Origin of the sequence: Pseudocoprococcus catus (genome assembly GCF_019734885.1) — a bacterium.
GTDB lineage: Bacteria > Bacillota > Clostridia > Lachnospirales > Lachnospiraceae > Coprococcus_A > Coprococcus_A catus.
In genome coordinates this window covers 57672-110288 of sequence record NZ_JAAXCM010000039.1, presented here as the reverse complement: position 1 = coordinate 110288, position 52617 = coordinate 57672, and the positions used below count along the sequence as shown (strand labels likewise).

At 44.0% G+C, this 52617-nt stretch carries 42 protein-coding genes, 2 riboswitches and 1 other annotated feature (1 of these 45 cut by a window edge); of the genes, 4 read left to right on the top strand and 38 right to left on the bottom strand.

Annotated elements, in window-relative coordinates; translation table 11 throughout:
• Positions 1-641 precede the first annotated feature (641 nt).
• From HED67_RS11640 to HED67_RS11620, 5 genes are all read right to left on the bottom strand, one after another.
• Positions 642-1901 carry a Uma2 family endonuclease gene (locus tag HED67_RS11640; protein WP_215631485.1) on the bottom strand — a complete coding sequence of 420 codons (1260 nt, stop codon included), beginning with the start codon at positions 1899-1901 and terminating at the stop codon, positions 642-644.
• 348 nt (positions 1902-2249) lie between these two features.
• Entirely contained in the window at positions 2250-3425 is a 1176-nt protein-coding gene (locus tag HED67_RS11635) for a phosphoribosylaminoimidazolecarboxamide formyltransferase (RefSeq protein ID WP_221718397.1), read from the bottom strand.
• Between the two features lie 15 nt (positions 3426-3440).
• Entirely contained in the window at positions 3441-4157 is a 717-nt protein-coding gene (locus HED67_RS11630; RefSeq protein ID WP_178441121.1) for an IMP cyclohydrolase, read from the bottom strand.
• A gap of 325 nt (positions 4158-4482) precedes the next feature.
• Positions 4483-5916 carry a proline--tRNA ligase gene (gene proS, locus HED67_RS11625; RefSeq protein WP_221718396.1) on the bottom strand — a complete coding sequence of 478 codons (1434 nt, stop codon included), beginning with the start codon at positions 5914-5916 and terminating at the stop codon, positions 4483-4485.
• Between the two features lie 107 nt (positions 5917-6023).
• Positions 6024-6256, bottom strand: a binding site (T-box leader).
• A 184-nt stretch (positions 6257-6440) separates the two neighbouring features.
• Positions 6441-6791: a gamma-glutamyl-gamma-aminobutyrate hydrolase family protein gene (locus HED67_RS11620; RefSeq protein ID WP_246612206.1), complete on the bottom strand. Its 351-nt coding sequence runs from the start codon at positions 6789-6791 to the stop codon at positions 6441-6443.
• A gap of 53 nt (positions 6792-6844) precedes the next feature.
• Positions 6845-6922, top strand: a riboswitch (Fluoride riboswitch).
• Positions 6923-7025: 103 nt separating this feature from the next.
• On the opposite strand from HED67_RS11620, the gene HED67_RS11615 reads away from it, so the two are divergent.
• On the top strand, positions 7026-8225 hold the full coding sequence (locus tag HED67_RS11615; RefSeq protein WP_221718395.1) for a cation:proton antiporter: 1200 nt from the start codon (positions 7026-7028) through the stop codon (positions 8223-8225).
• 244 nt (positions 8226-8469) lie between these two features.
• Here HED67_RS11615 and HED67_RS11610 read toward each other — a convergent pair whose 3' ends face one another.
• The 12 genes from HED67_RS11610 to HED67_RS11555 form a co-directional block, all read right to left on the bottom strand.
• Positions 8470-8607 (bottom strand): hypothetical protein, encoded by a 138-nt coding sequence (locus HED67_RS11610; protein WP_221718394.1) that lies wholly within the window; start codon positions 8605-8607, stop codon positions 8470-8472.
• A gap of 96 nt (positions 8608-8703) precedes the next feature.
• Complete coding sequence (locus tag HED67_RS11605) at positions 8704-9297, bottom strand: GNAT family N-acetyltransferase (protein ID WP_221718393.1); 594 nt, start codon at positions 9295-9297, stop codon at positions 8704-8706.
• A 35-nt stretch (positions 9298-9332) separates the two neighbouring features.
• Positions 9333-10037 (bottom strand): RluA family pseudouridine synthase, encoded by a 705-nt coding sequence (locus HED67_RS11600; RefSeq protein WP_221718392.1) that lies wholly within the window; start codon positions 10035-10037, stop codon positions 9333-9335.
• Positions 10038-10058: 21 nt separating this feature from the next.
• Positions 10059-10625, bottom strand: a complete 567-nt coding sequence (locus HED67_RS11595; protein ID WP_246612205.1) for an NAD(P)H-dependent oxidoreductase — start codon at positions 10623-10625, stop codon at positions 10059-10061.
• Between the two features lie 293 nt (positions 10626-10918).
• Positions 10919-12316, bottom strand: coding sequence for a DUF4825 domain-containing protein (locus tag HED67_RS11590; protein WP_221718390.1), 1398 nt, complete (start codon positions 12314-12316; stop codon positions 10919-10921).
• Positions 12309-12815: an RNA polymerase sigma factor gene (locus tag HED67_RS11585; RefSeq protein ID WP_221718389.1), complete on the bottom strand. Its 507-nt coding sequence runs from the start codon at positions 12813-12815 to the stop codon at positions 12309-12311. The genes HED67_RS11590 and HED67_RS11585 overlap by 8 nt, the downstream gene beginning before the upstream one ends.
• 414 nt (positions 12816-13229) lie before the next feature.
• Positions 13230-13919 (bottom strand): response regulator transcription factor, encoded by a 690-nt coding sequence (locus HED67_RS11580; RefSeq protein ID WP_015513575.1) that lies wholly within the window; start codon positions 13917-13919, stop codon positions 13230-13232.
• On the bottom strand, positions 13912-15399 hold the full coding sequence (locus HED67_RS11575) for a sensor histidine kinase (RefSeq protein ID WP_221718388.1): 1488 nt from the start codon (positions 15397-15399) through the stop codon (positions 13912-13914). The genes HED67_RS11580 and HED67_RS11575 overlap by 8 nt, the downstream gene beginning before the upstream one ends.
• A gap of 287 nt (positions 15400-15686) precedes the next feature.
• A complete protein-coding gene (gene metK / locus HED67_RS11570; RefSeq protein ID WP_178441807.1) occupies positions 15687-16874 on the bottom strand; it encodes a methionine adenosyltransferase in 1188 nt (395 codons plus the stop codon).
• Between the two features lie 114 nt (positions 16875-16988).
• Positions 16989-17086: riboswitch (SAM riboswitch) on the bottom strand.
• Between the two features lie 163 nt (positions 17087-17249).
• Entirely contained in the window at positions 17250-18569 is a 1320-nt protein-coding gene (locus HED67_RS11565; RefSeq protein ID WP_178441808.1) for a UDP-N-acetylglucosamine 1-carboxyvinyltransferase, read from the bottom strand.
• Positions 18570-18798: 229 nt separating this feature from the next.
• Positions 18799-21432 (bottom strand): YfhO family protein, encoded by a 2634-nt coding sequence (locus tag HED67_RS11560; RefSeq protein WP_221718387.1) that lies wholly within the window; start codon positions 21430-21432, stop codon positions 18799-18801.
• Positions 21422-21940, bottom strand: coding sequence for a shikimate kinase (locus HED67_RS11555; RefSeq protein ID WP_221718386.1), 519 nt, complete (start codon positions 21938-21940; stop codon positions 21422-21424). Before HED67_RS11555 ends, HED67_RS11560 begins: the two co-directional genes overlap by 11 nt.
• A gap of 259 nt (positions 21941-22199) precedes the next feature.
• Here HED67_RS11555 and HED67_RS11550 point away from each other — a divergent pair, with 259 nt between their 5' ends.
• On the top strand, positions 22200-23423 hold the full coding sequence (locus HED67_RS11550) for a DinB/UmuC family translesion DNA polymerase (protein WP_221718385.1): 1224 nt from the start codon (positions 22200-22202) through the stop codon (positions 23421-23423).
• A gap of 53 nt (positions 23424-23476) precedes the next feature.
• Here HED67_RS11550 and HED67_RS11545 read toward each other — a convergent pair whose 3' ends face one another.
• From HED67_RS11545 to HED67_RS11505, 9 genes are all read right to left on the bottom strand, one after another.
• The gene (locus HED67_RS11545; RefSeq protein ID WP_221718384.1) at positions 23477-24124 is read right to left on the bottom strand and encodes a precorrin-8X methylmutase; all 648 of its coding nucleotides are present in this window, start codon (positions 24122-24124) and stop codon (positions 23477-23479) included.
• On the bottom strand, positions 24121-25644 hold the full coding sequence (locus HED67_RS11540; protein WP_221718383.1) for a cobyric acid synthase: 1524 nt from the start codon (positions 25642-25644) through the stop codon (positions 24121-24123). Before HED67_RS11540 ends, HED67_RS11545 begins: the two co-directional genes overlap by 4 nt.
• A 115-nt stretch (positions 25645-25759) precedes the next feature.
• Positions 25760-26719, bottom strand: a complete 960-nt coding sequence (gene cbiB / locus HED67_RS11535) for an adenosylcobinamide-phosphate synthase CbiB (RefSeq protein ID WP_221718382.1) — start codon at positions 26717-26719, stop codon at positions 25760-25762.
• A 57-nt stretch (positions 26720-26776) separates the two neighbouring features.
• On the bottom strand, positions 26777-27433 hold the full coding sequence (locus tag HED67_RS11530; protein WP_246612204.1) for a histidine phosphatase family protein: 657 nt from the start codon (positions 27431-27433) through the stop codon (positions 26777-26779).
• Between the two features lie 50 nt (positions 27434-27483).
• Complete coding sequence (locus HED67_RS11525) at positions 27484-27864, bottom strand: bifunctional adenosylcobinamide kinase/adenosylcobinamide-phosphate guanylyltransferase (protein ID WP_215631470.1); 381 nt, start codon at positions 27862-27864, stop codon at positions 27484-27486.
• A gap of 21 nt (positions 27865-27885) precedes the next feature.
• Positions 27886-28647, bottom strand: coding sequence for an adenosylcobinamide-GDP ribazoletransferase (locus HED67_RS11520; RefSeq protein WP_221718381.1), 762 nt, complete (start codon positions 28645-28647; stop codon positions 27886-27888).
• Positions 28635-29297 carry a bifunctional adenosylcobinamide kinase/adenosylcobinamide-phosphate guanylyltransferase gene (locus HED67_RS11515; RefSeq protein WP_221718380.1) on the bottom strand — a complete coding sequence of 221 codons (663 nt, stop codon included), beginning with the start codon at positions 29295-29297 and terminating at the stop codon, positions 28635-28637. The genes HED67_RS11520 and HED67_RS11515 overlap by 13 nt, the downstream gene beginning before the upstream one ends.
• Positions 29298-30497: a nicotinate-nucleotide--dimethylbenzimidazole phosphoribosyltransferase gene (cobT, locus tag HED67_RS11510; RefSeq protein ID WP_221718379.1), complete on the bottom strand. Its 1200-nt coding sequence runs from the start codon at positions 30495-30497 to the stop codon at positions 29298-29300.
• The gene (locus HED67_RS11505; protein ID WP_246612203.1) at positions 30494-31942 is read right to left on the bottom strand and encodes a cobyrinate a,c-diamide synthase; all 1449 of its coding nucleotides are present in this window, start codon (positions 31940-31942) and stop codon (positions 30494-30496) included. The genes cobT and HED67_RS11505 overlap by 4 nt, the downstream gene beginning before the upstream one ends.
• Positions 31943-32146: 204 nt before the next feature.
• Here HED67_RS11505 and cobK point away from each other — a divergent pair, with 204 nt between their 5' ends.
• A complete protein-coding gene (cobK, locus tag HED67_RS11500; protein WP_221718378.1) occupies positions 32147-34189 on the top strand; it encodes a precorrin-6A reductase in 2043 nt (680 codons plus the stop codon).
• Between the two features lie 100 nt (positions 34190-34289).
• On the opposite strand, the gene HED67_RS11495 is transcribed toward cobK, so the two are convergent.
• The 12 genes from HED67_RS11495 to HED67_RS11440 form a co-directional block, all read right to left on the bottom strand.
• Entirely contained in the window at positions 34290-38603 is a 4314-nt protein-coding gene (locus HED67_RS11495; protein WP_221718377.1) for a protein kinase domain-containing protein, read from the bottom strand.
• Positions 38604-38619: 16 nt separating this feature from the next.
• Positions 38620-40218: a hypothetical protein gene (locus HED67_RS11490; protein WP_221718376.1), complete on the bottom strand. Its 1599-nt coding sequence runs from the start codon at positions 40216-40218 to the stop codon at positions 38620-38622.
• A gap of 91 nt (positions 40219-40309) precedes the next feature.
• Entirely contained in the window at positions 40310-40894 is a 585-nt protein-coding gene (locus HED67_RS11485) for a protein phosphatase 2C domain-containing protein (protein WP_221718375.1), read from the bottom strand.
• A 186-nt stretch (positions 40895-41080) separates the two neighbouring features.
• Positions 41081-41512: a hypothetical protein gene (locus HED67_RS11480; RefSeq protein WP_178440129.1), complete on the bottom strand. Its 432-nt coding sequence runs from the start codon at positions 41510-41512 to the stop codon at positions 41081-41083.
• A gap of 236 nt (positions 41513-41748) precedes the next feature.
• Positions 41749-42552, bottom strand: a complete 804-nt coding sequence (locus HED67_RS11475) for a Cof-type HAD-IIB family hydrolase (protein WP_221718374.1) — start codon at positions 42550-42552, stop codon at positions 41749-41751.
• 333 nt (positions 42553-42885) lie between these two features.
• Positions 42886-43572: a YjjG family noncanonical pyrimidine nucleotidase gene (locus tag HED67_RS11470; RefSeq protein ID WP_221718373.1), complete on the bottom strand. Its 687-nt coding sequence runs from the start codon at positions 43570-43572 to the stop codon at positions 42886-42888.
• Between the two features lie 438 nt (positions 43573-44010).
• Positions 44011-45714 carry an L-lactate permease gene (locus HED67_RS11465; protein WP_221718372.1) on the bottom strand — a complete coding sequence of 568 codons (1704 nt, stop codon included), beginning with the start codon at positions 45712-45714 and terminating at the stop codon, positions 44011-44013.
• A gap of 27 nt (positions 45715-45741) precedes the next feature.
• Positions 45742-46869, bottom strand: coding sequence for a 2-hydroxyacyl-CoA dehydratase subunit D (locus tag HED67_RS11460; RefSeq protein ID WP_015513553.1), 1128 nt, complete (start codon positions 46867-46869; stop codon positions 45742-45744).
• Between the two features lie 20 nt (positions 46870-46889).
• Positions 46890-48149 (bottom strand): 2-hydroxyacyl-CoA dehydratase subunit D, encoded by a 1260-nt coding sequence (locus HED67_RS11455; protein WP_015513552.1) that lies wholly within the window; start codon positions 48147-48149, stop codon positions 46890-46892.
• A 30-nt stretch (positions 48150-48179) separates the two neighbouring features.
• Positions 48180-48971, bottom strand: a complete 792-nt coding sequence (locus HED67_RS11450) for an acyl-CoA dehydratase activase (RefSeq protein ID WP_246612202.1) — start codon at positions 48969-48971, stop codon at positions 48180-48182.
• Positions 48972-48996: 25 nt separating this feature from the next.
• The gene (locus HED67_RS11445; RefSeq protein ID WP_015513551.1) at positions 48997-49476 is read right to left on the bottom strand and encodes a VOC family protein; all 480 of its coding nucleotides are present in this window, start codon (positions 49474-49476) and stop codon (positions 48997-48999) included.
• Between the two features lie 53 nt (positions 49477-49529).
• Entirely contained in the window at positions 49530-51101 is a 1572-nt protein-coding gene (locus HED67_RS11440) for an acyl CoA:acetate/3-ketoacid CoA transferase (RefSeq protein WP_178440117.1), read from the bottom strand.
• A gap of 252 nt (positions 51102-51353) precedes the next feature.
• On the opposite strand from HED67_RS11440, the gene HED67_RS11435 reads away from it, so the two are divergent.
• On the top strand, positions 51354-52617 hold the 5' portion of the coding sequence (locus tag HED67_RS11435; RefSeq protein WP_221718371.1) for a hypothetical protein. 218 nt of this gene lie beyond the right edge of the window; 1264 of the gene's 1482 nt are visible here — the first part of the coding sequence; the start codon lies at positions 51354-51356; its stop codon lies off the right edge, out of view.

The following is a 52617-nucleotide window of genomic DNA, read 5'->3' as shown; positions in this document are numbered from 1 at the left end:
AACTCTCATGTTTGATTTTGGTTAAGATTCACAGCTAGCTGTTATCTCTTCCCGTTTTACTTTGGTTTGTGTTCTTATTTGAAATTTTCTCATACGTTGATGCGTTTCTTCCAAAAGCTTCGTTTTTGTCAGTCACGTCAATTTCTGCCATACGCCTAACGGCGTCTGTTCGCATCTGCCACCCCGTCTGCCTCTGTGCAAGCACAGGCATCCGTCTGTCATCTGCTTCGCCCGCTCTCGCGTGCGTCAAAAATCATCAACGTGGAAATTTTCGGGATTGTTTTGTTGTTCAATTATCAAAGTTCGTTGCCACTCGTTTGAAGCATCTTGTCTATTTTATCAAATCAGAAGAAGTTTGTCAACAACTTTTTTCATTTATTTTCAAATTTCTTTTTGATCTGACTGATTTTGTACTGTTTCGCGTTGTTCTCGCTGACAGCTTGTATATAATATCATCCCAGATTTAAATTGTCAACAGTTTTTTTGATATTTTAATAAATTTATTTAATTTCTTTCTATCGCAGGTATAAGCGTTTTTTCGTCCATATTAACGCACATTATATATTGTTGTGTCTATATTGTTCTTATTGTCGTTTTTAATTTCTGATTGAATAACGGACAGGGGAATACTCCCCCACCTGCTATTCAAGTACTTCATCCATAATCATCTCTAATCCCGGCAATGAATGCACTATTATCTTCTCGTCAAACCGATACACCGTTGTCTCCACATTCTCACCTTCCTCGTTTTTCTCATCGAGATACCCGACCACCATTACCTGTCTTTTCCAGTCGTTGACAATCCAATATTCTCTCACACCATGATACTGATACAGTTGTGCTTTATCAATATAATCCTGGGACGCTGTTGCTGGCGTCACTATCTCTATGATCCACTCCGGTACGCCGCGATATATATGATCATAGATCATTTCTTCACTTCCTATAAGAAACAAATCCGGAGATACCACTGAATCCAGCATGTCCAGCTTTTTCAATTCTACTGCAATCGGTGCAAAACACATCTGATAGGGCAGCCCCTTCATTTTCAAATATGTTTTCACTGTAAAATAAATATTACCGCGGATATTCTGATAGCGATAAGCCGGCATCACTGTCTCCCTGATATTCCCCATCAGCAGCTCTACCATTGATGTGTATTGCTGCACATTCTTCCTGGTGCTGAGCCACTCATAAAAAGCATCTGCCGAATACTGCTGTTCGGCAGAGGATTGGTTTCCATATGTACTGCTTTGTTCGGCTACCAGCTGTACCGCTGATTCAGGATAAACTTCTTTCTTAAAGCGGTAAAACAATGCCAGTTCCCTGAGACTGCCGCCATCTTCCCACAAAATATCCGAAATACAGCATTCAAATCCCGGATAACATCGACTGCGTATATTCTGCTCAAAAGAATATCTTCTATAATCAAAACCATTTCTATAGGAATATGTGTAAATAAATTCCTCTTTCAAATCAATCAGCCAATATTCTTTGACACCGCTTTTGCCATACATAACCGCCTTATCCAGACAATCATAGATTTCATTGCCGTCTGACAGTACTTCCACAATAAACTTTGGAATTTGCTCTGCGCCCGAAGCACGGATCACACCATTTCGGTAAACTTCGCTCTGTTCCACCACTGCCAGATCCGGCTGAAAAATATTGCTTTCATTTAATCTAAAATCAACAGGTCCAAATAATACCTGATCCGGTTTCTTTCTTATCATCAGATAATCTTCCAGTATTGTTCCCAGCAGGAAACATAATTTATGTCCGTCTTCTCCCGTCATCACGGACTGTACCACATGTCCTGCCACAATCTCACAGCTAATGCTCTTATCCGCCGCATTCCGTTTAAATATCTCAAATTCTTCGTTTAAGTTACGATTTAACATAAATACCTCCCTCTTTCCCCGTTTACCCCCAAGGTTCAAATAATATCTACAACATGCGTTAAAAAGAGTATAGCATGCCCGCTTTTCACGGTAAAATATCATCCGTTGACAAATTTCGCCCTAGCTACAACTTCATCGACATCCAACACATTCAAATATGCTTTTATCACAAAATCTACCGACATTTTACCCTAAAAAATTTTTTAAACTTTTTCCGTTTCTTTGCTTCTTCTGTTTTTAAATTTAAATACCATGCCAAAAAAGACCACCGTCAAAACAATTGCATTTTGTTTTGACAGCAGTCTCTTTCAATTTCTACCTATGATCCTATGATTTTCTGTATTTTAATTAGTGATGGAAAAGTCTGATGCCTGTAAAGCACATGGTCATACCATATTTATTGCAGGTTTCAATGACCTGATCATCTCTGACAGAGCCCCCCGGCTGAGCCACATATTTCACGCCGCTCTTATGTGCTCTCTCAATATTATCTCCAAACGGGAAGAAAGCATCTGAACCAAGAGCTACATCCTGAAGTTTGTCAAGCCATGCTCTCTTTTCTTCACGGGTAAATACTTCCGGCTTTTCCGTAAATGTTCTCTCCCATTCACCATCTGCCAGAAGATCCATGTATTCATCACCGATATAAAGATCAATGGCGTTGTCTCTGTCGGCACGTCCGATTTTTTCTTTAAACGGCAGGTTCAATACCTTTGGATTCTGACGCAGGAACCAGTTATCTGCCTTCTGACCTGCCAGACGGGTACAATGGATACGGCTCTGCTGTCCGGCTCCGATACCGATGGCCTGTCCGCCCTTCGCATAGCATACAGAATTAGACTGTGTATATTTCAATGTAATAAGCGCGATCACCAGATCAATCTTGGCTGATTCCGGCAGTTCTTTGCTTTCAGTAACGATATTGTTCAGCATCTCTTTGTCAATAACCAGTGCATTTCTGCCCTGTTCAAATGTAATGCCGAATACTTCCTTGTGTTCCACAGGTGCCGGACGATAGGACGGGTCAATCTGGATGACATTGTAATTGCCTTTTTTCTTGGCCTTCAACATCTCAAGTGCCTCAGGTTCATAGCCAGGTGCAATGACACCGTCTGAAACTTCACGCTTGATTAATTTGGCAGTTGCCACATCGCACACATCCGACAGGGAAATGAAATCACCGAAAGATGACATTCTGTCAGCACCGCGGGCACGGGCATAAGCATTGGCCAAAGGTGTCAGTTCACTCATATCATCGACCCAGTAAATCTTTCTCTCAACGTCAGTTAACGGCAGACCAACAGCTGCACCAGCAGGGGAAACATGTTTAAAAGAAGTTGCCGCCGGAAGTCCTGTTGCTCTCTTTAATTCACTGACCAGCTGCCAGCCATTGAAAGCATCCAGAAAGTTGATATATCCCGGACGTCCGTTTAAAACAGTAATCGGAAGCTCCCCCTCATTCATAAAAATGCGGGATGGTTTCTGATTCGGATTACAGCCATATTTTAATTCTAATTCTTTCATCTGATCTACCTCCGATTAGTGATTCTTGTTGATGATTCTTGATTCATATTTGCCAGTTGCAATATCAATAAAACGAACAAAAAGAGAAACCTTATTGTCCTCGTTGAGGTTTTCCCAGATTTCTTTTGTCCAGGCATCAATGTCGTTAGTATCAACTTTCACCCATGTCGGCTCGCCCTCAAAACTTGGCAATGGATTGCCATCACCCATATAAGTATGAATAAAGTGGCCTTCACCAGCAGGCACGTTATTGTATGCAAATGTATAGCGGTTGCATGAATCCGGATTGCCGTTGTTGCTTTTTAAAATAGACATGGCATAGTTGAATTTTGCATTCTCCACATGCAGGATACCAGAAATACGAGGTGTGTAATTCGGTGCATCCGGCTCAAATTCACGGTTTCTGAGAGACTGCTCGAATGTAAGCTGGCGATCCATACCTTCATAAATGGTATCTGTCTGGTCACCATTTGTCACAATGGTCTTGTTGCCAAGCACTCTGACCGGTGCATAAATAATCAGGCTTGGGTCTTCAAGTTTGGAAGGATCAAAAGCTTCTGTACGAATACCTTCACCATCTTCTACAAAAACACGATTTCGGCTGTTGACGCTTCTTCCCATAATAAAATAAGCTGTAACCGCTTTGCTTCCATCGGCAGAACGACCAATGATAATACCTCTGCCCGGATAAGATGTAGATGACAGTTCCTGACTGATTGCTACCATTTTCATGAATATTCCTCCTATGTCATGTGTATATGCGGAAAATCCGCCGCTAACAGTTTTTCTTATTATTATCTGCAAAGATTATAACAACAACTTCGGTATTTGCATAATCTATGCTTATAAAAAAGGATTGTCAATATAGTCCTGCTTATGTGCAATTTCTATATGACAACCCCATTTTAACACTTGTTATCTTATTTGACAACAGCCATAGTTTTTTGACAGCATTATTATTTCAGCATCCGTTATATTAGTATTCCTAATATATATTCATTCTGCACCAATTCTGTCAAAAAATCAGCGTCTGACGCTACAGGATACACAATCCATTTTAGTATGCTTTGCCCCAGTAAACCATCTTCTTAGCCGGACGTCCGCAGCATACGCATACATCGGATAAATGTTCCTGTGCAAATGGCATACATCTGGATGTTGCTGTTGTTTCTTCTTTGATCTTGTCTTCGCAGGCACGATCACCGCACCACATCGCTTTCACAAATCCAGGTTTATTGGCAATAATATCCTTGAATTCATCATAGTTTGTGGCTACATAAGTGTGTGCATCTCTGTGTGCACGTGCCTTTTCAAACATATCGGACTGAATCTGTTTCAGCAGTTCATCCACCTTTGTTTCAAGTTCATCCAGGCTGACAACAATCTTTTCACCTGTATCACGGCGCGCAAGAACAGCCTGATTCGCTTCGATATCCTTTGGTCCGATTTCAACACGAACAGGGATACCGCGCATCTCTGCCTCTGCAAATTTCCAGCCAGGTTTGTTGTCTGTTGCATCCAGTTTCACTCTGAAACCGCTGAGTCTGTTCTTCAGTTCTTCTGCTTTCTCAAGGACACCTTCCTTGTGCTGGGCAATTGGAATAACAATCACCTGTGTCGGAGCGATCATTGGAGGCAGAACAAGACCATTGTCGTCACCGTGAACCATGATAATAGCACCGATCAGACGGGTTGTCATACCCCAGGATGTCTGATGGACATACTGCAGTTTATTCTCTTTATCTGTGTACTGAATGCCGAAGGCTCTTGCAAAACCATCACCGAAGTTATGGCTTGTACCAGACTGAAGGGCCTTACCGTCATGCATTAGTGCTTCGATTGTATAGGTTGCTTCTGCACCGGCAAATTTCTCCTTCTCTGTCTTCTGGCCTCTGATAACAGGCATCGCAAGTACCTGCTCACAGAAATCTGCATACAGATTCAGCATCTGCTCTGTTCTCTCCTTGGATTCTTCTGCTGTAGCATGGGCGGTATGGCCCTCCTGCCACAGGAATTCTCTGGAACGCAGGAACGGACGTGTCTCTTTTTCCCATCTTACAACGGAACACCACTGATTGTACATCTTTGGCAGATCACGATAGGACTGGATTTCTTTGGCATAGAAATCGCAGAATAATGTCTCGGATGTCGGGCGGACACACATTCTTTCCTGAAGTTCATTCAGACCGCCATGCGTCACCCATGCAACTTCCGGTGCAAAACCTTCTACATGATCTTTCTCTTTCTGGAGCAAACTTTCAGGGATAAACAGCGGCATGTAGACATTCTCAACACCTGTTTCCTTGAAACGTTTGTCCAGCTCATGCTGAATATTCTCCCAGATTGCATAACCTGCAGGCTTTAAAGCCATACAGCCTTTAACACTTGTATAACCGATCAGACCTGCTTTGACAACAACGTCTGTATACCACTGTGCAAAATCTTCGCTCATGGATGTGATCTCACGAACCTGTTTCTTTTCCTTTGCCATTTTACATTCTCCTGTTTCTACTATAATAAATAAATAGGGGAAGTACGCTCTGCTGCAGCAGAAAGCACTTCCCCTTGTCTATTCTCTCCACTGCCAGCCATCAGCTGAACAGGGACCAAAATTCATTCGGCGGTACCACCCTATTTGAAGTCTTCCATCAGTTCATATCTGCCCCGATTCCACGAAAACTTCCGCTCAATTGTCCATAACGCCGGACGCGCGCTGTACTTTCATACAGAACTCCAAGGCAGGTTCATCTGTACATATGGAGACACCTCACACCGCTGGTATCCTCTCTGGGCCACTGACGCAGACTACTGATCCTCTTCACTGTCATTCATGCATAAATATGTTTTCACAAAAATCATTTTATGACAGGAGATGGCCTTTGTCAAGATTTTTTGCCTTATAATGTCTTCTTTAAAATAATCTTACTTGTTTTCCGTTTCTGCCAGCTCCCAATGCACATGAATGAAGTGTATCACAGACCTGAATTAATCAAATAGCGTCGACAAAAGCATTGATTATCTTTCTGCTGTTTTCATCTGTCTCATAAGAAAATTCCGGATGCCATTGAATGCCCACGACAAGCTCGTAAACTGAATACCTCGACATATACCCAAAACAGATTTATCCCTATCGACCGCTCCTTTTAAGATATATTGCTCCATCTCATCTCGAAGTTCACAACACGAACCACACCATGCTTCCTTTTTTGCATGATAAACAGATGGAGACACATCTTGCCCGCCAGTCATCAGAAATCCGCCGCATATTTCAAGAAAATAATCGAGTTCCTTCTCTTTTGCTGTAAGAGGCAGCATCATAGGAATCGCATCTTCTGCCTCCAACATTTTCATGTATCCCGGCAGCATCCAGTAGCTTCCTTTTGATATATCCTTGCACTTCTCTGGAAATCATGATATAGTAACACTCAGGGAATGAAGTTCTCCCCTGGACAACCTAAACTGCTATAGATATCATAGCTGATGACTTCTACGATGAATGAATCGCAGAAGTTGTCAGCTTTTTTTGTGTGAACAATGATGCCGACACACTTTGTGATCTTCATTCATGCCACTACTTACCCTATACATGGAGGATTGATTATGCTTACTTCTTTATCACTTATTTTTCTGGTGGGCCTGGCTATGGGTGCCATCTGCAGCCGTCTGAAACTGCCGCGTATTCTCGGTATGCTGGCAACAGGTATCGTTCTCGGGCCTTATGTTCTGGACTTTTTAGCCCCGTCCATTCTGTCCATATCCGCTGATCTGCGCAAAATGGCCCTTGTTATCATCCTGTTAAAGGCAGGATTGTCCCTGAATATTGCCGATTTAAAGAAAGTCGGCCGACCGGCTGTTATGCTTTCTTTCGTTCCGGCTTCCTGTGAAATCATCGGTTACATTCTGTTTGCCCCTGTGATTCTTGGCCTAAGTCACATAGAGGCCGCCGTCATGGGGGCTGTTCTCGGCGCTGTCTCACCGGCAGTTGTCATTCCCCGTATGGTTCAGTTAATGGACGAAAAATACGGCACCCAAAAAGCCATTCCTCAAATGATCATGGCCGGTGCCTCCTGTGATGATATTTTTGTTATTGTTCTTTTTACAACTTTCCTGAGTATGGCTCAGGGCGGAAGTGCCAGCCTGACCGCCTTTTTAAATATCCCGGTTTCTATTATTCTCGGCGTTCTTCTGGGTGCCGTTGTTGGATATAGTCTCTACCTGCTTTTTGAAACTGCTTACGCCCGCAGACATTATGTGCGAAACAGCATGAAAGTCATCATCGTCCTTGGTTTTTCTTTTCTGCTCATTGCCATTGAAGGATGGCTTGAGGGCAAAATCGCCGTTTCCGGTCTGCTGGCTGTTGTCAGCATGGCCTGCGTTCTGAAAGCCAAAAGTACAACTTTCGTATCCAACCGATTGTCCGAGAAATTCGGCAAACTCTGGCTGGCAGCCGAAGTCATCCTCTTTGTTCTGGTAGGTGCTGCCGTAGATATCCGCTACACGCTGGAAGCCGGTCTGTCTGCTGTTCTGATGATTTTCGTTGCCCTTTTATTCAGAACGGTTGGTGTATTGCTCTGTACATTTAAAACCACGCTTACCGCCAAAGAACGCGCTTTCTGCGTTATTGCCTATCTGCCGAAGGCCACTGTTCGGGCCGCCATTGGCTCCGTTCCCCTTGCTGCCGGACTGCCATGCGGCAAAATCGTGCTGTCCGTTGCAGTCATGGCTATTATTATTACAGCACCACTTGGGGCACTGGGAATGGATATGACGTATAAAAAATTCTTAGAAAAAGAAAAATAAAATTGCGCAACCATAGTTCATAAAGCCCTATAAATTAACAATGCATATCCGCATATTATTAATTTATAGGGTTATTCAAAAATACTGTAAGGTTGCGCAATTCTATTTTTTCAGAGTTACCAGCTATTTTTATAACGCCTCCGCCAACCGCCATTCCTGATATTCTTCCAATCTCTTTATAAAACCGTCAAACTCAGGAACAGTAAAATCAAGTTCTTTGTATTTCCCTGAATAAATGATGCCTTTATTGATGAGCTGTGCTCTGGATGTGGAAACTGTCCAATACTGACATCAATAATCTTCTATAAATATCTTCATCTCTTCCTGCCAGATAAGTCGGAAGCAAACCTTCACCCGGCCTATATGGATTAATTTTAAACATGATATCACCTCTGATTACATTATCCCATTGTCTTCCGTTCCCATCAATACCATCACGTATCAAAGTATAAAATAGTATCTAAAAGTATTATTTTTATCAAATAAGTTCAGATATTTCCTTAACATCCATCTCCGAAAATGGAATAAATGCCTCCGGCTCCGCCGGATGCTCCCCAATCATCTTCTCCATCCAGATCATGTCATACCATCTATTAAACTTATAGCCGCACTTCTTAAATGTGCCTACCAATTCGTAACCCAGATGCTCATGGAAATGCATGCTGTCGTTGGTCAGATGTTCATCCTCATGCTCTGTGTAGGCAATGCAGGCATACAGATTGCTGATATGCTGTTTCTTCAAAATTTTCTCAAGGCCCTGATATAAAAGCTTGCCGCAGCCGCTGCGTTTGCAGTCTTTATCCACATAAATAGATGTTTCAACGGCCCAGTCATAGGCCTTTCTCTCATGGAAAATCGATACATAGGCATAACCAATGATACGACCTTCCTGTTCGGCTACAATATACGGATATCGTTTGAGAGTACTTTCGATTCTTCCCCTGAATTCCGCTTCCGACGGCACTTCATACTCAAATGAAATCGCCGTATTTTCCACATAAGGTGCATAAATTTTTAAAATATTAACAGCATCCTTTGGGACTGCCAGTCTTATCGTCACTGTACTGTTCATTTCTCTAAGTCACTCCATTATGTATTGCTGTAATATTATTTACATTCTTCCGCTTTAAAATGGGCTGTAATCTGTGGTCCTGCCTGTTCTTTAAATATCAAATGCTTCTTTGTCATCGGATGGTCAAATTCCAGATGCCAGGCAAACAGTGCCAGGTCAAACCAGCCCTTTTTATCCGCAAAAACAGGATTGTAGCGGGTGTCCCCCCACAGTCCGGCACCGGCATGAGCCATCTGTACGCGAATCTGATGTCGGCGTCCTGTGATCAGATGAACATTCACCAGTGAATACTGCTGCCCCTGGTCAAATTTTGTCCGTTTGACCTTATATTCAAGCGCTGCCTTCTTGGCTCCGGAAGTTTTGTCAGCCACCACCTCTGTCCTGTTGGTCTTGCCGTTGCTGATGAGCATATCTTCCAACCGTCCTTCTTTCTTCGGAAGGGTTCCGGTCAATACCGCCAGATATTCCTTGGTCATCTTATTGCCTCGCACCTGTTCACTGAGCTTTCCTGCCGCCTGCTGCGTTTTGGCATAAACCATGACACCGCCCACAGGCTTGTCCAGACGATGAATCACACCGATATACGGCATACCTTTGACCTTCTTCTCCCGTACAAAATAATTCTTCAGCCAGCTCACCATATCCATATCCGCCGAGCGCTCCTCCTGTGAAGCCATCCCGGCAGGCTTCACAACCACAATAATGTCTTTATCCTCATATAAAATCTTTACTTCTGCCATTGATCTACCCTTTTCTGTCTTTTATAGTCCCATGTCTATTTCTTTTTGTGTCTCATTCAATATTTTCTGTACATCTGCACCGATAATGTCCAGATTTTCTGCCTTAAAGCATTTCACATCCTGAATGCCATAGAAATTCTGAGCCAATGCTTTCACGTAATCAAAACCATAATCCGGGCTGAACACAGGGCCGCCGGCAGTCATCACATAAATCAATCTCTTTGCTTTGCACAGTCCAATTGGAATACCATCCGGTGAATACTTGAATGTAACACCGCAGACAGTAACGGATTCCAGATAATTCTTCACTATAGCCGGGAAAGACAAATCCCAGTACGGTGCCGCTATGACAATTGTATCCGCATTCTTAAACTGATTGGCATACCTAAGGATCTCTGCATCATCCTGTCCGGCTGCCAGAACAGCATCTCTCTCTTCTAGTCTTTCTCTGTTCAACGGCTGGATCTGTTCTTGTTCAAGGTTTACTTCCGCCACCTGACCACAGAGTCGATCCAATATATATTCAGCCAGCTGCATCGTTCTGGATTCAGGACGTACACAGGCATTCACAAATAAAATATTCTCCATCCTTATTCCCTCCATTCCACTTTCTATCTTCTATCATAACAGAATCAGCACCTATTTTAAAGTCATCTTGCAAGAAGACACAGCCTAATCATGCAGGTACACTGCACGCCATCATCCTGCCTTGCGGCGTTCCTCATGCTTTCAAAATGCTGCTGACTATCGTCAAAGCACAATAAATCTGCGTTGATTATATATTTTTGGAATTTCAAAAGTCTCAGAGACCAACAATAACTATAAGTTGGCCTCTGAGGCTTTTGTTTATTCGATTGGTATGCACTATTAAATAACTACGATTATTTTTTTACAATACTGTACCCATCTTCACCATTTTCTTCCAGAGTATACTTCAGCAAATCCCCGTACTTCGCATGAAGCGGTAATGCCTCGCACACCTCATGCCATTCGCCGGAAGTATCCCTTACAGAAACACTGAGTGTCAGTTTTGAAACTTCTTCATCTGTCAGTGTCCTGTTAAACCGGTCCGGACTCATTGTGATGACCGTCTTATCCGGAGTATCCTCTCCTCCCCATCCGGTTGTAAATGTATGCATTTCATAACTGGATGTAATGCCGAATCTGCACTCTATATCTGTCAGATTCACCTGCTGTGAATAATAAATGACAATCCTGAAATTGTAATTTTCATCCCGCTCGGTTCCCGAAACAACATAGAATCCCTCATCTGTGATAAAATCCAGCTGCGTCAGCATTTCCTGCAGGGCTTTTGGTGACTCACCACATGTTTTGATATCCTTCCCTACATAAGCAGATGCTTCCTCTGCTGTCATCTTCAATGTTTCCACACCATTATTATCCTCCGCTGTCATCATATATTCCCAGGAAACCGAATCCAGGTTATCTACTAGTGCCAACATCACACAGGCATCTTTCTTCATCTGCTCCAGAGCCTTCTCTTTCTTCTCGCCTTTCATCGGATATTTAATAATGTAACGGCAATCATAAGGCTGCCCCGCCGTCTCCAGAGACATATTATAACTGCCAAACTGACTTCCAATGCCCAATATATTTGACAGATTACCAACAGCCTGTGCATCCCCCACATACGGCGTTTTCGCCTGATACAAATCCGATGTCATTTTGCTGATATTCTCTCCCTGATCCCAGATAATTCTATCCCCAAGCCATACCTGGTCAGCTGCATTCACCTTGGAATAGCCTGCAACAAACTGGTTCGGATGCCTGCTTCCCACCGGTGATGAATAAATTTTCAAATGGGTAATACCATCCTCGTCCTCTTCACCAACCAACCTTGTATATCCGCGATTAGCATTCTTAAAATTACCCAGAATATTCAGCTGACTGTCATTGCTGTTCCACTGCAGAGAATAATCTATTTCATCCGCCGACATTTCTTCCCCCTTCTGATAAGTCTGATGATAATAAACCGCTGCAAAAAAGACTGTCAGAATCACTACCACCAGCATCAGATTCAACCGATGCTTCTGTTTAATTCTTTTCAGAAAATTAATTTCTTTTTTTTCTTTTTCCATCACCTCTGAATTCTCCTCAGCCGACATCTCATCCGCTTTCATTCGCTCATACATATCCCTGCATGAAACACAGTCCGCCAGATGGTCTTTGATGGCTTCATTTGTTTCATCACTGGTCAGCCCATCCACATAACTCGGCAAAAGGTCCTGCACAATTTCACATCTCAATTTATCACTCATTCTCATCCAGCTCCTTTCTTAGTTTTTCCTTACCGCGATAGTAAGTTACCCGGGCCCAGTTTTCTGTCCGTCCGGTGATTTCTCCAATCTGTGCAAAAGATAAATCACCAAAAATTCTAAGATACATAACTTCTCTGACCGTTGCATCTAACTGATGCAATTTCCTTAAAATTTCAACACGGCCATACTCTGAAAGCACTGTTTTCTCCGGCGTCACATCCGTTTTTCCTGCTCCTGTTTTCGCCAACGTCTCCGGTTTCTCAGTATCACCGAATGGCACAGCATGCTTTCGTCTATAACTGTTCAGTTGATTCTTCGCAATAGCACAAAGCCAGGTAGAGAAACGGCAGCTTCCGTCAAAACGACCGGCACAGCGGACCGCTTGATAAAAAGTCTCCTGAGTCACTTCCTCCGCCACATGCGCATCCCCGGTCAACGAAAACAGATACTTATATACCATCTGGGAATACTCCCTGTAAACCTCATCCGTAACCTTCACGGCCCGCCTCCTTTCCTAACTGTTATTTTCATCTATTAATGTCCCTAAAACACCATTCGTTACACTATTTATATTAATTGTTTAAAGCAATTTCACGCTTTTTGTTCTGCAACCATTTTACACTACCAACGGGATTTCCTCGATACCTTCCGAACTCCTTCTTCCTCCTATCCAAAAGGATACCCGCTTTACAGCCATCTTCAACTGCAATAAAAGTGCGGCTCAAAAATTTGCCAAAAAAGGAATCGAAGGGGCCATTCAACACAGGTGCTTCTAATGCGGCCAGTACTTAGATGCTGTTTTTTAGCATCTTATGTACTGCTGCCAGCATTAGGCAACGCGAGTGTGCCTGTGTCGAATGGCCCCTTCGATTCCTTTTATCATAACCCTTTAGAGCCGCACTCTATCCCCATTTTAAACCTTAAAGCGGTATCCCACGCCCCAAATTGTCTCGATATACTGCGGCTTCGATGTATTAAACTCAATCTTCTCACGAATCTTCTTGATATGCACCGTTACTGTTGCAATATCCCCAATAGATTCCATATCCCAGATTTTATTAAACAATTCTTCCTTTGTAAATACATGGTTCGGATTCTCAGCAAGGAAAGTCAGAAGGTCAAACTCCTTGGTGGTAAAGGCTTTCTCCTCACCGTTGACATAAACACGGCGGGCGGTCTTATCAATCTTGATACCACGAATTTCGATAATCTCATTGGCTTTCACGCCGCTGCCCACCAGACGTTCATACCTGGCAAGATGGGCTTTCACTCGAGCTACCAGCTCACTTGGACTGAATGGCTTTGTCATATAGTCATCGGCACCAAGACCCAGACCACGGATTTTGTCAATGTCTTCCTTCTTGGCAGATACCATGATGATCGGTGTGTTCTTCTTCTCACGGACCTTCTTGCAAATCTCAAAACCATCCACATTCGGAAGCATCAAATCCAGAATGATCAGATTGAAATCTTCATTCAAAGCCGCTTTAAGTCCGGCATCACCGGTATGCTGCATCACCACATCAAAACCACTGAGCTCCAGATAATCCTTCTCAAGCTCTGCAATGGCCACTTCATCTTCTACAATCAAAATCTTACTCATATACATTATTCTCCTTATACTTTCTTAAAACAAAACACATCGTTGTCCCGACACCCTCTGTGCTGACTGCCCAGATCTTACCGCCATGCTCCTCAATAATTTTCTTGGCAATGGACAACCCCAGACCACTTCCGCCCTTGGAAGAGTTCCTGGATGCATCCGTACGATAACATCTGTCAAATATCAGCGGCACTTCGTTTCGCGCAATGCCCTTGCCGTTGTCTTCGATTTCTATCTTGACGAATTCTGCTTCTTCCATAATACGCAGGCTAATCATCAGTTTACGATCCGGCGATGCATACTTCACAGAATTGCCGATAATGTTGTTCACCACACGCTTTAACTGTTCCGGATCCGCAATAATCACGGTATCCCTGTCCGCATAGTTAAAATAGCCAAAATCAACACCCTGGGACTCCAGATCGAGGCTGATCTCCTCTACACAGTCCTGGAAATATGCATCCACATTCACCTTTGCAAAGGAATAGGTGACGGAATTGCTGTCCAGTTTGGCATAAAGAAACAATTCTTCAATCAGACTGTTCATATCGTTGACTTTGTTATAAATCGTGCGGATATAACGATCCCGTTTCTCTTCGGTATCCGCAACACCATCCATGATACCCTCTATGTAACCCTTGATGGCCGTCATCGGTGTCTTCAAGTCATGGGAAATATTGCTGATAAGCTCCTTGCTCTCCTTCTCATACTGAATATTGCGTTCAATCTGACCCTTCAGCTTCAAACGCATCTCCTCAAAAGCGACACAAACCTCGCCGATCTCATCGTCTGTCTCAGCCGCCACACTGAAATTCAGATTGCCGTCCTTGATATTCTCCGCCGCTGTCTTCAGCTTATTCAGCGGTCTCACAATACTCTGATATAACCAGAACATGGCGATAAAGCTTCCTGCAAACAAAATAAGCAGTGACGTAATAATAATCTGTGCCACCAGTTTCTTCATCTGAGGGATAATCTGTGCCACATTTGTATAAATGAGTGCCTGACCGGCTGTTCCATCCGAAAATGCAAAATTCATCTGCTGTATATGGTACGGCTGCTCATCCACAATATAAATACTCTCATCTTTGCCATCCTTCGGAGAATAATTGAAATCGTCCTTATAATTGCCCTCCGCGGGCAGACCGGAATAAATATTCTGCCAGTCCTTTTTCACCAGAAGATAAGAAGAATGATTGGAAAGTCTCTCATTCAGCTTCTCAAGATAAGCCTGATCCAGAAGCTTATCCGGATCATCCTTCATCACCTGTTCTAACTCTTCCACCGTTGATGCCGTCATATGCCCCAGCATACTCATCGGATTCAGAATCATCTCATAACTGGACTGATCCAAATCATACTTCTGCTCCATGGAATTCAGTCCCATCTTCATCACGCCAAACACAGTAGCCAGAATCAGAACTACCGGGCAGATAAACGCAATTACATAAGATATTTTAATTCTGGTTAATAATTTCAAAAAACCACCACCGATTTTAAACTTTCACTTCATTATATCATGATTCGCACCTTTGGTGCTTGACGCTGCGTATGCAGCTATCATGATCGCCATTCGCCGTTCGCGATGAACATGCATTGCTTGCTCTCGCTCTCTAACGCTCATTATATCATAAGAAAGAATAGGAATTGTAAAAGATAATAAAATTTTTTATGAAAAAGAGATAAAAAATAAACGCAGACCTGTTCCCAACACTGAGAACTGTCTGCGTCTATTATCGTTATGTGAATTTCAAATCTTATTTAAAATTAAAGATAAGACTTTAATGTATCAACCTTGTCCAGTTTCTCCCAAGGCAGATCCAAATCGTTGCGGCCAAAATGACCATAAGCGGCTGTCTGTTTGTAAATTGGTCTTCTCAGATCAAGCATACGGATGATACCTGCAGGACGAAGATCAAAATTATCTCTGATGATCTCTACGATACGGCTGTTGGATAACTTGCCTGTACCGAAAGTATCCACCATGATAGATGTAGGATTTGCTACACCAATGGCATAAGATAACTGAATCTCGCACTTGTCAGCGATACCGGCAGCAACAAGATTCTTGGCAACGTAACGTGCAGCATAAGCAGCGGAACGGTCAACCTTTGTGCAGTCCTTACCGGAGAAAGCACCGCCGCCGTGACGTGCATAACCGCCGTATGTATCTACGATGATCTTACGGCCTGTCAGACCACTGTCGCCGTGAGGTCCGCCGATAACGAAACGACCTGTAGGATTGATGAAGAACTTTGTATTCTCATCCACCATCTCTGCCGGAAGAATCACATCAAAGACATACTTCCTGATATCCTCATGGATCTGTTCCTGTGTAATATCAGGATCATGCTGTGTAGAAAGAACAACAGCATCCAGACGAACTGCCTTGCCGTTGTCATCATATTCAACGGTTACCTGTGTTTTGCCGTCCGGTCTCAGATAAGACAGTGTACCATCCTTACGAACCTTTGTCAGCTGACGTGCAAGCTTATGTGCCAGAGCAATTGGATATGGCATATATTCTTCAGTTTCATTTGTTGCAAAACCGAACATCATACCCTGGTCACCGGCACCGATAGCCGCAATTTCCTCTTCAGACATTGTATGTTCTTTGGCTTCAAGGGCTTTATCAACACCCATAGCAATATCTGCAGACTGCTTGTCAAGCGCTACCATTACTGCACATGTATCTGCATCGAAACCATATTTACCTCTTGTATAACCGATTTCTCTGACTGTATCTCTGACGATATTCTGGATATCGACCTTTGCATTCGATGTGATCTCACCCATAACCATAACAAGACCTGTTGTTGTACATGTTTCGCAAGCTACACGGCTCATTGGATCCTGTTCCAGCATTGCATCAAGAATAGCATCAGAAATCTGATCACAAATCTTGTCCGGATGGCCTTCTGTTACAGATTCAGATGTGAATAATAACTTTTCCATTATGTCCTCCTTATCAAATTGGTATTTCTCTTATTGTATTTAATTTAATCGTATAAAAATAAAACACTTACGCAAAAAAAAATCCGCTCAAAGCGGACCTGATACGATCAAATCCTCTTATTGTTCGATGTTACTCGCTCAGGTTGGCACCTTCCCACACGGGGGTTGCCGCAATATCACAGATCCTTGGTCTCCATTGCTCTGAATAAGAGAAAATATAAATTTTGTTGATTGCTTACATAGCATACATGAAAACATACATAAAGTCAATAGTCCACAGGCTACAATTGTGTTGATTTGTAGCCACCGGGCCCTATACAGAAAAAATACCTCATTGCCGACCTTCATCAGCAATGAGGTAAATATTATTCTGAATTAATAAGCAGCAAGACTCATCTTGCGCATCATGCGATCTCTGTCCACGCGATCATCAACATCCACACGTTCAATGACACCGCCCAGGCTTCTGATCTTCTCTTCAAAGTCTTCATAGCCTCGCTGGATATACTGTATCTGCTCCACACATGTACAGCCATCTGCTGCAAGACCGGCAATAACAAGTGCTGCACCGGCACGAAGGTCAGATGCCACTACAACTGCACCTGTATACTTCTCAACACCTGTAATAAAAGCTGTATTGCCTTCCACTTTGATGTTGGCACCCATCTTGGTTAATTCGTCTGTGTATTTGAATCTGTTCTCAAAAATCTTCTCTGTAACAAGGCTTGTACCATCTGCCAGTGACAGGCATACCGCAATCTGTGACTGCATATCTGTCGGGAATCCCGGATAAGGCATTGTCTTCACTGTTGTAGGACTGAGACGCCTTGTTGCTACAACACGTACTGCATCATCCAGTTCTTCAATCTCAGCACCCATCTCGATCAGCTTCGCTGAAATAGATTCCAGATGCTTCGGAATGACATGTTTGATGGTCACATCACCCTTTGTCGCAACAGCTGCACACATAAATGTACCGGCCTCAATCTGATCCGGAATGATCTCATGATCTGCTGCCTTAAAATGATCTACACCGATAATCTTGATCATGTCTGTACCGGCACCTTTGATATTGGCTCCCATCTGATTCAGGAACTGTGCCACGTCAACAACATGCGGCTCCTTCGCTGCATTCTCAATAATGGTCATTCCCTTGGCTCTGGAGGCTGCCAGCATAATATTGATAGTTGCACCAACACTGACAACATCAAGGTAAATATGCTTGCCGTTTAATTCATCTGCAGATGTAAAAATCATCCCTCTGTCGATCCATACCTTCGCTCCAAGTGCCTTAAAGCCCTTCTGATGCTGGTCGATCGGTCTGCTGCCGATATTGCATCCGCCCGGCAGTGCCACACCTGCTTCTCTGTACTTGCCCAGAAGGGCACCGATGAGATAATAGGACGCTCTGATCTTTCTGATATAATCATTGTCCACTTCATGGGTACGGATACCGCTACCGTTAATTTTTACTGTATGACGATCCTTCGGATTCGGATAATGTACTTCTGCACCAATGGATATGACTGCATTCAAAAAAACATTAATGTCATTCACATCCGGCAAATTTCTGATTGTAACTGTTTCATCGCACATAATAGCTGCCGCAAGAATACCCAGTGCCGAATTCTTCGCACCGCTAATCTCTACTTCTCCAACCAGCGGATTGCCGCCCTTTATTAAATACTGTTCCATACTGCACCTCAAATTTAAACTGACTTGTTCTGAATTTATCTCATAAAATAACTGAATCAATATCACAATATCACTGCAGCGGACGATTCCAAAAACCATCTGCAGCCTCAAAAATTCATAAAATTCGACAAAATTTCCCATTACCGATTCTGTCTCAAAATGATTATATCACAAACTCTCTGTTTGTAAATCGCTTTTTACCTTTTTATAAAAATTTGTTAAGGATTTGTTACATTTTCCTATGATGTTTGCGGAATATACCCGATTTTACAGCAATTCCCAATACAAGTATCAGTAGCGAAACAGTGCTGAGCACGGCGCCTTCCACAAATCCCTGTGGTACATAACGCATCGTAATCTCATGGGTTCCGGCAGTCAGCCAGCATCCCGTCAAAGCCTCTCCAACAGGCGAAATCTCCGTCTTTACGCCGTCCACATAAACGCTCCATCCTTCATCATACGGAACAGACAGAAGCATCAGTCCATCCTGACTGGCCTGAATACTGCCTGTCACATGTGTACTGTCATAATCTGTCACCTGAAGCTGCGCATCCGCAAGCTGTGTATAAGCAGACTCAAAAACATTGTTATTAAATGCGTACATCTGGAGCTTTACATTTCCGGTATCATATTCATTGTCCATCGGAAAATCCAGTGTCACAACCTTGCCGGCATCACACTGTCCAAGATGAACAATATGTCCCCGTTTATCAGAATAAGTCTCCGTCTCCCCGTCAATGGTCACTTTGAGTTTCTCACAATGACTGGCTTCAAAATAGATATACACATCCTGCTGTTCTGTAAATGTCAGCTGCCATGTCAACGTGCCATTATCGGCTGTTCTCTCATAAAAATACTTATCTTCACCGGTACTGGTCAGCATTCCCCCTGTCACTTCCGGCTCACTGACTGTCATCGGTGTAAACAACGCCTCCTGTGTATCTGTGGCCAGTCTCACAAAATCATTCTGAGTTACAAACGGATCGCCCTCTACAATCTTCCATTGCTCCAGTGTCGGATTCACCATATAACCCAGGGCCAGATTCTGCTGGTTCTCATACACATATTTATTCATGGTCTGTTCACATAATGACAGATTGGAAGCCCACATTTCTTCATTACTGATAATATATCGAATGCCAAGCAATGCATCCGTCAGAGGTGTTGCCCCTTTGTAGCTGTATTTATTGCCGCTGTTATAAAATCCCAGTGCTCCCATCAGCCTTTCCTCACGGTCATCCGCCGTGGATGAGAAAAAGGACATGCCGTTCAGATGATGCCATGTGACATCATCCCTTCCTCTGATCTGCGCCAACTCCATACGATAAAACGTATCTTTGGCTTCATAATGATTGCGGATAGCTGATACTTCCTGCCTGTCTTCTGTATAACTGGTTCTATTGACTGTCCCATTCATGCAGAGACCGAAAACTGCATTGCCCGCCACTTCAATAGTGAGTATCAGCAGACACAGCATCTGAGGCAAAACTTTATAGCCTTTGATCATCAGAAATGAATGTCTGCGGTAAGCCACAAGAAGAATCATATAAAGGGCCATCAGAATTCCCGTAACAATCATGCTGTACAGGGGCAAACGGTCCTTCGGATACCAGAGGCATACCCCGAATAAAACAGCCTCCGCAGCAAAAATACCAAGAAAGGCCTTCATATTCATCAATCTCAGAGACTGCCATGCATCATAAGCCATGACAACGACCATAAAGATGTAGATAAAGGAAAATCTTCCCGGCAGATTATTCGGAAAATGGAAGCCATGCCATACATAATCCAGAACATTGATATTCAGGCTGACCAGAACAAATCCTGTCACCAGCAGACGCCCGATCTTTTCACGAAGGGAAATGTTTTTGGAAACCGCATAAAATACTACCAGCATCACAAGCAGTACGCCGCAGTAAATATTCGGTGCACCCGTCAATTCTGTCGGTTCCACCAGCGCAAACTGCTGTCGAAAGATTTCCAGAAAATTCCGATACAGCTTGAAACTTGTAGGTGCTGAACCCTGAGAACTGTTGATCAATGTATAATACGTCGGGAAGAGATAAATTCCCGCCAGACCACCGGCCAGCACAGAACACACTGCAAAATGAAAGCCGCTCTTAAAGAACTGTCCGACGCCTTCTCTCTTTCTTGAAAACCAGATGACAAAAAAATACAGGACAACAAAAATACAGATCATAATGGCCATATAATAATTGCAAAAAATAGCCAGGCCCATGGTCACTGCATAAAGCAGTCCGTTCTTATCATTAATCAGTCTTTCCATACCCATCAGAATAAGCGGGAACAGCACAATGCTGTCCAGCCACATCACATTCCAGTTATAAGCAATACTGAAACCACCCAGAGCATAGAAGGCAGCAAAAACAACCGTAGAATAGTCATTTCTTCCTGTCCGCCTGCGCAGATAACGATAAGCAGTCCACCCGGACAGACAAATCTTCAATATAATCAGTGTCTCAAATGCCTCGATCATCATGGATGCCGGAAAAATTGCAATCAAAAAGTTCAGCGGACTGGCCAGATAATAAGCCTGCACCGCAATAAAATTAAAGCCAAGACTTCCGTGCCATGAATACAGAAAGCTCTCTCCATGCCAGATCTTATTATGAAACTCAGAGAAAAATGGCACATACTGATGATACGAATCAATGATCATCGTCGCCTGATCGCCAAAAGGGAATACCCCCATGGCAATATAAGCAATTAGTATAGCTGTCAAAGGCAGGAGCATTGCCAGTGCTCCGTAAAAATGCGGCTGCTGTGTCCATTCTTTAAAACTTCTCTTTCTTCTTTGTCCGCTATAGCTGTTATGTCTCTTTTTTGATATTTTATTCTTCATATAATTTGTCACAAGCTTTCAATTCTTTTTTTATTTTGTCTATGGCCTCTTCAATTCTGCAGCCGCTGACATCCGCAATGACATCCGCATACTTTTCATAAAGTGGTGTTCTTTCATTATATAAATCCCAAAGAGTAGAGCCATTCCGAATAACAACTCCTCTCTGATGAAGATCTCCTAAACGTTGATGAAGAGATTCATAATCTGTCTTAATATAAACAATCACACCACACTCAGACATGTGTCTTAATGCTTCATCACAATAGCAGACACTGCCGCCTGTTGAAATAACTGTCTTCTTTACATCAATATCTCTGTTCACCTGATTTTCAATCTTCAGGAATCCGTCAATACCATATTTGTCGATTAAATGCTCCAGGATATCCCCTTCCTGATTCTGGATCAGCAGATCCGAATCCACAAAATCATATCCGAAAATTTTGGCAATAACAACGCCAATCGTACTCTTTCCAGCTCCCGGCATACCTATAAAAATAATATTTTTCATTTTAATCATTCTCCCAGTTTTAAAATTCAGGTCAAACGCATTTGCAGTCCTGCACAATGCCTGTTGCAACAACCATCATTCTAGCACCGGTCACAGAAAATCTCAACTGTTTTATAAACACAAAGACTTGCCGACACCGTCTGCATAGCCGGAAGCAGGAATCCGGGATTGATAAAAACAGCAATACATATTTACATTGTCGGCATTCCACTGTAGACGCGGCAAAATGCTTATATTATAATACAAACAGGTGATGACAATGAAAAAAATTATTTTCCATATAGATGTAAACAGTGCCTACTTAAGCTGGACCGCCATCAAGCTGCTCCGGGACGGCAGTAACACCGATCTTCGAAAAATTCCTGCCATTGTAGGCGGCGATATGTCCAAACGGCACGGTGTTGTACTGGCCAAATCCATGTCTGCTGCCAGATACGGCATCCGCACCGGTGAACCCATTACGGACGCTCTGAGAAAATGTGCCAGCCTGACCATCGTACCGCCGGAACATCATTATTACAGTGTATGCAGTCACCAGCTTCTTGATCTGCTGCATCATTATACACCATCCATCAGCCAGTACAGCATTGATGAATGCTTTGCAGAATATGTGCCGGTTCCCGGAGATAACGGCGATCCTGTGAAAGCTGCCCATATCATCAAAGATGTCATTCGCAACAAACTCGGATTTACGGTCAATGTGGGCATCTCCACCAATCGTCTGCTGGCAAAGATGGCCTCTGATTTTGAAAAGCCGGACAAAGTCCACACACTTTTTCCTGAAGAGATCCCTGTGAAAATGTGGCCTCTTCCTGTGAAAGACCTTTTTATGGTCGGCCGTTCTTCTGCCTCAAAGCTTGAACTTCTCGGCATCAAAACCATCGGTGACCTGGCCAAAATGGATCCGACTCTCATAGAAGCCCATTTAAAAAGCCACGGCCGCACCATCTGGGAATATGCCAACGGCATCGAATCCGTCCACATTGACGACCGAACCAAAACCGACACCTCCAACAAGGGTCTCGGCAATTCCACCACACTGTCAACAGATGTGACAACAGAAGAAGAAGCCGGAAAAGTTCTGCTGGAGCTGTCAGAATCTGTCGCCGGCCGTCTCCGCAAAGCGGGTTTTCTCGCAGGCATGGTCAGTGTGGAAATTCGATACAGCACCTTCACGAATGTCTCCCATCAGATGCAGCTTGTTTCTCCTTCTCAGGCAACACAAGTGATCTATGAAGCCGCTCTTCGCCTTTTTCACGAACTCTGGAATGGCACACCCGTCCGTCTTCTCGGCATCCGCACTTCCAAACTCAGTGACTGCCAGGTGCGTCAGATGAATCTCTTTGATTATGTCAAAAATGACAAGCAGGAAAAACTTGACCAGGCCTTAGACAGTATCCGGCAGAAATATGGCAGCAAAGCAGTCATGCGTGGCAGTTTTCTCGAAGAAAAAAGGCCGCCAAAAGCGACCCCTTATGATTAATTTGCAATTCTATTCCAGCACATGCGCATGTCTGCGGCGATGGATTTTCCAATTCAGTGATGACCTCTTGAACTGTCAAGCATATATAACAGCGCATTGCAGATGGCGGCGGCAATATTGCTTCCGCCTTTTCTTCCTTTTGCAACAATATACGGCACATCTGCCGTCATAATCAATTCTTTGGCCTGAACGACATTAACGAAGCCAACAGGCACCCCGATGATCAGTTCCGGTCGGATCCGCCCTTCCCGGATCATCTCATAAAGCTGGATCAGAGCCGTCGGTGCATTGCCAATGGCAAAAATCAGCGGCCTATCAAGCTTTGCTGCTTTCTCCATGCTGGCCACCGCTCTGGTCGTGCCGTTCTTTTTTGCCGTCTCAGCCACATCCGGATCAGACATAAAACAGCAGACCTCCCCGCCGAATTCTGCAATCACTTTCTTATTGATCCCGGATCTGCCCATCTGGGTATCCGTCACGATACAAGCGCCTTTACGCAGCGCATCCAATGCTTTTTCCACCGCATGCTCTGAAAAGCACAGAGAATCCGCATATTCGAAATCCGCACTGGTATGGATCGCACGCTTTATGATCGGCTCCTGCAGAGGATCAAAAACCCGGTCTCCCAGCTCCTCCGTAATAATTTCAAAACTGCGCTTCTCAATCTCCGACGGCAATACATTTTCAAGTTTTATTTTCATGCCAGTCCCTCCTCCAATATCTGATAAATCCGTGCCATATCCATACTCTCTCTGAGTCCTTCTGCAAGCTTATCATACTGCTGTTCCTTATAAACTTTCTCATCTATCCAGGATACCGTCTCCCCGGACAGCCCTTTTCTCTGACAAAGCAGCTCAATCAGTGCTTTCTGCATCTGTACAGAATCAAAAATACCATGCACATAACTTCCGGCTGCATTCTGATACTGACATCCATTGGCTGACGATCCTTTTCCGTTATGTGTACCCGCTGTTTCTGCTATGGTGGAAAAGACAGCAGCTCCCGGCTCATAGGTTGTCTCACCCATATGGATCTCATATCCCTCAAAAGCAATGCCGGACAATAACTGCCACGGTCCATTCAATGTTTCTGTCATTCCAAGAACTCTGGTTCTTGTCTTCGCCTTCTCAAAAACCGTATGTACCGGCAAAAGTTCCATACCGCGCATACTGCCGCCTTCTTCCACACCATCCGGATCCTCCAGCGTCATGCCGAGCATCTGATAACCGCCGCAGATACCCATCACCAGCGTGCCATCTGACGCCTGCTTCAGCACGGCAGCCTCCAGACCGTTCATACGCATCCACTTCAGATCCCCCATGGTATTCTTTGTACCCGGAAGCAGAATTAGATCCGGGCTGCCAAGCTGATGTATCTTCTCCACATAACGCAGTGTCACCCCCTGCATGCGTTCCAATGCATTAAAGTCTGTGAAATTCGACATTCTGGGTACACGGATCACCGCAATGTCAATGACCCCTTTTCCCTCATGTCTGTCCAGACGATCTGCCAGACTGTCCTCATCATCGATATCCACCTGCATATAAGGCACAACCCCTACAACAGGTACCGGCGTATAATCTTTAAGCATCTCTATTCCCGGATCCAATATCCGCTTATCCCCACGGAATTTGTTGATGATCAGACCTTTCACCATCTGTTGTTCTTCCTTTTCAAGCAGCATCATGGTGCCTGCCAGCTGGGCAAATACACCGCCGCGATCAATATCTCCCGCCAGCAGCACCGGTGCCTTCAGCAGCTTTGCCAGCCCCATATTCACAATATCTTCGGACTTCAGATTGATCTCTGCCGGACTTCCGGCCCCCTCCACCACGATAATATCATTCTCTTCTGCCAATGAATTGTATGCCTTCATAATATCCGGTATCAGCGATTTTTTATATTTAAAGTATTCTGCTGCCCGCATATTCTGACGTACTTCGCCATTGACGATCACCTGAGACCCCACATCTGATGTGGGTTTCAGAAGGATCGGATTCATTCTGACGGAGGGTTCAATCCCTGCGGCCTCCGCCTGCATCACCTGAGCACGGCCCATCTCCAGACCTTCTGATGTGATAAATGAATTCAATGCCATATTCTGCGATTTAAAAGGGGCTACTCTGTATCCATCCTGTTTAAAAATGCGGCATAAACCCGCCGCCAGCAGGCTCTTTCCCGCATTGGACATCGTGCCCTGTACCATGATTACTTTTGCCATTGCTGTTTCTCCTGTTTTTATTTTCACTGCCTGACATTCCGACAGTTTTGCCTGCACCACCAATCTGATGTCTCACCACTGATCTGCTGAGTTCCCGTCTTCTTTCCGAAAAGTGCTACCCCACCAATATATATCGGATGACAACACAGAGCACCAGACATAAAATGGAAGCACCATACATCAGACAATTTGCCCGGATAATGTCCGCATCTTCAATATCTCTCATAGGATCACCGATAGTCGGTTTGTGATACCGCTCACCAAAATACCAGGCATCTCCCGCCAGCTGAAGTCCCAATGCACCGGCACAGGCGGCCTCTGTCTGTGCTGAATTCGGACTGGCATGGTTATACCTGTCGCGGCGAAAAATCCTCCAGGCCCCTTTGGCATTCCCACTGGTGAATACCGACGATGCCACCATCAAAAGTCCGGAAATCCTTGAAGGCACATAATTCATCACATCATCCAGTTTTGCCGCCGCACGGCCAAAATAAAGGTATTTGCCATTCTTGTATCCAACCATAGAATCCATTGTATTGACCGCTTTATAAAAAAATCCCAACGGCGCACCCCCGATAGCGATAAAAATCATCGGCGCGATCACACCGTCAGAGGCATTCTCTGCCACTGTTTCAACGGCTGCCTTTGCAATGCCTGCTGCATCCAGCCGCTCCGTATCTCTTCCCACGATCATGGACACTGCCTTTCTGGCGCCTTCAATATCCTGCCGGTGAAGTGCCCGATACACCTTCATGCTCTCATCTCTCAGAGAACGGGCCGCCAACAGCTGATAACACATGATCATTTCCAGCACAAGTGCCAGATACGGATGGAGCAGCCTTGCCGCCATTAAAATCAATATAGGAACTACTGTAGAAATCACCAGAACCAATAGAACAAGCAGGGTTCCACCTGCCAGCTCTCCGTTTTGGTTTTTCGGAAATAAATGCCTTATTTCCTTCTCCAGAAAACTGATCAAATGACCAATCAGACAAATGGGATGCCATGGATTATGCGGATCTCCAAGCAGACAATCCAACAAAAAGCCTCCCATCAAAACAATAATGCCATGCATAAATTTACTCCTTTAATCCAAGCTGAAGGTATGCGGAATTCCAAAAAACTGTCTCAGCTAAAACTTTTCAATCACAGACAATCTTTCCTGGCCTGACAGCCACTCATCCATATCCAGTCTGACACCATAGCCGCATCCGTTTTTGACCTGCCAATGAAAATAGTCAAACTGCGGCACTGCCCATTTCGAGAGGATTGCCATGATCGTACCGCCATGAACAACCATTGCTGTCCGCCATTCTTTTGCCTCTGTACCTGAAAGCTGCACCTTATGATGCCATTGCCGCACTTTCGGGATCATCTCTTCCAGGATACATTTTTCAAAGGCTTTCTGTACTCTGCCGCAAAATTCTTTTTGATTTTCGCCTTCCGGGAACCCTATCATGCCGCCACTGTCAATCCATGCCTGATAATCAGAATTGCCGTTTAGCTCCTGATAATTTCTATATTCAAATGTACCAAAGCTGCACTCCCTGAAATCATCAATAACCGTCTGTCCAGACCACGGATACAAAATCGCTGCCGTCTCCCGGCATCGCCGCATCGGACTGACATAAATGTTCTGAATATCATAATCCAAGGCTATCATTTGCCCTTTAGCCAATATTTGCTGCCGTCCTTCTTCACAGAGCGGTTCATCTGTTGTCCCGACATATCGCTGCTCCCGATTTCCGGCTGTCATTCCATGACGTATCATCCATATTTTCATTATCATGTTATCTACCTGATTTTCTGCCTGACTTCTATTCTGAGTATCCATCTGCTTTACTTAATCCGCTGCCCGATGCCGGCGATCACACGGATAACACAATCGGCCCTTTCGGCCAGCTGACAGCAGACTCTGCCGTGAACCTCCCGCCATTCCCGTTCCTTTGGATCCATAGGAACAATACCGCCGCCGATCTCATCTGTAATAATGATCAGACCCGGATTCGACCTCAGCACCGACTCGATTTCTTCTGATGGATTTTTATCCGCCAGCATCCACCGCTGTACAAGCAAATGAAAATGATCCAGCGCCTTTGCGTCTTTTATCTCTTTCGCACTGCAGACCGCACCATCTGCTATCTGAGATTGCAAAAGCTTCTCATGCGTCAGCACCCATTGCTGTTTTCCCTGATAACAGCCACCAGTTACAAACTTCATCCATTCAACCTCGCCTTCATTTTATATAGAAGCAAAAAGATACTTGCTGCAGACTGTCAAAAACAACATGACCAGCTCACAATTCTGCAGAAACCACCCTGCCAGATCACCTGTTGTCCCACCGAATTCTTTCATGGCTATTTTATAATAGAAGGAAAACATCAGCAGCGCCCCTATGCAGCAAAGTACACCGCCCGGAAGCCATAAATAGCACATCACACATGCCACTGCAATAGCTTCTGTCACCAGCACAACTGTCACCATTCTTTTCCTCGCCGGTTCCCGAAATGCAGTCAGCATACCGTCTTTACGGGCTCCCTTAAAATTAACAGCAGCCAATCCGCTGAGTGCCCGCTCCAGTACAAAGGCCATGATCATGATCCTGATGCCGTCCGCATCAATCTCACTCCATGCCCCCACTGATAACATCATGTATATACCACAGCCGATAACCGCAAAAGCTCCCACATGGGAATCTTTCAGGATCATCAGTTTCTTTTCCCTGTCCCCATAAGAACTTCTGGCATCTGTTGTATCCATAAATCCATCCAAATGAATCCCGCCGGTAATCCATAAGGGCACCGCCGTCAGGCAGACCCCCCGGAAAACAGATCCCACCTGCCACTCTGTCAGTATATAAAAAACAGCACCAGTCACCAATCCGATCACCAGCCCAATAACGGGGAACCAGCAAAAAGCATAGCGCATATTTTTGTCATTCCAGTCTGCTCTCGGCATGGGAATTCTGGAATACATGGCAAATGCAATAATCAATGACTGCATCTTACATCCTCCTTATAAGCAACCGGAATGGAATAAATAACTTCCACAGCTTCGTCTGCCCGTTCCGTCAGCATCTGATTCAATTCTCCAAGGCATTGTATATATGCTCCGGTCCAGGGATCATACTGCTGTACACCTTCATCAAAAACATTGATGCTGACAATAACCAGATGCTCTGCCATCTCTGCCAATGCATCAATCCCCTTCATGATCCTGTCCTGCACCTTACGGATATCAATTGTCGGATGCTGTTCTTCTTCATTCTGTGCCCTATCTGCCTGCCCCCGGCTGTATGCCCCTGTATTATCCCCACTGTTGCCGCTTCCGGAAAACATCTCATTGGCTGTGAGATTAGACATACATTCCAGCATCACAACCGCCCCTTTAGCCTGATTTCTGAAAGCTTCAGAATCCGGACCATCTCCGCGGCAGAGTGCTTCTACAGCTGTATAACGCTCTACCGTTTCAAAACCTTTGCCGGCCCTCAGCTGTCTGTGACGCTCAATTCTTTTTTCCGCATCTTTGCCAAAAGGCATCATCGCTGCCAGATAAATTAACGGTCTCTTCCCCTCTTTTGCCATCTGAAGTGCTCTGTTTTCTGCATATTCTGATTTGCCGCTGGCACTTCCGCCTGTCACCAGTAATATCATCTATTTCTCCGCCTGTTTTTTTGCATAATTTTCATACTGCGTTACATGAATATCCTCAAATGTTCCCATCTGTCGGTAAACTGCCAGTCCCATATCATACAAAGACATCGCTGCCGCTGCACCGGTTCCCTCTCCAAGACACATTCCTGCCTGGATCACCGGTTCAAGATGCAGATTTCTAAGTACTTTCCATGCAGCCGGTTCCGCTGAAATATGCGAAGCCAGAAGATAGCTGGTGCAGTCACTGTTGATCAGAGACGCACACAGAGCACCGGCTACAGAAATATATCCGTCCAATACAATCGGCACACCAAAGACTGCACCGCCCAGGCACATTCCTGCCATAGCTGCAATCTCGTAACCGCCCAGATGAGACATCAGTTCCACCGCCGCATCTATTTTGAAAAATGGACCTTCCGGAATTTCAGAATTCTCTGTTGCCTTCCAATAACGATCCACAGCCTGTTCTATCACAGCAACTTTTTTGTTATACGCCTCATCTGACAGACCTGCACCGCGTCCCGTCACTTCATTGGCCGGAAGATTCAAAAGGACAGAAACAAGAGCACTGCTTGGCGTTGTATTGCCTATTCCCATTTCTCCCATGCCGATCATCTCATATCCCTGTGTTGAAAGATCAGCAACAACTTCGATACCCGCCAGAAGGGCCTTAACACATTGCTCCTGTGTCATGGCCGGCTCCAATGTAATATCTCCGGTTCCTTCCGCCACCTTACGGTCACACATAACCATTGGTTTAAATTCTTTGTTCGGATAATGCTCACCGAGCATACCCACGTCCACCGGAAATACATCTGCACCGGCCTTCGCTGCCATGATATTGATGCTTGCTCTTCCTGCGGCAATATTATCTGCAACGATCCGGGTCACACTGCTGTCTGTCTGGGTCACGCCTTCTCTGACAACCCCGTGATCGCCACATAAAACAACGATGGCGCGCTTGTCCATTTTGACATTTACCGAATTCTCCATCCCTGCCATCTTCACAACGGCACGTTCCATGGCCCCAAGACTTCTCAAAGGCTTACCGATACTGTCCCATCTCTGCCATGCCGCATCCATCACTTTTTCGTTCGGCTGACTGATCATAAACAACTGTTGATTTAACTGTGCTTTTAATATCCTTAAATCTGCCACTTCATGTTCCTCATTTCTAATTTTGTATTTTCTTATTCTCATTTGACGGACTGCAAATGATGGCTATACTTTCTGCATGCTTCCAGATAATGAACCGCCATTTCTCTATTGGCATTAAAATAGAAATGCGGAAATCCTGCCAACATCTGCTTTTTCTGATAAATACACTGCCAGCGGCGCCCGGTCATTGGTTTTACTGCTTCAAAACAGCCGCTTTCACATGTCGTATCCCAATAGTGAAACTCATGTACCGGCATCTGTATACCCTTCGGACCAAGAATCGTGTCCTTCTCAGAAGTCAGCACCGCATAACCGAAACGGACCAGCCGTCCTTTCTTAACAGCCTTTCCGGGAACCAGACCGACCATCCTCCAACACCTTCCATCTGCATCTTCCATCTCCTCATGCATATACATAAATGCTCCGCATTCAGCAAGGCACGGCATGCCCTGCTCCACGGCTTCCCGGATTGAACGCTTCATTGTTTCATTTTCCGACAACTGCTCTCCATGAAGTTCCGGATAACCGCCGCCCATATAAATGCCGGACAGATTCTCCGGCAAAGCTTCATCCGCCAAAGGCGAAAAATACACGATCTCCGTCCCCTGTGATCTCAAAAGATCCAGATTATCCTCATAATAGAAACAAAAGGCTGCATCCATAGCCACACCAATACGCAATGCTTTTTTTGTACCGTCAGGTTTCTCCGAATTTCCCGCCTGATTTGATTCTGCAGCCTCTGATCCACGAAACGTCACTGCTTCTTCATCCCACTCCAGGGGTTCTGCACCGTTTGCGATCATCTTTACCTTTTGAATATCTAATGTTTCTGCAAGTAAACTTGCAAATTTCTGAATTTGTTCCCGAAGTGACGCAATTTCCTCCGGCATCATCAGTCCCAGATGACGACTCGGAAAATGAATCACCTCTGTTTCAGGCACATAGCCGATTACCGCAATCCCCAGCTGCTTCTCAATCAACGGTGTCAATCGATCACAGACAGCCTTCGATACTCGGTTCATAATGACCCCCCGGATCATCTGATCCGAATACATATCCATAAATCCCCGAATCAGTGCCATCATCGAAAGACTCATCCCCCGGCCATTGACCACAAGAAGCACCGGTGTCTTTGTCTGAACAGAAAGTTCATAACTGCTGCCCTGAAGGGAAACACCGCCCAGACCATCATAGTATCCCATAACGCCTTCGATCAAAGCAAAATCTGCCGCTGTATTCATACACGCCTGTCCCATCAGACTTCTCGTCCGATTGGCTGCTGTAAAAAAGGTGTCCAGATTTCTGGATGGGATTCCAAGGACAAAACGATGAAACATCGGATCGATATAATCCGGTCCGCATTTGAAAGACACCGGATGTCCCTCACAGCGAAAAAGCTCCAAAAGCCCGCAGGTGATCATCGTCTTGCCGCTGCCGCTCCCAGGTGCTGCGATCATCACCCTGGGTATCTTCATCTCAGCCATCATTCATCCCTTTCCTTTCTTATATTTCATAAACCGATCATCCTGCCATCAACACTCATATTCCCTATTCTACTATAAATTTGCCGCATTGTGAATCCTGCATCCTGAAATAAATTGCCACTGCTTTTGCACTATGATATGATAGCATTATATCCACCGATTGATGTTTTTGTTTCAACGTTATCCACTGCTCAAGGAGATTTTATGATGAAAAATATATTACTTTTTGCCGGTACAACCGAAGGCCGCCTTCTGGCGGAGTATCTCATTCATCAGCCGGTGTCACTGCACGTCTGTGTTGCCACCGAATATGGAGAAAAGCTCCTGCCGTCAGCACCATCCATGACCGTTTCATCTCACCGCATGGACGCTCATGAAATGGTCGATTTTATCAACGGCCGACATTTTGATCTTGTGCTGGATGCTACTCATCCATATGCAATTGAAGTATCTGCCAACATCTCCGATGCCTGTAAAAAAACACAGGTACCTTACCTGCGTATTCTTCGTGACTGTCAGGCCTCTGCGGATGTCTTATCCGGCACCGGCAAACCATCAGAAATGTTTGTTGACACAACAGAACAGGCCATTGATTTTCTCAACCATCAGGAAGGACCTGTTTTTCTGACAACAGGCAGCAAAACATTACCTGATTTTATGCAGATGACTAATGCTTCCGAACGCCTTTTTGTCCGTATTCTACCAAATGCTGAAATGCTGTCTGCATGTGCTGCACTTGGTCTTCCGTCTTCCCACATTTTCTGTATGCAAGGGCCATTTGATATCAGCATGAATACTGCAACCATTCAGCATATCTGTAAACGCTGGGAAAAAGATCACCCTGACAGTACCCTGACTGAAACGCCTCTTTACATGGTCACCAAACAGAGCGGACGCACAGGCGGTTTTGATGAGAAATTGGAAGCAGCCGCACAGGCACAGATTCCGGTACTGATCATCGGAAGCCCTGCCAGGGAGAAAGGTCTTTCACTTTCCGAAAGTTACCACTGGCTTTCCAACTGGATCGGAACTGATGACAATAAAGCCTCAACTGACCAGATTGTCAGTCTCATCGGCACCGGCATGTCTTCGGACCAGCTAACCCTTGAAGCAGACCGTGCACTGAAAAATTGTGATATTATCATCGGTGCCAAAAGAATGCTTGAAATGGCTGAACATTATCATAAACCGACATTTTGTTCCTACAATTATCCGGCCATCACCGATTACATGCTTTCCCACCCGGAATACCAGCATTTTGCCGTTCTATTCTCCGGAGATATCGGTTTTTACAGCGGTGCAGCCGGTCTAAGACGCTGTTTGGAAGGAAAACCTTTCAAAATCGAATCATTCAGCGGCATCTCCTCGCCGATCCACTTTTTGAATACAATCGGGAAAACCTGGTCCGATGTTCATCTGATCAGCTGCCACGGCCAAACTGCCTCCATCATCAGCCATATCCGGTGCCACACAAAAACACTGGTCCTGCTTGGCAAACCAGAAGATGTCTCGAACATTTCCAGAAAACTGATGGACTACGGCCTTTCGAATGTTCGCATTTATATCGGTGCAGATCTGAAACAGCCGGATGAACAGATTGTCAGCGGCAATCCGGCAGATTTTCTTCACCGAACATTTTCCGCCTTGTCATTGCTTTATATTGAAAACCCGAATGCTGAACCGCTTCCTGTTACTTATGGACTTCCTGATGATGCCTTTATCCGAGGGAAGGTTCCGATGACTAAATCCGAGATTCGAAGTATTGTTCTAAGCAAACTGAAGCTTACGAAAAACGCTATTCTTTTCGACATCGGTGCCGGAACCGGCTCTATCGCCATTGAAGCAGCACGGCAGATTCCCGATGGACGTGTTTACGCCATTGAACGCAATCCTGACGGACTGGATCTTATCAAAGAAAACAGTCTGAAATTACAAGCAGACAATCTTACCATTGTCAGCGGCACTGCACCGGAATGTCTTGATACGCTCCCTGCGGCTACCCATACCTTCATCGGCGGCAGTGCGGGACACTTGAAGGAGATTATGCAGTTGTTATATAGCCGTAATCCTGAAATCCGAATTGTGATCACTGCTATTACTTTGGAAACCATCAGCCAGATCATGACCCTGCAAAAAGAAATGTCCCTGCCTGAACCGGAGATTGTTCAACTTCAGGTCAGCAGTGCAAAAAAAGCCGGACCTTATCACCTGATGCAGGGACAAAATCCGGTTTACATTGTTTCTTTTTAATAAAAACAAAAAGTATCTGCCGAAATCACGCCTTCATGGGTTGATTGCAGCAGATACTTTTTCGTTCTGTCTGTGCCTTTCTTATTATCATCGGCTATAATCACTGAGCTTTTTGGTATAAGTCAGAAAATGTATACAACGAATGGTCGGCATAACCAGTAAGATAATTCTGATAAACCATATCTTCATCCGGCAGTTTATAGCCATAGGCAACATCTGCATAAGGATAAATCTGGTGACTGTCATCTACAAAATAGATATGACTCTGTTCCCTCCTGATTCCTTCATCTGTCTGCAGATTTTCATATAGACCGTCTTCTTTTAATGTAAAGTACCCTCCGTGCTGATCGGCTGATAGTTTCAAGTGATAGCCTTTGATATCATTGATTGAATAACTTGAAACCACCCTCTCTTTCTCTAAATCATACAACCAGACCTTTTGCGAATCTACCCCCAACAGGAATCTGTTTTCATCAAAAAAACAGATCTGAAAATTCCTGGCATTATCAATATCCACTTCTTTCTGCCGCCCCCAATGATCTGTTCTTATGAGAGTGCATTGCTTATCGCCGTCATAGACAACAATCATAGAACCATCACAGCTTTCTGTCATAAAAGCATTCCCGCCGTTCGCTTCTTCCGTCGATTGCCAGATTTCAGACGCTAAAACGCAATTATTTTCTATATCGTATTTAAACAATTCCAGGTATCCGTCTTTTATTCCCAGTAATCTTAATGCTGTCCCGGTTTTATCCATGGAAATATCCAAAATTTTGCTGCAGCCATTCTGTGCCGCATTCAATAATTCTGTAGTACCATCTTTAAAATTTTCCCGGTATACCTGTCCATCTTCATCCAGTACAATCGCATTGGTCAGATTCTTCAGCAGCACCAGTTTCTGAATCTGCTGCCATCTGAAGGTATTCTCTCCCATATCCGCCTGTGCAGGCAGGTTGTAGCAGGCCATCTCTGTACCATCCTGCATTGACAACACTTTTAACCCTCCCGGTATATCATCTCCATAGGCGTTGGACAATTCCAATACACATACATAAGACTTTCCTTCATTCTCTGCAATCTGAATAGAATGGATTTCTTTTCCTTCCCCACATGTATACTGCATCAAAACATCCTCGGAATCCAAAGAATATAAGTTAAATCCATGTTTCGACCAGATATACTCATTCCTGTTTTTGTCACTGGTCCATACACATCGATAAGCAGTGCCTGATAATGTCTGAATTTCTTCTATATTACAGATGCGTTGATTTGATTCATATACATACTGATTCATTTCTGAATCTTCAGATAAATCGCAGCTAACAATTCCTTCCTCTGTAAAAAGCAGCATTTTCCTATCTTTCACATATGAAAAATCATACAGCTCATTATCAACCTTATAAGCCTGATACTTCGAGATTGTCTCCCCTACTGACACTTTGACGATCGTGCCGTCACTAAGTCCTGCAAAAACGAAGGAATCATTGTCTGAACATCTTTGAACCGAAACAATATCCGATTGAAAAGATATCATGTCCTCTATATTTCCGGTCTCTCCATCGATAAAATAAAGATCACTTCTCAGCCAACCAAGAATTTCAGGCACTTTCTCCCCGGATTTCTCCGGATAAATCATCTGCATTCCTATGGTATCTGTATCATATCCAAAATTAGCCTCATTTGTATTCAACACCTTCTGACCCTGAACATCATAAATCGAAAATGCATACTGCCTCTTTTGCCGCATCCATACATCACTTGAATCCATGGCATCCTGCACAATCTGATACTGCTCACAGGCTACATGGGTATCATCTATCCATGTCACTTTTTCCACCGGCGGCATATCAGTTGTTAGTTGTTGTTTCTTCTCTATATCATAGATCATCAGCCCCTGATCACTTCCGGCTACTATCTTTTTCCCGTCATGACTTATCTTCACATCCGAAAAGTGACACTCTCCATCTGGCATTTCACTGCTGATGCAGGCAAGCTGTTGTCCCTTTGCAGCATCATAGACATAAATATTAAAATCAGAAGCCCTGTAAACAAACATATTCTCTTTGCAGTCATAGGTACGCTTGCCATAAACCATAGGAACCTCCAGATAAAAACCGGAAACTACCTTCCGATCAGCCGCATCGATCACCGCTGCGTAGTTTTCATTCTCCCCGGTCAATATAATGGCACGATGATCATCCAACGCTGCTGCAAATGTAATCCCACTTCTATCATCTGCCAGTTCCTTCTCTTCTGACTGAATATCTGCCGCATCCAGTGTCCACCAGACACTGTCATTTTCCTTCGTGGTGTCCACAGAAACAACTTCCAGTCTGCCTTCCTGATCAATCGCATAGCCATAATACCCGCTATCCTTTGAAAATGCAGCCCCGGAAAAATCACCGGTTATCTTCTGCAATGGAGAAAAATAAATCCATTGTCCGGATTCATAAGAATCCAGCACCGTATTCAACGTATATACCTGTTCAGGTGCAATATAATTTTCCGTTTCTCCTGCTTCTTCTGATATTTGTAAGGCTGAAGCAACAGCTGCAGCCTTATCACCACTGTCATACTGATCCATAGCCTGCACGCACAGATTCTGCGCTTTATTCCTTCTGGCGATAGTCTCCTGTAATGTTATCTGATAAGACTGATACAATGCATAAACTGTAAAAACAGCAGCTGCAGACAGACATACCGCTGCCGTTGTTAGTCTTTTTCTGCGTTTATACTTCCGATAGCGCTGCACAAGCCCATCATAGGGCACCGACAGAATCGGTGCAGCAATCCGCAAAAAGCCATCCTTCTTCAGCTTCTTCAAGATTTCTTTCTCAGAAGCGCCCCGGATATCCGCTGCCAGCGGAAAGTTGCGGTCCCTGCCGCCCACTTTAACAACGGTATGCTCCGCTACTTCTGCCGTCGATGCCGTTTCTGGCACCTCTAATGCTTTTGCTGCTTCTGATGCCCCCGATGAGTCCTCCCTCTCTGATGCTTTCACCGTTTCCGACGTTCCCGGTTTCTGGGCCGCCAGAATTGTGAGTACCTCTGAAGGTTTATGGGTTTTCAAAAAGAATTTCACTTCTTTTGACTGCCAGATATCATCACCTGACGCATCCTGGCCGATAATAATCAGATATCGACTGGCTTTCAAAGCATCCATCACCTGTTTGTCTGCCTGATAATCCGCAGACAACTCTGTTTCATCAAGAAAAACCCGCTGAATCCGCTTCAGTCCCGGCGTCCGAAAACGTTCCAACAGCTTCTGAAGTGAAACAGCCACCTGTTTATGTAAAATGTTATCCGACCGATATAAAATATAAGCATCGTATTTCAGTCCGGCAATCTGGGAATGATAGGGCCGAAGTGCATTCAACGCTGCCGATACATCCTTTAACATTTCCTCGGCTGTATGATAACGCTTCTTCGGATCTGTTTCCAGTGCCTTTGCCAGAATACGCTGTATGATTTCTTCTGCATGAGGCGGGCACTTCATATCCTGAATATTCTTTCTGGTGAGATAATGCCCATCATAAGACTTTCGCACATCCTCCAGCATGCGTGTCGAATAACGCCGACCCGTCAGCAGATATAAAAGCAGATAGCCTATGCTGTACAAATCCGCTTCCGGTCCCAGTCTGAAATCCGGCGTTTCACCTGTCATGATTTCCACAATCTCCGGTGCCCGATAGCCCTCTGATGAGAAAATCGGCTGATCACCCACAGGGGCACACAATCCATCCGCCAGTCTCTTTCTGGCTGAGCCGAAATCCAACAGGAAACAAGTCAGACTTTCATCCGTTGGCTGTCCGGTCACAAAAATATTGCCCTCCTGCAAATCCAAATGCAAATAGCCAGCCAGATGCACTTCTCTCACAGCAAATAACGTTTCCTGAATAACTCTGAAAATCATCTCCATCGTATATCTGTTGTTCTTCTGATACCAGGAAGCAATGGATTCTCCTTTATTCTCCATGGAAGCCATCACTGTAAAAGCATTATTCACATAATGAAAATGCTGTCCTTTGTCAAAGGAAATCTCCACACTGCTGGCAATTCGCTGAATCGGTATCAATCGAATGGCCTCTGAATCATAAATTTCCGATGTCATCTGTCCTTCATTCAGCTGCATGGATGCCACACAGCGCAGATAATTGGCGGCAGCCTCCGATTCATTCTCCGGCACAATTTCCCCCGACTGCATTCTCAAAAAACTAAACTGTCTAGATATGGGATAACATTCTTTTAAGGCAAAGCGCAGGCTATTCTCCTTCACATAATCTTCACCCTGCCTGACAACTTTCCCCGCAGAATAAATCAATCCGGAACCACCTTCGCCGATCATGCCCAGAATTTCATAACATTCGCCGCCGGGAAAACGGATAAAGGTTTTTTCTTTCAAATAGTCTCGCATACCTCTATAAACCTCGTTATGCTTTTGTTACAGAGACTGAAAACTGACACATCGCAGCATATATCTCATAAGGCGACTCACCAAAATAGAAAATATCCTCGTTTTCACTTTCAAGCCCATTCATACACAAACTGATCAAAAATGAACGTTCCAGAATATGCGGAATGTAGAATGCCGGTAAAAAAGCCTTCTCCAGCACATCATTGGCCAGCTCCATAAAACTCCATACTCTGTCGCTGAAAGTCTCCGGCTCTCCGGTTTCACGCTGATATAAGGTGTAAGCCACCCATAACATAAACAGCATATCTGCCTTTGTCACATTTGCTTTTCCGGACAATAATAGCGGCAGTCGGCTTGTGATCACCGTAATATTCACCTCACCGTTGGCATCCACAGACAGATATCTGGCCAGTCGTTCCGGATGATTCTTATAAAGCTTTCCGGACAATTCATTCAGACATTTCTGGATTTCCTTGACGAAGGCCTCACCCACCACCTGATTCAGCTGCCACAAACTTCCTTCACTGTATACGCCTTTTAAATCTGAAACAATATTCTGTTCAACATTATCCCAGGCATCCTCTTCCAGTGACTCCTCATCATCCCAGTCATCATCTGAAGCATTTTGGTCATTTTCACGCTGTATCTCAAGCTTTTGCTGTCTTTCTTCCGTGTCTGCATAGACAAACGCTGTCAGTCTCTTAAAAATCTCACATGCTGTTTTTCCCGGTAAATCCAGAAATGGTGCCTTTTCCTTCATCCAATCAATAAACTTCAGGTCCACATTATCCAGATGTTTTTCTTCATCAACGATTTCAATATTTTCGGATTTCCACTTTTCTGCCAATCCAAACAAAGAGTTGTCCTGATTCCTTCCGGCACCTTCTTCATCTCCCGGCAGCATGCCTTCTGTAAAATGTTCCGGCTTTTCTTCTATTGTTCCCTGAGCAACATCCTTTGCTGCCTCAGCGTAAAGAGTCTCTAACTCTAAAAAGTCCTGATAACATTTGCTTCTGAAACAGCAGTAGGCATGGATAACATCTGCTGACTTCGTAAAATCAAAACCATCATTTTCCAGTACACGGGTCAAAAAGAAATCCGTCAACGTATAGCTCATATCCAATCCATGCGCTATCTTGAAACCATCCTCTTTGGAAATCAGTTTTTTCTTCTTTTTGTGCCACAAAAATGCTGTCCTGAATACACCTCTCCATTCCGCTTTCTTATCACCGGAATGGCTGGCCGCAATTTCCGATAAAATATCGATATACTGATCTCTCTCATCCTCTTCCAGGTTCTGGGCATGTTCCTTCGAAACCGGCTGAAACTCGAATTTCTTCCGGCCGCCTTCTCTCTGGTATGTAAAAGCAGGAAACTCTCTGGTGTAAGTTTCATCGTCCAGCAAATCCTTATCCAGACAATAGGATGCCAGCCAGCACATCAGAAAATATCTCGGTGCACATATAAATTCATCGGCGATTTCCTGAAGTTTCGCACCCCATTGTTCCATAGAAGCATCTTCCGGCATATTCTGAAGCTTGATCACACCGTCATCTTCATGGTGATTGGCATAATCCTCAAAATTATCCATAATCATATCTGTATACAAAGGCATTCTTTCTCTCTCCTTTACCGTTTATTCACTAACATCTATTATCTCATAAACATCGCCTATTGTACACAATTTCTCCATGCTTCTGCCTCTGTCAACAGGCTTTTATCGACAAAAGCAGCGGATTCTCCCCTTCTTCTATTTTATCCTCACTGACGGACATCGCCCATCGCTCCTGACGTCCTTCCAGTATATACAACTCATGATAAGCTGACCAAACACCTCTTTTCAGTCCGACGTCAGAAACAGCTCCATCCATCGTCAATTGCGGGGGCTTCCTGATTCTTTTTTCAGATAGCAGCAGACTGCCTATATGTCCTTGATCTGTTTTGCCCAAAACGGCACCATCGCCAAAATTAAAACAGATAAATTTATTTTTTTCCGGCCATATCACAACCCCTTCAAAACTGCACTCATATTCCTTTATTTCTTTTCCATCCTTTAAAGCTTGCTGATATAACCTTTTGCGAATCGACCTAAGCAAATCACACTTTATTTCGTCCAGATAAACATCCTCACTATGCACACCAGCTCCTTTTTTCAAATAATCCGATATAGCTTCCAGTGTCAATCTGGCTCCTTTTCGTCCCCATCTTGTTCTTTTTCTCCCCCAGGCTGCGCCGACAAAAATGCTGTCTTCTTCATGCTTAATTTTTATTACTTTACTTCCTTTTCCCATTGTTGACTCCTTTCAATCTGCCAGTGAATGGCTCTGCATTTTGACCATTCACTGACCTTCTAATAAGAGTATAACAATTTTTTGACTTCTATCAGTTCCCGCACTTCTGTTTTAATGCCTCTAACTTTTCTTTCATCCGGCTTCACAATTTGCTGTCCTGCCTAATTTGCTGTCACGCTGAAATAGTTACAGAAATGCCTTCAATTCATCCGCAAAATGTTCCTCGGCCTTCACTAGATCTCCGGCAATATTTTTGCTTTCTCTATCCGCCTCCGGGTTTTCATTCAAAACTTCCATGATGGACTGAATGCCCATGTTGCATCCGTTGGTCATAATCTTTGCAATCTGACTGCTGTCATCCCGGATCAACATCTTCATTTCTGTTGTCAGCCAGGCAAATGTTTCTGCCGCCGCTCCCGGCTTCTTTCCTTTTTCTCCATAACTTGTCAACGCCTTTGCTGTTCGTGCCGCAATTTCCTTGTGCTTGCGTTCTGCCGCCATAATCACCTGCTCCAGCTTTTCATTTTCCACATACTCCAAAATCTGCTGCATGCTGTGAATGGCCATCTTGCACCCTGAGCTGCATTCATTTAAAATGTGCAATGTCTGTTCTTCCATATTCCATACCTCGTTTCTCCTTAAAATAATGACTGCTCACAAGAGCAGCGTATACATTTTCCGGTACGCAATGTATCTCCATGCTGCGAAAAATCTCACCGGACCTCCTGCAGCACGAAAAATAGAGCATCCGAAAGTGTTATATTCAAATGACAACCTTCTGAATGCTCTATTAGTATGCACATATTTTATATAATTATCTGTTCTGACCAAAAATCAATCCTAAAGATAAGCCATTACAAAATGTATTGCTCAATGACCTTCGCTGCGCCATCAATATGATTGGAATAAGCGACTATGTCGGCTTTTTTCTTCAATTCCTGCACTGCATTGCCCATGGCGACCTTCAATCCTGCCGCTTCAAACATCGGCAGATCATTGGCACTGTCACCGATACAGGCAATTTCCTCTTTAGCAATGCCAAGCCTTGATGCCAATGCATTTAATGCGGTTCCTTTGGATGTGTTCTTCGCAAATATTTCCACATATTTGCTTCCGAAAGCTGATGAAAAATCCGGATAGCCTTCAAGTATCTCTGCAACCTTTCTTCGGGTTCTGCCCGAGAAAAAATAGACCTGTACTTCTTCTATATCATAATGAATTTTTTCAACAAAGGCTTCCATATCATTGACCCTGCGGATGCCATCCACGTCCCTGCCGTAAACAATGCGTCCTGCCACTTCCATCAACGGTCCTTCCATCACATACTGATGTTGTATGTGTGTCATCCGGACCACATTCAATCCTTCACATTCCTTCAGAAACTGTATCACCCGTTCACGTTTCATCAGCATCCGAAAAATGGTCTTTTTCTCTTCAAGATCTACAACCTGTGCACCATTGGAAGTGATCGTATATCGATACAAACCTTTCTCCTGCGTCAGCCGATATGGCAGACACGCCAATGGACGTCCTGTTGTCGGCACGATGATGATGCCTGCATCTGCAGCCTTACGTATTGTACGAATTGTCTCCTCTGTCATCCGGCTGCGCCCGTTCAGGCAAGTACCATCCATATCTAATGCAAGTAAACGAATCATCTGTCAGTTCCTTTCTTTACTCAATCTTATCCACTTCATCATACTACCATTTTCATCTTTATTTCGCAAGCCTTTTAAATCTCACACTTGCGAAAATCATTCATTTATCACACAATCCGGCACTTCCACGTCCAGCGAATGGTCCGCTTACAGCGTTGAAAAACCGGCGCGATTAGGCACAAACAAAATTCCAGTCATCTTCAATAATAGAGATGACTGGAATTTTAAGCCATACTGTCATTTTTTGTATCATCTACAATTTCCTGACTCAAATCTACACTCAATATAGTTGCAATACTTGCCTGCCTCTATGCGTAGAACATCAACGCAAAACTAAATTTTTTCCAATAAGTTTTCAATCTCAGCAAGCTCCCCTACCTGATAATCCGACTGAATTTCTGAGGCATTCTCACTGCCATGCGGATTATACCAGACGGTACGGATACCGGCGTTTTTGCCGCCCAGTATGTCTGAGGTAAGGCTGTCACCAATGATAACGGTGTTCTCTCTATGAAAGTTCGATATTCTTGAAAAGCAATAGTCAAAATAGGCTTTGCCCGGTTTATCGTAACCGATTTCTTCTGATATAAATATATCTTTAAAGTAAGGACGCATCCCGGCACTTTTGATGCGTCCTTTTTGTACGCTGAGAGTGCCGTTTGTGACCATATAAAGGCGATATTTTTCAGATAGGTGCTTCAGAAGTTCCTCGGCACCTTCTACATAATAGTGACCAATGGCAAGATAGGCTTCATAAACTTTTGCAGCTTCTGCCGGGTCACCTTCTATATGATACTCCCGGAACAGATTCACATAGCGCTGTACTTTCACCTGAGATCTTGTAATCTTTCCCTGCTCCAGCAAATGCCACTGAGCCAGATTCAACTCACTATAACGCTTTAACATTCTCTCATCCGGCGTCACGCCCATTTCCCGCAAGGTTCGTTCCACCGCTATTTTCTCTGCTTTATTGAAGTCCAACAATGTATTATCCAAGTCAAACAAAACTGTATCGACCACGCTTTTATCCTCCGCTTTACCGTTGAAAATAGCAGTTCAAAACTCGAACTGCTAGTGATTGTCACATCCCACTTTTCTTTTAGTATATCATGATTCGCACCTTTGGTGCTTGACGCTGCGTATGCAGCTATCATGAGTTTTAGTCCGCAGTGCATGCCAGAAAAATCAGAGTTTTTTCTGGCTGACGGGCATTCGCCCTATCACTCTCGATATATGCAGACCTCACCATGCAAGCATGTTCGGTCTGCATATTCTCGATTGGCACTGCTCATTGCTTACGCACATTATATCATAAAACCGTTCTTATTAAAAGCAAACCACTGCATTATTAAAACATAAAAAGCCGCATGCTCTGCTTGATCCCATAAAAGCAGAGGATGCGACTTCTTATGTTAATAACGAATGGACTTATTAAATTATATGAAAGTAATTCAGCACTTACTGAAGCGCTGCTGCTGGGTCGATACCAGCCATGATCATACCGCCAAGAATTAAAATCGTCAGAACAGCATAGATCAGACAAGGAACAATGTTGGAACGAATCAGACGTCCTTCAGTTCCTACTGTACCACAGGTTGCACATGCTGAAACGATGTTGTTGACGCAAACCATGTTACCCATGGCGCCGCCCATAACCTGCATAGCTACAATTAACATAGCCGGCAGTCCAAGACGAACCGCTGCTGCAAACTGCAGTGTTGAGAATAATGTATTCGATACAGTTGCTGAACCTGAGATAAAGGCACCGATAACACCGATGAGCGGTGATACAACAATGTAAGCCTTACCAAACAGATCGGCCATACCATTTGCCATAACGATCAGCATACTGTCCATACCACTGTGATTGAACTGTGCACCGGAGTTTCTGAAAAGCTGTACCATAGCGATACCAAACATCAGAGCGATAGCTGCGCCGCCGACCATCTGTCCGGTTTCTTTCCATGCTGCTTTCACCTGCTCTGCTTTCATCTTATGAAGAGGAATGATCAGCAGTGCAACAAGGATGAATGGCAGAACGCCAGGATTCCATGCCCATTTAAAGCTCCAGTTAACTTCTACACCAAAAATATGGCTGAGTGACACCGCAAACGGTGCGGTAGAAACATTCAGAATACCTTTAATACCCAACTGTGGAATACGTGTCACAACAAGGATGATAGCGATCAGTCCGTATGGCACCCATGCCATCACCGGTGAAATCTTACTTTCCACAACTTTATTTTCAGTTTCTGCCTGTTCTGCTTCTTCTGCTGTTGCAGATTTCCATGCTGCATCCCATTCGGAACGCGCCGGGAATTCAAATTTTGACTTTGGAACGAGAATACCCTTTCGAGCTGTCACAATACAGATGACCAATGCAATCAGCGCACCGATCAGTGATGGGAATTCCGGTCCGAGGAACATCGCACAGATGATATATGGCACACAGAAAGCCACTGCTGACATCAGAATATATGGAATACATTCCAGTGCCGGTTTGATGGATTTCGTCTTGCCAAACATTTTACACATCATGCACATTGCTACAAAAATGATGATTGGACAAATGATTGCACTTGGAATAGCAACCCATTTTGTCAATCCAAGTTTCCAGGCCTCGACATTGGCGATACCTGAGTCTGCTACTTCTCCGCTGACCATATTAAAAGCAGTAGCGGCCGGCGTACCGACAGCACCAAAAGGGACAGGTGTGCTGTTCAGTACAAGTGCCACCATGGCGGCACATAAAGGAGGAAAACCGACGCTGATCAGCAGAGGGGCAGCCAGTGCTGCAGGTGTACCAAATCCTGCGGCACCTTCTATGAATGCGCCAAACATAAAGCCGATAATAATCAACTGAATGCGTGGGTCATCGCTGATGTTGGTGAACATATGATTGATAACATCCATACCACCGGAATGTTTCAACGTGTTCATGATTAAAATTGCACCTAAAATAATGACGATTGTATCAATGGATGTAAGGAATCCGGATACAGTGTGCGCTGCAATTGTAATGAAGTCCATCTGCCATCCGAAGAAGCATACAACGGCTGTAATGAGCCACGCCAGAGGCAGAGCGATTTTTGCAGGCCAGTTAAAACCGGCCATGACAATAATCGTAACGATAATCGGAATAAAGGCTATGATCGCAAACATACTGTAAACCCCTCTCTGTTCTTGATATTACAGAATTTCTGCGAAAGTCTGAATACGTGTTTTAACCTGTTCAAATGCTGTAGATTCCTGGTCTACCTCGATATACAGGTTCTTCACGCCTGCTGCCTCGAATTCCTGAAGAAGGATTGGATAGTCAAATTCTTCTGGATCACAGAATTTCATCATGCATACAACAACAGCGTCTGCGCCATATTTCTTCACTGCATCAATGATCATCTGACCCTTTGGTTTGTTGGCATCTGTTGCCAGTGAACATCCATCAAATTCATTCCATGCTCTTGCCAGTGCCATCAGGGCATCGTCATCATCAGGAACATCCTGACGGAAGTTACGTGTTTCCTGAGCAAGGTCATCTGCTACGATAGCAAAACCATTTTCCTGGAAGATATCAAGTACATCATATGGCTCAACCTGAATACCTGTAACGATAATCTTCTTACCCTTGAATTCAGGAGCCGGCTCAGCTTTCAGAGCTGCGATCAGTTCTTTAACAAGTGCTGTATGACGGGATTTCTCCATGAACCAACGTGCTTTGATAACTGCATGTCTGTCGGATGGTGTAACAACTGCTGCGTATTCTGCTGCTACATCAGAGAATTCACGGCAAGCTGCTCTGTTTTCATTGTAAACTGCAATACTGTTTTTGATTGCTTTATTGGAAATATGAACATCAAGGATGTCTTCCAGTTTCTCTTTAACGATATTGAACTCTTCACGAGCAAATACATTTGCTGCATCCTTTGCAATCTTACGGTTCTGAGGATGTGTAAATACGATAGCAGGTACTGGACGGTTCCATTTCTGGCTCATACATTTTAATGTATCACATGGTACAGAGAAGATGACTGCTTCCAGGTCATCATAAACGCCTTCTAACTGTAATTCCATTACAGACTGCATAATGGAGCATGCAAATGGAGGCAGATAAGTACGTGCTTTTGAAATCTGTTTCTTCTGTGCACCCCACATACCGATTGGCAGATAGCCTGCTGCATGTACGATTTCTTCTGGACAGTATACAGGCATAATACCTACTGCACCTTTACCGGTTTCTTTTTTATAGTCATCCATTGCTTTTCTAGGATTGTCAGCAATTGCTTTAAACTCATTAATGATCTCTTTCGCTGTTCTCATCTTATATATTCCTCCTCTGATTACTGATTTTCGTCCATCATCTCTGTTAATGCCTGAACACGTGTCTCATACTGAGCTGGTGTGAAGACACGAGGATCTGTCTGGTCACCGTCGAAGCTGACATATGGTACACCCATTTTTGCATTGACATATTCTGCGCCTTCATTATTTAACAGACCCATCAGTTTACAGCTTCTGTTCAGATGGAGAACGATACCGTCACTCTTGGAGTTCTTAACAACTTTGTAGAATTCTTCGTATCTGTTAGGACCGCATGTATTGATATAAACATTTGTATAAGCTTCAGCCATGGATTCAAGATCACCTGGTGTGTAAACAAGGCTCCAAAGGCCTGGGTAAGCAGAACCTGTCATAACAGCACCCTGATTCTTTAAGCCCTTGAATGTTGCACCAAGGTAAGTCCATACGGCGATACCTTCCCATGTAACACGATGCTTTTCATTTTCCGGTGCACCGAATGCGTACTGACCAGCAGCATCCTTTGCTTCCAGTTCATCAGCAAATTTGTGGAATGTAATTTCAGCATAATCTCTTGCTCTTGCGCAAACGATCAGTGCCATGTAGTTGAACAGATCGAAACCATTCAGTGGTGATGGTTTACGCTGTGCGTATGTAGCCACTTTGTTCCACCAGTATACAGAACGCTGTACCTGTTCCTGAACTTTAAAGAATTTATCATAATCAAATGCTCTGCCTGTGATGTCTTCCAGCTGTTTGATGGCTGCTCTGTACTGATCTGCAATGTACTCTTTGTTATGACGGGATACAGGCATTGTATGGTTGAAAGGAACATCGATGATGATACATGGAATGTTCAGTTCCTTTGCAAGGTTTTCATACCATTTCAGCAGTGTATTACAGATGTTGTTACATGTGATAACCAGGTCTGGAAGCGGAACATAAGCTGCTTTGGAGTTTGCCAGTTTTTCAGGTTTCTGACCTGTTAATGCTTCCTGTTTCAGCAGTTCCATATAACCAAGGTTTGTACGTGCATATGAGCAGATATCAATGTTGTAGCCTTTTTCATCTGCTACTTCAAGAAGATCCATAGATGCTTTTCTTGCGCCTGCACCTGCTGCATGTGTTTCAGGATAAACCATAGCGATATCCATAGCTACACAGAATTCTGGAGGAGCTACAGAAGCTGACCAACAGACAAGCTTACCGTTCTTTTTAGCCTCCCATGCTTCTTCATCGAGTTTTGCCTGATAATATGCCAAACATTCTTTTGCGCTGGCTTCCATTGCATTAAATTCCATAAATTTTTACCTTCCTTCCGTAAAATTCATTTATTTATTCTGTTTCTTTAACTCTTCATATGCCATCAGTGCTGCGCCGAGCGCACCTGTGATCTGTGGGTGAGGTGCAACTGTAATACTCTGCTGCAATTCCTTTTCAATCGCGTCTACAACGCCTGCATTCTGTGCAACACCACCACACATAACAACGTCATTTTTAACCCCTATACGGTAGGCCAATGAACATGCCTTGCTGGCCACTGACTGATGAACACCTGCGACAATACTTTCTCTCGGCAGTCCCTTAGAGAGCTGGGAAATAACCTCAGATTCAGCAAAAACTGTACATGTACTGCTGACCTGTGCCCATTCCTTCGCCTGAAAATGGACTTTTCCCATCTGATCTAACGGAACTTCCAAAACTCTTGACATAACATCTAGGAAACGGCCTGTACCGGCAGCACACTTATCATTCATGACAAACTTCAAAATATTGCCTTTGTTGTCCAGCTGAATGGCTTTTGCATCCTGACCACCGATATCAATGATGGTTCTTGCAGATGGCACAAGGTGAAAAATCCCTTTTGCATGGCAGGTAATCTCACTGAGCTGTTTGTCTGCATTTTCTACAGAAAAACGACCGTAACCTGTTGCCACTGTATAATCCATGTCTTCCTGAGTTAAATCGACATTACTGAAAACTTCTTCCAGAACTCTTCCAGGTCCCGAAGTTCCTGTACCCACCTGAACGACTGCTGATGCAACAACATCCGTTCCATCCTTTAAGATCACCGCTTTACTGGAAGCGGAACCAATATCAATACCTAATGTGTACACGCACATTTCCTCCTGTCATTATGATTTACAATTATTTTTCACCCCAACGGCTTGTGAATGTTGCATCGTAGTTGATGTCACCAACCTGCTGGATCAGCTCTACAAGGATACCCTGTGTATATTTTGGACGGATAAAGTTAACGATGATGTCTTCTGTACCTTCCTGAGGTTCTTTTTCAAGAAGTTCATAACCCATGGCTTTGATTTCTTCTGAAACAGCATTGATATCATCTACAAGGTAAGCAACGTGAGCGATACCGCCTTTACCTTTGTTGAACTCTGTCAGAACGCCTGATAATGGAATGATAAATTCAACTGCGTCTACACCGTTGCCGTGTTTTGTGAAGATCAGATCTGCATCATAAGCTTTTACATGACCTCTGTAATCTTCCTGAAGACCAAATGTTTTCATAAAAGCTTCTGCCTTTTCAAGTGTAGGTAAAACGATGCCCCAGTGATGTGTTCTGATAATGTGTTTGCCAATTCCTGTGTTTGCAAATAAGTTTTCCATGATGAAAGTTCCTCCCTGTTTTATAATATATTTGTTAATATTTATGGACTGTTTTATTCAATTGTCATTCCCATAACTTCATCTTTGAAGATTCTGGCATCCATTAATTTGACATTGCCATCTGCATCACGATCAACGATCGGTTCGAAATCCATTTCATCGAGAACCTGTGTCTGAACATCAATGCCAGGTGCAACCTCGATCAGATGAATACCGTCTGCCTTCAATGCGAATACTGCTCGTTCTGTCACATAGAGGACATCCTTGCCTGCTTTGCCGGCAACAACGCCTGAGAATGTAATTTCTGTAACCTTCTTAACAAATTTATGTTTCTTACCTTCTTCAAGGATTGTCAGCTTACCGTCTCCTGTCTGAATCTTAACACCATTTGTGAATGTACCGCAGAAAACAGCTTTCTTAGAGTTAGAAGAAATATTTGTGAAACCGCCGCTACCTGTGATTCTTGTTCCAAGACGGCTGACATTCACATCACCGTTGTTATCTACTTCTGCAAGACCGAGGAAGCAAAGATCCAAACCGCCGCCATCGTAGAAGTCAAACTGGTAGCCTTCATCCATGTAAGCCTGTGCATTGACAGAACCACCGAATCTGAGGCCGCCGCCAGGTACACCGCCGACAGGACCACACTCAACAGTCAGTGTCATTTCATCTGCCACGCCTTCTTCAGCTGCTACAGAAGATACCCATTCAGGAACACCAACACCAAGGTTAACAACAACGTTTTTCTTTAATTCCATTGCTGCACGGCGTCCGATGATCTTCTTGGCATCCAGTTTCTTTGGTTCAAGGCTGGATACAGGAACCTGTGTGTTGCCTGCATAAGCCGGATCATATGTACAGTTGATACTCTGTGACTGTTTCGGATCATCTGCCGGACATTCAACAACAGCATCTACATAAATACCAGGAATCTTTACAAGCTTCGGGTCAAGATGACCTGCTTTGACAACTCTTTCAACCTGAACAACAACCAGACCACCATTGTTGTGAACAGCCATTGCCTGAGATGTTGCATCCAGAGGAGCCATTTCTTTTTCTAATGTGATGTTACCTAACTCATCTGCATATGTACCGCGGATGAATGCCACATCCAGAGGAATTCTCGGATAGAATAACTGTTCCTGTCCTTCCAGTTCGATGATCTTTACAATATCTTCTTTTGTCTTCTCGCTTAAACGTCCACCGCCGTTTCTTGGATCTGCGAATGTACCGATACCAACGTGGCTGATGGTTCCCACCTTGCGTGCTGCATTATCTCTGAGCATCTGAGCAATGGCACCCTGTGGCACGTTGTAGCCTTCAATTTTATTTTCAGAAAGCATTTCACAAATCTTAGGAACAAAATTGAAATGTCCGCCGATAACTTTCTTTACCATACCTTCGTGTGCATAATGATCAGCATGGCTACCGTCTTTATTACCAGTACCAGCTACCCAGAATAATGTAAGATCCTTTGGATGTCCTGTCTCAAGGAATCTCTCCTCAGCAGCTGTGTTCAATGCTTCTGCAATACCATTTGCAACGAATCCGCTTAAAGTCACTGTGTCGCCATCTTTGATAAGATCTGCGGCCTGTCTTGCTGTTAAGACTTTAACCTTACCCATTTCCAATCCCTCCGTCTAATTCATAATTATTTGTTGTAGATTTTATACATTTTTTACTTTCTTTCGATATGGCTATTGTAAGTTTTTATCAGCATTGAAGCAATAAAATCAAATGGTACGTGCTTTACTCAATTTTTGCAAATTGAATTCTAATTGATTCAAATTTGGAGTTGACAATTTCATAACACACTGGCATACTATACCATGTAAAGCCAAAAATGTTATGTATTAAAAAATAGAGAGGTATTTGATATGAATGCATACGGAACTGTATTGAAACAGCTGATTCAGCTGACAGGTTCTAAACTGTCAACGATATCAGACGTCATCGGCTACGACGTCTCTTACATAAGTAAATGGTGTAATAAATCCATGCTACCTGCTGCCAAGATGGCTCCTGAGATCAACCGCAGTATGGCTTCTCTTTTTGCCCAGGAGATTCTGAGTCAGGAGAATATCAAAGATTTTGAAAAAGCTTTTTCAATGGAAGTCTGTCCAGACGGTCTGGAAAACGCAGTCTATCATTTATTAAAGGAAAACTACAGCAATTCCTGCAATGAAGCTTCCACTGAATTAAAGCAGCAGACAACTTATAAGCCAAGGATTCTTACCCTGGCCAATGACATTTACAATTTCTTTAATCACGAACTGCCGCAGATGCTGCTGGATTATGATGAATCACTGGATGTTCTGTGCACACTGGATGTCTGTCGGTTCGCATTGGACAGTCCTTCCAATGCGTATTCCCATCTGACACCTAAGCATCCTGTCAATGTTAAAATAGGTGTTGACACAACATTGCTTTATGATGACAATAATCAGGGATTGGAAGCACTCTACTATTTTATCAACGCACACAAGGCCATTAATTTTGACTTTTATGACAATACATTGATGCGTACCCTTAATACCATTGTTGTCAAAGATCATGTTGCTATTCTCTGTGCCCTCGATCAATACAACCGTGTCAATGTGGCAAGTGTCATCTTTGACCCTGAAAAGGTCAATCAGATTTATGTCCGTACACTGCCTTCCTTCCGTACACCGAATCTTCTGGCCCATGCCACGGAACAGTTGGAATTCTATCAGCATGGTTACCGCACGGACTTTTATACCAAGGATAACTTCCAGTTCCTGCTGACCCTGGGCTTTGAATATCTTCTGCCTCAGGAGTGCTGGGACAAAATCATCCAGACTGCCCGGGAAAGGGATAAAGATGAATTTATGGCACTGATCGTCGCTCAGCTTCAGATTACATGGGAAGAAATTTTTGAAAAGAATACGCTGGATTTCTATGTACTGAAATCCTCATTAATGAAATATATTGATGACGGTGAAATTATTTTTGCAGATGTGGTTTATCATATGACACCTGAAGAACGCAAGCTGCATATTGAGAATGTGCTGGCCCTTGCAAAAGGTAATCCAAACATTCATTTTTATGTGATTGATGATGAACAATTAGTGAACACCCAGCATCTCATACATTTTGCCATCTTCAATAATCGTAAGAAAC

Bases quoted from the DNA above. Each gene is read 5' to 3' on its own strand.
- HED67_RS11640 (WP_215631485.1), bottom strand. From the start codon at position 1,901: ATGTTAAATCGTAACTTAAACGAAGAATTTGAGATATTTAAACGGAAT.
- HED67_RS11635 (WP_221718397.1), bottom strand. From the start codon at position 3,425: ATGAAAGAATTAGAATTAAAATATGGCTGTAATCCGAATCAGAAACCA.
- HED67_RS11630 (WP_178441121.1), bottom strand. From the start codon at position 4,157: ATGAAAATGGTAGCAATCAGTCAGGAACTGTCATCTACATCTTATCCG.
- proS (WP_221718396.1), bottom strand. From the start codon at position 5,916: ATGGCAAAGGAAAAGAAACAGGTTCGTGAGATCACATCCATGAGCGAA.
- HED67_RS11620 (WP_246612206.1), bottom strand. From the start codon at position 6,791: ATGCTGCCGGGATACATGAAAATGTTGGAGGCAGAAGATGCGATTCCT.
- HED67_RS11615 (WP_221718395.1), top strand. From the start codon at position 7,026: ATGCTTACTTCTTTATCACTTATTTTTCTGGTGGGCCTGGCTATGGGT.
- HED67_RS11610 (WP_221718394.1), bottom strand. From the start codon at position 8,607: ATGTTTAAAATTAATCCATATAGGCCGGGTGAAGGTTTGCTTCCGACT.
- HED67_RS11605 (WP_221718393.1), bottom strand. From the start codon at position 9,297: ATGAACAGTACAGTGACGATAAGACTGGCAGTCCCAAAGGATGCTGTT.
- HED67_RS11600 (WP_221718392.1), bottom strand. From the start codon at position 10,037: ATGGCAGAAGTAAAGATTTTATATGAGGATAAAGACATTATTGTGGTT.
- HED67_RS11595 (WP_246612205.1), bottom strand. From the start codon at position 10,625: ATGGAGAATATTTTATTTGTGAATGCCTGTGTACGTCCTGAATCCAGA.
- HED67_RS11590 (WP_221718390.1), bottom strand. From the start codon at position 12,316: ATGAGTGATAAATTGAGATGTGAAATTGTGCAGGACCTTTTGCCGAGT.
- HED67_RS11580 (WP_015513575.1), bottom strand. From the start codon at position 13,919: ATGAGTAAGATTTTGATTGTAGAAGATGAAGTGGCCATTGCAGAGCTT.
- metK (WP_178441807.1), bottom strand. From the start codon at position 16,874: ATGGAAAAGTTATTATTCACATCTGAATCTGTAACAGAAGGCCATCCG.
- HED67_RS11565 (WP_178441808.1), bottom strand. From the start codon at position 18,569: ATGGAACAGTATTTAATAAAGGGCGGCAATCCGCTGGTTGGAGAAGTA.
- HED67_RS11560 (WP_221718387.1), bottom strand. From the start codon at position 21,432: ATGAAGAATAAAATATCAAAAAAGAGACATAACAGCTATAGCGGACAA.
- HED67_RS11555 (WP_221718386.1), bottom strand. From the start codon at position 21,940: ATGAAAAATATTATTTTTATAGGTATGCCGGGAGCTGGAAAGAGTACG.
- HED67_RS11550 (WP_221718385.1), top strand. From the start codon at position 22,200: ATGAAAAAAATTATTTTCCATATAGATGTAAACAGTGCCTACTTAAGC.
- HED67_RS11545 (WP_221718384.1), bottom strand. From the start codon at position 24,124: ATGAAAATAAAACTTGAAAATGTATTGCCGTCGGAGATTGAGAAGCGC.
- HED67_RS11540 (WP_221718383.1), bottom strand. From the start codon at position 25,644: ATGGCAAAAGTAATCATGGTACAGGGCACGATGTCCAATGCGGGAAAG.
- cbiB (WP_221718382.1), bottom strand. From the start codon at position 26,719: ATGCATGGCATTATTGTTTTGATGGGAGGCTTTTTGTTGGATTGTCTG.
- HED67_RS11530 (WP_246612204.1), bottom strand. From the start codon at position 27,433: ATGATAATGAAAATATGGATGATACGTCATGGAATGACAGCCGGAAAT.
- HED67_RS11525 (WP_215631470.1), bottom strand. From the start codon at position 27,864: ATGAAGTTTGTAACTGGTGGCTGTTATCAGGGAAAACAGCAATGGGTG.
- HED67_RS11520 (WP_221718381.1), bottom strand. From the start codon at position 28,647: ATGCAGTCATTGATTATTGCATTTGCCATGTATTCCAGAATTCCCATG.
- HED67_RS11515 (WP_221718380.1), bottom strand. From the start codon at position 29,297: ATGATATTACTGGTGACAGGCGGAAGTGCCAGCGGCAAATCAGAATAT.
- cobT (WP_221718379.1), bottom strand. From the start codon at position 30,497: ATGAGAATAAGAAAATACAAAATTAGAAATGAGGAACATGAAGTGGCA.
- HED67_RS11505 (WP_246612203.1), bottom strand. From the start codon at position 31,942: ATGATGGCTGAGATGAAGATACCCAGGGTGATGATCGCAGCACCTGGG.
- cobK (WP_221718378.1), top strand. From the start codon at position 32,147: ATGAAAAATATATTACTTTTTGCCGGTACAACCGAAGGCCGCCTTCTG.
- HED67_RS11495 (WP_221718377.1), bottom strand. From the start codon at position 38,603: ATGCGAGACTATTTGAAAGAAAAAACCTTTATCCGTTTTCCCGGCGGC.
- HED67_RS11490 (WP_221718376.1), bottom strand. From the start codon at position 40,218: ATGCCTTTGTATACAGATATGATTATGGATAATTTTGAGGATTATGCC.
- HED67_RS11485 (WP_221718375.1), bottom strand. From the start codon at position 40,894: ATGGGAAAAGGAAGTAAAGTAATAAAAATTAAGCATGAAGAAGACAGC.
- HED67_RS11480 (WP_178440129.1), bottom strand. From the start codon at position 41,512: ATGGAAGAACAGACATTGCACATTTTAAATGAATGCAGCTCAGGGTGC.
- HED67_RS11475 (WP_221718374.1), bottom strand. From the start codon at position 42,552: ATGATTCGTTTACTTGCATTAGATATGGATGGTACTTGCCTGAACGGG.
- HED67_RS11465 (WP_221718372.1), bottom strand. From the start codon at position 45,714: ATGTTTGCGATCATAGCCTTTATTCCGATTATCGTTACGATTATTGTC.
- HED67_RS11460 (WP_015513553.1), bottom strand. From the start codon at position 46,869: ATGAGAACAGCGAAAGAGATCATTAATGAGTTTAAAGCAATTGCTGAC.
- HED67_RS11455 (WP_015513552.1), bottom strand. From the start codon at position 48,149: ATGGAATTTAATGCAATGGAAGCCAGCGCAAAAGAATGTTTGGCATAT.
- HED67_RS11450 (WP_246612202.1), bottom strand. From the start codon at position 48,971: ATGTGCGTGTACACATTAGGTATTGATATTGGTTCCGCTTCCAGTAAA.
- HED67_RS11445 (WP_015513551.1), bottom strand. From the start codon at position 49,476: ATGGAAAACTTATTTGCAAACACAGGAATTGGCAAACACATTATCAGA.
- HED67_RS11440 (WP_178440117.1), bottom strand. From the start codon at position 51,101: ATGGGTAAGGTTAAAGTCTTAACAGCAAGACAGGCCGCAGATCTTATC.